The organism is Micromonospora sp. NPDC049049, assembly GCF_040649115.1.
Taxonomy (GTDB): domain Bacteria; phylum Actinomycetota; class Actinomycetes; order Mycobacteriales; family Micromonosporaceae; genus Micromonospora.
The window spans coordinates 113,817-171,487 of record NZ_JBEZEX010000014.1 but is presented as its reverse complement, the minus strand read 5'-3'; the positions used below and the strand labels follow the sequence as shown (position 1 = coordinate 171,487).

Sequence of the window (57,671 nt, the reverse complement as noted above, 5' to 3'; positions counted from 1 at the left end):
GCGCACCCCAATGCCATCGCCGTCACCGCCCGGGTCAAGGCCGCCTGCACCCTCGCCGGGTTGGACCGGGACCTGCCACAACGGCGGCTGATCCTGCTGCGCAACGGTCCGTGGCCGACCGGGAAGCGTACGACCGAGGTGTTGACCGGCTTCGACGCGGCCGGCGGCCTGCGGTGTGCCGTGTCGGAGGCGGACCTGCGGGTCTTCGCGGCCCTGCGGGTGATGGCGGCCGAACCGTCCACGGCCCTGCAGGAGTGGCTGGTGGCCCGCCGTCCGGCCAGCGGCACCGAACTGTTCCGCGCGGTCCTGCCCGGGCCCGACGGGACGCGCGGCGGCGCCCAGCCGCCGACGCCCGACGACGAGCCGCCGTCCGGTGGTCCTGAATCTGACCCGTCGCAGGTGTCGGAGGCCGACGCTCCCGCCGATGTGTCGACCGGTGCGGTGGCCGAGCCCATACCCGCTGACCAGGCCGACCTCGTGGTCGGCGAGGGCGGTCGGGCGGTCGGGCTGGGCCGGACCGTCGACGGCGCTCACCCCTTCACGGTTCCCCTGGAGTCGCTGCGTCGCCACGCCGTCGTGTTCGCCGGGTCCGGCTCGGGCAAGACGGTGCTGATCCGCCGGCTGGTCGAGGAGTGCGCCCGCGAGGGGGTCTCCGCGATCGTGCTCGATCCCAACAACGACCTGGCCCGGCTCGGCGACCCGTGGCCCGACCCGCCGGCCGGCTGGGGCCCCGGCGACGCCGAACGCGCCGCCGACTACCTCGCACACACCGAGGTGGTGGTGTGGACGCCCCGGGTCACCGCCGGTCGGCCGCTGAGCTTCCAGCCGCTGCCCGACTTCACCTCCCTGCGGGACTGGCCCGACGAGTTCGACCAGGCCGTCCGCTCCGCCGTGGAGGCGCTCGCGCCACGGGCGGGCGTGGACCGCTCCGGCCGGCTCGCCCAGCAGGGCAAGGCCGTGCTCACCGAGGCACTCCAGGCGTACGCGCGGAGCGGGATGGTCGGCCTGCCCGGCTTCACCGAGTTCCTCACCGATCTGCCCGAGGGGGTCAGTCGGCTGGCCCGTGCCGGGAAGCTCGCCGAGGAGTTGGCCGAGGCGCTCAAGGCGGCGATGGTCACCGATCCGCTCTTCGGCGGGGTCGGCGCGCCGGCCGACCCGGGGTTGCTGCTGACGCCGTCGGCGGGGAGGCGGGCCCGGGTTTCGGTGATCAGCTTCGTCGGCCTGACCTCCGACCAGGAGCGGCAGAGCTTCGTCAACCAGTTGCAGATGGCGCTCTTCGCGTGGATCAAGCGGCACCCCGCCGGTGACCGGCCGCTGGGTGGGCTGTTCGTGATGGACGAGGCGCAGACGCTCGCGCCCTCGACCGGCACCACCGCCTGCACCGCCAGCTCGATCGCGCTGGCCTCGCAGGCCCGCAAGTACGGGCTCGGGCTGGTCTTCGCCACCCAGGCGCCCAAGGGTCTGCACAACCAGATCTCCGGCAACGCGACGACGCAGTTCTTCGGGCTGCTCAACGCGCCGGCGCAGATCGACGCGGCCCGCCAGCTCGCCGAGGCCAAGGGCGGGCGGCTGCCGGACATCGGCCTGCTCAACAGCGGCGAGTTCTACGCCGCCGGGGAGGGGTTCTCGTTCGTGAAGGTCCGTACCCCGCTGTGCCTGACGCACCACCCGAAGGCGCCGTTGACACCCGAGGAGGTCGTCGCCCGTGCCCGCCCGGCTGGGTAGCCTGGGGCCATGATCTTCATTACCGCCAAGTTCCGGGTCCTTGCCGAGCACGCCGACCGGTGGCCGCAGATCGCCGCCGAGTTCACCGAGGCGACCCGGGCGGAGCCGGGCTGCCTGTGGTTCGACTGGTCCCGCAGCGTGGACGATCCCACCGAGTACGTGCTGGTCGAGGCGTTCCGCGACGACCAGGCCGGCGGGGCGCACGTACAGTCGGCGCATTTCCGCGCGGCCCAGGAGACTCTGCCGCCGTACCTGGCCGAGACCCCGCGGATCGTGAACGCCACGGTGCCGCAGGAGGACTGGTCGCTGCTCGGCGAGATGGCCGTTCCCGAGGGCCGCTGACCGCCACCGGTCCGCGACCGTCGGCGACGCAGCCGGTCCGGGACCCGCCGTCAGCGCAGACGGCGGGCGGTGAACCGGGCCGGCGGGTCGGCGATCACGTCCTGCGCCGCGATCAGCTGGATCTCCCGGGTGCCCGCCGCGAGAGTGGCCTCGAGCACCGCGTAGACGGAGGCGATGGTGCGTTCCAGCGCGGTCGCGGGTGAGCCGGTCGTCCACAGGTGGGCGAGGTACAGCGCCGCGGTGACGTCGCCCCCACCGTTCGGGTTGATCGGCAGCAGCGGCGTGGTCACCGCCCAGGCGCCCTCGTCGGAGACCGCCACCACCTCCAGCGAGTCCGGGGGCAGGTCGCCGTGGAGCACGCTGGTCACCAGGACGTGCCGTGGCCCGGTCGCCCGCACCACGTCGACCGCGTCCAGCACCTCGGCGAGCGAGTTCGTGGTGCGACCGGCGAGGAAGTCCAGCTCGAAGTGGTTCGGCGTGATGATGTCCGCACGGGGCACGACGGTGTCCCGTAGGTACTCCGGAATCCCCGGCCGGACGAACATGCCCCGGCCGGCGTCGCCCATCACGGGGTCGCAGCAGTACACGGCGGCCGGGTTGGTCGCCTTCACCGTCGCCACCGCGTCGAGGATCACCGCGCCCACGGCCGGGTCGCCCTGGTAGCCGGAGAGCACCGCGTCGGCGCTGCCGAGGACGCCCCGGTCCTCGATGCCCGCGATCACCTCGGCCACGTCCGACGCCGGGAGCATCGGGCCCCGCCACGCCCCGTAGCCGGTGTGGTTGGAGAAGTGCACGGTCAGGACCGGCCAGACCTCGTGCCCGAGGCGTTGCAGCGGAAAGGCCGCCGCCGAGTTGCCGACGTGACCGTAGGCGACAGACGACTGGATGGACAGGATCTTCACCGGCCCATCATCGCCGCTGCGGAGGACGGCGCACTGACGGCCCGCCGTTTCTGTCGGGTGGCCCACTCGCCGCCCGCGCGTCGGGACGGCACGGACGGGCGACCCGGACCGTGTCGTCCGGGCCGCCCGAGCGGTGGCGGGGCGACCAACGCGCTGGGTGGCCGTCCCGTCGTACGGTCAGCCGCCGAGGCTCGCCGCGGCCGAGGCGATGGACGAGGCGAAGTAGCTCACCTGGGTGTAGACACCCGGGTAGTTGGGCCGGGCGCAGCCGTTGCCCCAGCTGACGATGCCGACCTGGATCCAGGCGTTGGAGGCGTCGCGGCGGAACATCGGGCCACCCGAGTCGCCCTGGCAGGTGTCCGTGCCGCCGCTGGCATAGCCGGCGCAGATCTCCTGGGCGGGAATGAGATCCCCGCCGTAGTTGGCGTTGCAGGTGGAGTCGCTGACGAACGGCACTGTCGCCTTGAGCAGGTACCGCTGCTGGCTGCCGCCCTCGCGGGCGGCGCCCCAGCCGGCCACGGTGAAGGTGCCGCTGTCGTACGCGGTGGTGCTGGCGATCGGCAGCGTGCTCAGTCCGGTGACGGGGCTGGCCAGCCGGATCAGCGCCCAGTCGCGGCCGGCGCCGTTGTAGCCGGGGGCGCGGTAGACGTAGTTGGACCGGACGGTGATCCGGCTGGACGACTGGAGGTCGACCGTCCCGAGCGTCGCGGTGATGCTGGTGTTGGTGCCGGTCGCGCCCACGCAGTGCGCCGCGGTGAGCACCAGCCGGGGGCTGTACAGCGCCCCGCCGCAGCCCATCGAGAGACGGACCATGAACGGGAACTCGCCCTGCGCGGCGCGGGTGCCACCGACGACGTTCGGCGTGATGGGGCTGTCGGCCGCGGCGGCCGGCGCGGTGAGGGTGAGGCTGGCCGCGGTCACCGCGGCCAACGCGGTGGCCAGCAGGCCAGTGAGGGTACGCCAGCGAACCATGCATTCCTCCGCATCAGGATGGCACGCCTCGTGAGCGCACCGCAGTCGAGATAGCGGTCATCATATTGAGGTCTGTGGATCTAGCGGGTCATCCTCTCTGGGTCGTACCACCGGCGGTATGGATCTCGCACGGCGCGCGGGCGACCGGTGGTCAGGCGTCCGGCGTGCCGGTGCTCTCCCGGCGGAGAAGCCGGAACGGTGTCTGCACTGTCAGCGGCCCCGCGACCTCCGCGCCCTCGATGCGGGCGACGAGGCGGCGCACCGCGAGACGGCCGATCTCCCTCTTGTCCGGGGCGATCGTGGTGAGGGTCGGGGCAGTGAACCGTCCCTCCTCGATGTCGTCGATCCCGACCACCGCGACGTCCTCGGGCACCCGGTGACCGGCCTCGGCCAGCGCCCGCAGCGCGCCGATGGCGACCAGGTCGTTGTAACCGAACACCGCGTCCGGCGGATCACCGAGGGCGAGCAGGTCACGCATGGCGCGCATGCCGTCGAGCCGACCGAACGCGTCGGTGCGGGCCACCAGCCGTTGTCGGTACGGCAGGCCGGCGGCCGCCAGGGCCTCCCGGTAACCCCGGACCCGCAGGTGGGCCGACTGCCGGTCACCTCCCGGCGTGGCGCCGATGAACGCGATCCGGCGGCGGCCGATCGCCACGAGGTGCCGGATCGCCGCATGGCTGGCCGCGACGTTGTCGATGGCGATGTGGTCGTGTGGCACGTCGTAGACGCCCTCGCCGATCAGCACGAGTGGGCTGCCGGCCGACCGGGCCAGCACCTCCTCCCGGCCGATGCGCACCGGGCTGAGGATCAGGCCGTCGATGATGCGCTGTCGCGAGCCGTCGAGGAGCGCCATCTCCGCCTCCCGGTCCGCTGCGGTGTTCTCCATGACGAGCGTGTAGCCGAGCACGGCGGCCTCGGAGATGGCGATCTCGGCGAGCTCGGCGAAGTACGGGTTGGTCAGTTCCGGGACGGCCAGGGCGATCAGGCCGGTACGGCCCCGACGGAGGTGCCGGGCGCCGAGGTTGGGGCTGTAGCCGAGTTCGTCGATCGCCTGCTGCACCCGCTGTCGGGTCCGCTCCCCCACCGGCCGGTACCCGTTCACCACGTTGGAGACCGTGGCCAGCGAGACACCGGCGCGCTGGGCGATGTCCTTCAGGTTGACGCCCATCCCCAACCTTTCGCGAATTCGACAGGCGGGCCGACCGGACATTGATGAACAGGCATTGACGGGAGGGTCGGCGCGGCTCTATAACGTTATACAGGTGATGATGGATGTCAATATTCCGCCGCCGTTGGCGCGTGGAAATCCCACCGACATCCGTCGCTGACGCCCGTCCCCCGTCAATGACCACCCGATGCCCACCACCCACGCGCTTCGGGCCTGGCTGCACCGCCCGCGGCGACTCGCCCCCCGGAGACGGCATGACACGTCACGTCCCCATCCGCCCCGCCCTGCCACTGCTGCTCATCCTCACCCTGGTCGCCGGCGTCCTCACCGCGCCCGCCTCGCCGGCGTACGCCGCACCGGCCAAGACGCCACCACTGACCACCCCCTGGACCAGCCAGGCCCTGACCGGCACCCCACTGCCCGAGTACCCGCGACCCCAGATGACGCGGCCGGACTGGCTCAACCTCAACGGCGAGTGGCAGCTACGCCAGTCGACGACCGACGACGCGCCGCAGTTCGGCACCAACCTGCCCGAGCGGGTCAACGTGCCGTTCCCGGTGGAGAGCGCCCTGTCCGGCATCCAGCGGGCCGCCAACGACAACCGCAACTACCTGTTCTACCGACGCACCGTCACCATCCCGGCGAACTGGTCGGGTCGGCGCACCCTGCTGCACTTCGGCGCCGTCGACTGGCAGAGCACCGTCTGGGTCAACGGTGTCCGCGTCGGCGCGCACACCGGCGGCTACGACGCCTTCACCTTCGACGTGACGCCCCAGCTCACCGCCGGGACGAACGAGATCGTCGTCAAGGTCTGGGACCCCACCGACACCCGGCAGAACGGCAGCCTGCCCGCCATCGGCAAGCAGACCAAGACACCCAGCGGGATCTTCTACACCCCCAGCTCCGGCATCTGGCAGACGGTCTGGATGGAGCCGGTGCCCGCCGCCTCGATCAGCAGCGTGGACGTCTACCCGAACCTGAGCAACAACACAGTGCGGGTCCGGGTCTTCACCCGGGGCGACGTGAGCGGCCACAGCGTGCTCGCCGAGGCGCTGAACGGCACCACGGTGGTCGGCTCGGCCACCGGCGGCTTCACCGACTTCAGCGTGCCGGTGCCCAACGCCCGCCGCTGGTCACCCGACGACCCGTTCCTCTACAACCTCCGGGTGACAGTGCGCGGCACCACCGGCGCCACAGTGGACCGGACCACGCACTACTTCGGCATGCGGGAGATCACCACCGGCCTGGTCAACGGGGTGCTGCGTCCCAAGCTCAACGGCCAGTTCGTGTTCCAGGTCGGCACCCTCGACCAGGGCTTCTGGCCGGACGGGCTCTACACCGCGCCCACCGACGCCGCCCTCGCCTTCGACCTTCAGAAACACAAGGACCTGGGCTTCAACATGGTGCGCAAGCACATCAAGGTCGAGCCGCAGCGCTGGTTCTACCACGCGGACCGGCTCGGACTGCTGGTGTGGCAGGACATCCCGTCGCTGACGGCACAGGACGTCAACCCCACCGACGCCCAGCAGGCGCAGTTCGAGGCCGAGGCACGCGAGATCGTCGACGAGCACCGCAGCTCACCCGCCGTGATCGCGTACACGCCCTACAACGAGGGCTGGGGCGAGCGGTCCCTCGCCGACACCCGGCGGGTCGCGCAGAACATCAAGAACCAGGACCCGACACGTCTGGTCAACCCGCACAGCGGCCACAACTGCTGCCAGTCCCTCGGCAACCCCGGCAACGGCGACATCGACGACTGGCACGTCTACCTCGGCCCGGACTCGCCCGTACCGTCGAGCAGCCGGATCGCGGTGCTCGGCGAGTTCGGCGGCCTGGGCCTGCACACGCCGGGCCACGAGTACAGCCCGAGCGGCAGCTTCTTCGCCTACGAGTGGCAGTCCAGCTCGACCGCCCTCACCGACCGGTACGTGGGGCTGGTGCAGGGCACCCAGAACCTGATGCTCGGCAAGGGGCTCAGCGCCTCGATCTACACCGAGATCACCGACCTGGAGGGTGAGCTGAACGGGTTCCTCACCTACGACCGCCAGGTGATCAAAATGGACCAGGCGCGCGTACGCGCCGCCAACACCGCCCTGATCAACGCCTCGAAGACCATCGGCAGTTCGGCACCCGTCGCCCTGCCCGTCAACACCCGCCGGTCGTTGCAGGTGACCACGCCCGGTTTCACCAACCGCTACCTGCGTCACCAGGACAGCCTGGCCTACACGGAGGTGGTCGACGCCGCGAGTTCCAGCCTGCTCAAGGCCGACGCCACGTACACCATCAGGCCCGGCCTGGCCGGTTCCGGTTGCTTCTCGTTCGAGTCGGTCAACTTTCCCGGGCAGTACCTGCGCCACCAGAACTCCCGGGTCCGCAACTCGCCGGACGACGGCTCCGCGCTGCTGCGCGCCGACGCCACCTGGTGCGCCCGCACCGGGCTGACCGGCACCGGCATGTCGCTGGAGTCGTACAACTTCCGGGGCAGGTACCTGCGGCACTACAACGCGGAGGTCTGGCTGAGCAACGGCGCCGGCGGCGACGCGTACAACACGCCGACGTCGTGGACCGCCGACAGCACATGGAACATCGCCACCCCGTGGGCGCCCTGACCGCTGGGCACTGACCGGCCGTCACGACGAAAGAAGGGCGGGGGTTCCGGCGTGGACCGGAACCCCCGCGAGGCGTGGACGGTGTCGCGGGCCGACTCCGCCGAGGCGATTTCATCAGCGCCAGGGTCTTCGGCACGGTCGGTGACCGGGCCCCGGCGTCACTCCTCGTCTCGGGTGTCGTTTCCCCGATCATGAGCGAAAGCGGCGAGTTGATTGCACCGCCCGGCCGGGTCGGCTTCAGGGCAAGGACCGAGCCGCAACTTGCATCCGGCCAGATTCACTCGGCTGTTGCAACACGCAATTATGCCGACCAATAAATAGACGATAAGCAATCTTGACTTGTACGGCCGACCAGCGCACCGTAAAGAGCCAGAGGCAGATGCACGCCATTATCGGCCAGACTGAAGTGGATCGCCAATGGGGCGCTGCCGATTTCGCGCCGCGTGCACCAGGAGGCTTTCCATGCGGTTGAATCCGTTTACCGGGGTCTATCTCGCCGATCCGGCGAGCATGTGGCGGCGCATTCTCGACGATCCTGCCGGGGTGCACTACGCCGAGGATCTGGGCCTGTGGCTGATCAGCCGGCACGCGGACGTCCGACGGGCCCTCGCCGACGCCACGACATTCGCCAACGCCCTCACCCTCGCCCCGGTCTACGAGGTGTGTCCACCGGCGCTGAACGTCATCATGCAGATCGACGCGCCACCCACGACGGCCGCGGCGGACCCACCGACACACCCGCGTACCCGGCGGGCCCTACGGGCGACCTTCGCGAACACCGCCGAGCGGGTCGAGGCAGAGTACGGCGCGATCATCCGACGCCGGGTCGACCAGTTGGTGTCCCGTCTCGCCGCCCGCCAGGGCGACCAGGTCGACCTGATCCCGGAGTTCGCGACCGAGCTTCCCCTGCTGGTGGTCCTGGACATCCTCGGGGTGCCCGACGCCGACATCGGGCGGATCCGGAGTTGGGCGGACGGGCAGATCGCCCTCATCTGGGGGCAGCCGGACCCGGCCGAGCAGGTACGCCTGGCCCAGGACCTGCTGGAGTTCTGGCACTACTGCGAGGATCTGGTCCGCCAGCGGGTGGACAGTGGACACCGGGGCGAGGACTTCATCAGCCGCGCCCTGGACTACCGGGACGACGACGACAGCGTGCTGACGGTGCCCGAGGTGGCGAGCCTCGCCTTCAACCTCCTGGTCGCGGGCCACGAGACCACCGCCGGGTTGCTCGCCCACGCCCTCGACCAGGCCCTCTCCGCTCCCCAGCGCTGGTCGGCGATCACCGCGGACCCGGGGCTCGTCCCCGCCTTCGTGGGTGAGACGCTCCGGTTCGCGCCCGCCATCGACGGCTGGCTGCGGGTGACCACCCGCGATGTCACGGTGGGGACGGTGACGATCCCCGCCGGGGAGCGTTGCCTGCTGTTGATCGGCGCGGCGAACCGGGACCCGGCGGCGTTCCATGATCCGGACCGGTTCGACCCACACCGGGCCGATGTGGGTAATCACCTGTCGTTCGGCCACGGTCCACATTTCTGCATCGGCGCGGGACTGGCGCGACTTGAAGCCATAATCGCCCTCAGCCGACTCGCCGAAGCCATTCCCGAGCTGAGGTTGTCACCGGAGCAACATCGGTCGTACAAACACAATGTCGCGTTTCGTGCGCACCGCACGCTGCTCGCGATAATCGACGTCCCGGCGCCCACCGACGTGCCGGCGGCACGGAACGGCACGACGGCCGAAGTGCGCGCGGGCTGAGCGGGCACCGGCTCCAGCGGTGCTGACCTGCGGACGGGTCGAGGGTGGGGTGGGTCGGCGTCGGCCCGTTTCACCCGGCGCGCCTCAGCGCCAGCGCCGGGTCCGGCGAGAATCTTTCCGGCTTTTCCCGACGATCCATGCCGGTGAACGTCTTCACACCCATCGCTTCCTGGGTTAAGAATTGCCCTCTGTGAATGTTCGGCTCATCGGCCAATCTCGATCTGGCGTCCGCCGCTGAATGTCCGTTCCACGAAGGTGAGCGCATGGAGCACACGTCCCCGTCGAGCTCGGCCCACTCTGCGGCCAGTCAGCGGTTCCGACGGGAGTTGCGCGACTGCCGCGTCCAACGGGGTCTGACCCAACGAGCCCTGGCGGACCTGGTGCGGTTCAGCCGGGAGACGGTCGCGGCGGTCGAGTCAGGTCGCCGGTTCGGCAGTCACGAGTTCGCCCTGCGCTGCGACGACGTGCTCGGCACCGGCGGCCAGTTGGCCGCGCTGTGGCCGCAGGTCGCGGCCGAGCAGTTGGCGGCCGACGGTCGCCGAGGCCCCCGCGCCCCGGAACCGGCTCGACTGGATCAGCAGGTGCCGCGCCAGCACGGCCGGCGCGACGCGCGCGACCCGGGCGCCGTGGTGGACGCGATCGACGAGCTGCGTGAGCTGATCGGCCAGGTGCTCAACGGTCAACCCGAACCGGATGAACCGGAGCGGCGGCACCCGTCGGCCGAACCCCTCGACAACCAGCGCTGACCCGACGAGCCAACTCGACCTCGCGGCGTCACCGGCCGCTGACGTTGGGTACAGATGCTGGTACGGGCAGTTTGTACCACGGCCAGGTCTGGTCTATGAGCGCGGCTTCCGGCCGAATGGGACTTGCATTCGGCAACGTGCGGATAGACCGTCATCGAAGTCGTGGGAGTCAATCTTGGCGTCGAGCACCCGGTCCCACGCGGCCAGACCCTACCCGACCCGCCGACGCGGTTGGAAGATAGCCGGCCGGATGCGGCTCATCGTCGCGGCCCCGCTCGTCGCCGTGATCGGCTTCGCCGGTCTCGCACTGACCGAGAGCGCCCGCCAGACGGCCCGCGCCAGCGACCTGCAGGTCCTGGCCCAGGTCGGTGCCGAGGCCGGTGACCTGGCCTACCGCCTCCAACGCGAACGCATCGCCGCCGCCGACCTGCTCACCTACGCCCGGCCGGAGCAGCAGGACACCTTCGGCGTGGAGATGGCCGCCACCGATGACGCCGTCGCCCGCTACCGCGGGCAGCGTGACCGACTGGCCACCGACAACGGCACCAGCTCGGCTCTCCTGCGGCGCATCGACGCCGCCCTGGACGGCCTCGCCCCGCTGCGCACCCAGGTGCGCACCGCCACGCACGCGTCGGTGTCGGCGATGACCTTCAGCTACCGCATCGCGATCGCCGACCTCATCAACTTCCGGGAGAACGTCTCACACGGCGTGGTGGACGCCCCACTCGCCGACGGGATCCGGGCCTCGGCGGCGCTGTCGAAGACGGCCGAGGCCATCGGTCAGCAACAGGTGGCCGTGCTGCGCGCCGTCGCGGGCGGCGAACTGACCCCGGCCATGCAGCAGGACATCACCGCCGCCCGCACCAGCTACACCGAATCGAGCCTGTCGTTCCTGGCCCTGGCCCCACCCGACTGGAGCATCTGGTGGGAGCAGGCCGGCACCGGCAAGGAGGCGCTGGCCCTGCAACGGATGCAGGACGAGGTGGCCCGGGCCCAGCCGGGGTCGCAACTGAAACTGGAAACCGACGACTGGGTGTCCACCACCCAGACGCGCGCCGCCCGGCTGGCCGACCTGCGCGCCCGGGTCGACAACGCGGTCCGCGACGACGTTCGGGCGGCGCACGCCGACCAGCGCCGCCGCGCCGTCGCCGAGGCGGCCAGTGTCCTCCTGGCCCTGATCCTGACCGCGTTGGTGACCTGGGCCGTCGCACGGCAGATCACCCGACGGCTGCGCCGGCTGCGGGACGCGGCCAACGCCGTTGCCTTCGAACAGCTCCCCGCCGTGGTGGCCCAGCTCCAACAGCCCGGCAGCGCCGCCGTCGACCCACACAAGCTGGCCCATCAGCAGTCCAGTGCCGCCCTCGAACCGTCCAGCGACGACGAGATCGGCGAACTGGGGCAGGCGTTCAGCGCCGTGCACCAGGCCGCCGTGCGGACCGCCGCCGAACAGGCCGTCATGCGCGCCAACACCGCCGACATCTTCATCCACCTGAGCCGCCGCGAACAGCGACTGGTCGACGCCGTCCTGGCCCAGGTCGACCTGGTCGAGCGGGACGAAACCGACCCCGACCGGCTCGACCAGCTGTACACACTGGACAACCTGGCAACCCGGATGGGCCGGATCAACGCCAGCCTGCTGGTGCTCGGCGGTGTCGGCGTGGGGCGCGCACGCCAGCGCGACGTTCCGCTGCAGCAGGTGCTCCAGGCAGCGCTGTCCCAGATCGAGCACTACGCACGGGTCCGACTCGGCATGATCGACGGGGACGTCGCGGTGGCCGCCAAGACCGTCGACGAGGTCGTGCACCTGCTCGCCGAACTCATGGACAACGCCACGACGTACTCGCCGCCGGGCAGCGAGACCTGGGTGAGCGGCCGAAGTCTGGGAGACCGCGTCATCGTCCAGATCAGCGACGAGGGCGTGGGTCTGTCCACGCAGCGGATGCAGCAACTCAACGAGCTGCTGGCGCACCCGCCGGCCATCGACGTGGCCGCCGTACGGGCGATGGGGCTGGTCGTCGTGGGCCAGCTCGCGGCGCGGCTGGGCGTCACCGTCCAACTGCGACGCGGCCCCCGACGCGGCATCCTCGCCGAGGCGACACTGCCCGCGGCGATCATCCGGTCGCTGCCACCGGAGGAGTACCTGCTCGCACCCGGCCGGCTGTCGCGGCGGGCAGCTCGCACACCCAGCCCGCCTCCGCCGTACCAGCCGCGCCCCGAGCCCACCGCCGGCCGCCCACCGACCGAACGAACCCTGCCGGCCGCGCCGGTCTTCCGACCGGCTCCCCCACCGCCGGACCGGGGTGACGCGCCCACCGAGGAGCTGCTCATCTTCGAACAGGTCAACCACTGGTTCCAGAACGACGTCGTCGACGGCCAGAACGGCCAGAACGGTCAGCAGTGGTCCAGTCCCGCCGACGACGCCTGGCGTACCGCCGCCCAGGCCCACACCCCCGAGGTCGCCACGACCACCAACTCCGGCCTGCCCAAACGCCAGCCGCAACGGCACCTCGTGCCTGGCGGTGTGACAGTGCCCCAGCAGCAGCAACGGTCCGAGTACCGCGACCCGGCGCAGGTGGCCACGGCGATGGCCGCGTACGCGCGGGGCGTGGCCAACCGACGGCGCACCCCGATCAACCTCGGAAACAAATGACGCGACAGGAGAGCACGTGACCGACCAACAGGATCTCGGCTGGCTGCTGGACAATTTCGCGGCGCGCGCGACCGAGGTCAGCCACGCGATCGCCATTTCCAGCGACGGCCTGATGGTGGCCGCCACCCGCGACCTGCCACCGGACCGGGCCGACCAGTTGGCCGCCACGGGTAGCGGGCTGGTCAGCCTGCTGCGGGGGGCGGCGGCCTTCTTCGACGCCGGCGCGGTGATCTCGAACGTCACCCAGCTCGAGGGCGGGTTCATGTTCTCCATGGCCTTCAACGACGGCGCCTCGCTGCTGGTGCTCGCCGCGCCCGAGTGTGACGTGGGCAAGGTCTCCTACGAGATGACCGAGCTGGCCAACCGCATCGGGGACGCGCTGACCCCCGCTGCCCGGGCGGCGCTCGCCCGCAGCCGCTGACCACCCCGGCGCCCCCACGCCGGAGACCCCTTCCCCTTCCTCTGGAGTTAGACATGCCTCTCACCACGCCTTGGCGCAGCCGTGCCCTCACCGCCGCGCTGCTCGCCGCCGTGCTGACCACCAGCACCGCCTGCGGCGACGACGCTCCGGGCACGAGCGCCGGCGGCTCGATAAAGATCGGCCTGCTCGCGTCGCTGTCCGGGACGTACCAGGCTGTTGGCACGGAGATCCGCGACGGCTTCCAGCTCTACCTGGACACCCACGACGGCAAGTTGGGCGGCCGGCAGGTCGACCTCGTCGTCGCGGACGAGGGCAACGGCGCGCAGACCGCCGTCCCGGCCGCGACCAAGCTGCTCAAGCAGGACCGGGTGTCCGCGCTCACCGGCATCGTCGGTGGCGGCTCGGTCGCCGGCGTCACCCCTCTGCTCAACGAGACGAAGGTGCCACTGGTCGGCTCCAACGGCCGGCCGGAGCTCAAGGACGTCTCCCGGGTCTGGCACACCTCGTACCTCTCCGACGAGCCCGGGGCGGCGATCGCCCAGCACGTCCGCGACAACGTCAAGGGCTCCGTGTACGCGATCGGCCCGGACTACCAGGGCGGTTGGGACGAGCTGCGCGGCTTCACCGACGCCTTCGGCAAGATCGGTGGGAAGCTCGCGAATGCCGACGGCAAGACGACCTTCACTCCATTCCCGGCCACCACCAACTTCCTGCCGTACTTCGCCCGCATCAAGGCCTCCGGCGCGGCGGCCGTCTACACGTTCTACGCCGGCAGCGCCGCCGTCGACTTCGTGAAGCAGTACGCCCAGTCCGAGATCAAGGACATCCCGTTGTACGCGGCCGGGTTCCTCACCGAGGGCGGTGTGCTCAACGCGCAGGGCGAGGCCGCCCGGGACATCTACTCGGTGCTCAACTACTCGCCCGACCTCGACAACGCGGAGAACCGCGCCTTCGTGGCCGCGTGGAAGGCGAAGCACGACGGTTCGCCGACGACCTATGCGCTGGCCTCGTACGACGCGGCGGCGGTGCTCGACCGGGCGATCGGCGCGGCCGGAAACGACCCGACCCCCGAGGCCATCAATACGGCCATCGGCCAACTCGGCCAGATCGCCAGCCCGCGTGGCACCTGGCAGTTCTCCACCACCACGCACTCTCCCGTGCAGAAGTGGTACCTGCGGCAGGTCCGCCAGGACGGCCGAGCGCTGTCCAACACCGTCGTGGGCGACCTCGCGACCGTCGGCCGGTGATAGTGGTGGCGGCCGGCACGAACCGGATCGACCCGTACCTGATCCCGGCGTTGGACGGAGTCGCCTACGGGCTGCTCGTGTTCGTCGCCGCCTCGGGCCTGGTCTTCTGTTTCGGCGTCGCCAACATCCTCAACCTGGCGCACGGCCTGCTCTACGCGATCGGCGGGTACACCGCGGCGGCGATGCTCGACGGCGGCTGGGCGAGCCTGGCGTTGGCGCTGACTGTCGGTGTGCTGGCCGCCGCCGCGACGGGGGTGCTCCTGGCCGGCCTGCTCACACCGGTCGCCACCGGCAATCACCTGAGTCAGGCGCTGCTGACGTTCGGGGTGGCGCTGGCCGGCGGCAGCCTGCTCGTCGCCGGCTTCGGGCCGGACAACCCGCAGGTTCAGGTGCCCGCAGCCCTGGAGGGGTCGGTGATGGTCGCCGGTCACCGCTACGCCGCGTACCGGTTGGTCTTCATCGTCGTCGCGGCGGTGCTCGCCGCCGCCCTCTACCTGGTGGTGCGACGCACCAGGGCCGGGATGCTGGTCCGGGCGGCGGTCGACGACCCGGAGATGGTCGCCTGTCTGGGCGTGAGTCCGGCACGGATCCGGGCCGGTGTGCTCGCCGCCGCCGGCGCGCTGGCCGGCGCGGCCGGGGTCCTGGGCGCGCCCATCATCGGCCCCGGCACCGGCACCGCCGACACGGTGCTGCTGCTCTCCCTGGTGGTGGTCGTCCTCGGCGGTCTCGGGTCGATGGCGGGCACCCTGCTGGCCGCGCTCGCGATCGGCGAGATCCAGACGTTGGGCGTGGCGCTGCTGCCGTCCGCCGCGCCGTTTCTGCTGTTCGCGGCCATGGCGGCCGTGCTGGCCGTGCGGGCGCGTGGCCTGGCCGGCAGGTGGAGAGCGGCATGAGGGGCGAGGTGATTCGGCGAGTTCGAGGCGGCGTCGCGGCGCTCGTCCTGGTCGGCCTGGTCGTGGCGCCCTGGGTGGTCGACGACTACACCACGGCGATCCTCGCCCGGACGCTGGCGCTGGCAGTGGTCGGGGTGAGCGTGGCCCTGCTCACCGGCGTCGCCGGCATGCCCACCCTCGGCCAGACCGCGCCGTACGCGGCCGGCGCCTACGCCTGCGCCGTGGTCGGCAGCCGGGTCTCCGATGTCGGCGTCGTGCAGCTCGTCGTCGCGGCGGCCGCCGGGGCGCTGCTGGCCGCGCTCACCGTGCCGCTCGTCGTGCACGCCCGCGGGGTGATCGTCCTGATGATCACTCTGGCCATCGGTGAACTCGTCGTCATCGTCCTGGGGCGGTGGCGGTCGGTGACCGGTGGCACGGACGGGCTGGCCGGCATCCCCGCGGTCCGCCCGTTCTGGGGGCTCCCGGCCCTGGCCAACGACCAGGCCCGTTACCTGTACGCCCTGGTCGTCGTGGCCACGCTGGTCGGCGCGGTGCTGGTGCTGCTGCGTACCCGGGCAGGGTTGGTGCTGCGTGCCGGCCGCGACGACGAGACGCGGTTGCGGGCCAGCGGTCACCGGGTGGCGTTGCACCTGTCCGGCGCGCACATCGCCGCCGGAGCCATCGCCGGCGCCGCCGGCTCGCTCCTGGTCGTCGCCCAGCAGTACATCTCCCCCGCCGACTTCGGCTTCGACACCTCAGCGCTGCTGCTGCTCGGTGTCGTCATCGGTGGCACCGCCTCGGTGGGTGGCGCCCTGGTGGGTGCGGCGTTGGTCATCGCCGTCCGGGACTGGCTGTTCGGGGTGCTGCCCGGCCATGCGCCACTCGTGCTGGGCGTGCTGTTCGTGGCGACTGTCTACCTGCTGCCCACCGGTGTCAACCGGGCCCGGGGTCGGCTGCGCCCACCGGGCGCCGCGACGCCACAGCCGGACCAGCCAGCCGCCCATGACCAGGCCGAGGTTGCGGAGCTGCACCGATGACCGGCCTGTTGGAAGCCCAGAAAATCAGCGTGCGGTACGGCTCGCTCGCCGCACTCGACGGCGTGGACCTGTGCATCCACGACGGCCAGCGGCACGCGTTGATCGGCCCGAACGGGGCCGGCAAGACGACCCTGCTCAACGTCCTCGGCGGGTCCACCCGGCCGCAACGCGGCAGCGTGCGGTTCGACGGACGGGACGTCGGTCGACTCGGCCCGGCGGCCCGGGCCCGGCGGGGCATCAACCGTATCCACCAACGACCGGCGGTCTTCCCGACGCTCACCGCGACGGAGAACGTCGTGGTGGCCGCGCTGCCACGGATCATTCCGGGCGGCCGGTGGTGGCCGGGCGGCCGCCGACGCGCGGCACAGCGCCTGGCCGGTCCGCTGCTGGAGCAGATGGGGCTCAGTGCCGTCGCGGCGGTGCCCGCCGGGCACCTCGCGCACGGGCAACGACGCCAGTTGGAGATCGCGATGGCGATGGCCGGTCGCCCTCGCCTGCTGCTCCTCGACGAACCGGCGGCCGGGCTGTCCGCCGTCGAGGTCGGCCGGCTGGTCGAGGTGCTCCAGGCGCTGCCCAGGGCGGTCGCCGTGTTGCTGGTCGAACACCGACTGGACCTGGTGTACGCCCTCTCCGACACGGTCACGGTGCTGCGCGACGGTCAGACGTTGGCCGCCGGCACACCGGACGAGATCCGTACCTCGCCGCTGGTGCGGCAGGCCTACGCCGACGGGGTGGCCTGATGCTCACTGTGGATCGTCTCTGCGCCGGCTACGGCGGGGGAATCGTCCTGCACGAGGTCAGCCTGCGGGTACGCCCGGGCAGCATCCAGGCCGTGGTGGGCCGCAACGGGGCGGGCAAGAGCACGCTCGTGCACACCATCGCCGGGCTGGTGCGAGCGTCCAGCGGTCGCATCGAGATCGGCGGCGTGCACGTCGCCGGCCGACAACCGCATCGCATCGCCCAGTCCGGCGTCGGTCTCGTCCCGCAGGGCCGACGGGTCTTCTCCCGGCTGACAGTGGCCGAGCACCTGCACCTGGCAGCCGCGCCGTGGCGGGCCCCCACCTCCGGCGGCGAAGGCTGGACGGTCGCCCGCACCCTGGAGTTACTGCCGAGGCTGGCGGTGCGGCTGCGGCACCGCGGCTGCGAACTCTCCGGTGGCGAGCAGCAGATGCTGGCGATAGCCCGTGCGCTGCTCGGCCAACCCCGGGTGCTGCTGCTCGACGAACCGTGTGAGGGGCTCTCGCCCGATCTGGCGGCGCGGGTCCGCGAACTCGTCAACGGTCTCGCCGCCGACGGCCTGACAGTGCTGCTCGTGGAGCAGCAACTCCAGTACGCCATCGAGCTCGCGGACCGGGTGGCGGTGCTGGAGTACGGCCGGGTGGTCTACGACCGGCCGACCGCGGAGGCCCGCCGCGATCCGGCCCCACTGGCGGCGATGTTGAGCGTCGCCGCCGTTGCGCCGCCCCCGGCCAACCGGGCGACCCCTCGGCTCTGGGCCGACACCCCGTAGTCACCCGACCATTCTCGAGTCACCCGACCCTCCACGGAGAGGTAGACACCGATGACAACCGCTACGAGCGACGACACCTATACCTTCGACAACGGCGCACCGGACGCCGTTCCCCAGATGCACGCGCTGGAGTCCTTCCTGGATCCGATCACGACGCGTCGGCTGGCCCGCCCGGTGCTGGAGCCCGGCGCGACCTGCTGGGAGGTCGGGGCCGGTGGCGGCTCGATGGCCCGGCGGATGGCCCGCGCGGTCGGCGACGACGGGCACGTGCTGGCCACCGACATCGACCCCACACACCTGGTGGCCGAGGGCAACCTGCACGTACGCCAGCACGACGTGCGCACCGAACCGCCACCCGGGGACGCGTTCGACCTGATCCACGCCCGGCTGGTGCTGCTGCACCTTCCCGATCGACGACGGGTCCTGCGTACCCTCACCGGCGCGCTGGCGCCCGGCGGGTGGCTGGTGGTCGAGGAGTTCGACTGCACCGCGCCGCAGCGGGTGTTGACCGCGCCCAGCGACGACGCAGCGAAGCTCTTCGCGCAGGTCATGGACGCCATGATGGGTGTCCTGGAGGACCACGGCGCCGACCTGGGATGGGCGCAGGACGTCCACACCGAGATGGCCCTCGCCGGTCTGACCGACCTGGACACCATCACCCACTCGCAGAGCTGGGCCGGCGGGTCGACCGGAACATCGCTCTACGAGACCAACTCCCGCCAGTTGGAACCGGACCTGCTGGCTGCCGGGCTGTCGCCCCAGCAACTCAACGCCTTCCGACGGCTGCTCCGTGACCCCGGGTTCGCCGTCATGTCGTACCACTTCGTCTCCACGCGGGGCCGCCTGCCGAGCTGAGCACGCGGACCACCGCGCGGAGCGCGGTCACGCCGTCCGTACCTCTCCCGTGCGCAGCACCTCCCCCCGCTTCGCCCCGGACAGCTCTACGACGACGCCGACCGCACCGGCCGGGCTCCCCCAAAGGGGAGCCCGGCCGCCCCACGCCCTCACGCCCGGCGCCCCGCGCCCTCACGCCCCACGCCCGTGCCCCGCCGATCTTGCAGTTTCGGTTGCCGATACGCGTGGAACGATCCCTATGTCAGGACAGAAAGTGCAAGATCGCGGCATGGGGGCGGGCCCGGCCCGTGGATCATGGAGTTGTGGTGCCTGAATTGTTGCCATTCACGGCTTTTGTTGACCACCACAAGTCCATGATCGACGACGGTGGGGCGGGTTACTGGACCGTGACGCGACGCGACGGTGGTCCGGACCGCCCCGGCTCAGCGCGGAGCGGTCTCCTGGTCGGCCAGCACAATCAGGTCGTCGGGGCGGGCCGACAGCGGCGCCGTCGCTCCGTCGAGCCACACCAGATAGCCCACCGGCGGACCGGACGAACCCCAGCGGGCACCGATGATCGTGGCTGACCGCCCGTCGTGCGGCGGCGTGAGCAGGCGTACGCGGGTGCCCGGCGCGTGTCCGTCGTCGGCGACTATCAGCAGCGCGTCGAGGATCTGCCGGACCCCGGCGACGGGCAACCCCGGAACGTACGGCTCGCCCGCGTGTCCCAGACGCGGGGTCATCATCGTGCCCAACAGCGCGCTCTGCCGGATAGCCTCCTGCCGGACCTGCCCGTCCACGCTGCGTCCGGCCACGATCAGCGCCTTCTGGATGCGCGACCAGAGGGCCAGTGGCTCCTGGTCGAGCAGGCGGCGGGCCTCCCTGTCGACTTCGGCGCACGCCGTGTCGAGTGCGGTGTCCTCGCCGAGTTCGGCGATCCAGGCGAGGTCGCCCACCTCCGGCAGCAACCCCGGCGACTCGGCCACGATCACGATGTACAGCATCGCGAGCAGTTCCTCGCGGCCCTCGCCGTGATAGAGCGAGCCGACCCCGCTGCCGGTACGCCCGCGGCTGGGCGGGAACCGCTCGACGAGGTGCCGCGCACGCCCATGAGGCAGGGCCGCGGCCCGCCTGGTGTCCGACACCCGCTCCTCGAACGACCGCCGCTCACGGCGTTCGACGAGGAACTGGCGATGCGGGTCGAACCCGATCGGATAGATCGTCCGCCCGTACCTGGAAAGGGTTTCGCCGGGCCGAAGGCCGACCGACTCAAGCTGCCGGGCCGCCTCCGAGTAGGCAACGCCAGCCCGCGCTGCGTGCTCCCGGATGGCGCGTTTGCGGGCGCGTCCCGGGGCCGGGGTCCGTCGGGGGGTGGGATCAGACATGACGCCTCCGGTGCAGCCCCACGCACTCCACCGAACGGACGGCGTGACCGGCACGCCGAGAGTCGACACATCGGCGCGGAGTCGGAGACTCTTGGCCCCAAGCATGTGGTCGGGCGTGGGCCACCACATCGGGCGCTGGCAGGCGCTCTGCCGTGGCCAGCATATCGTGACGCCGACCGTCGGTGTGGACGCGCACACCCTGGCCGCCCTCACCCTCGACGACTGCGGTGTCAGCCCGTGTCAGCCGATGTCGGTGGCGTGTCGGGGCGGTGTCAGCGGGCGGGCGCAGGCTGTACGCATGACAGCTGACCTGGTGATCGAGGCCGAGGGCCTCGTGAAGACGTTCGGGAAGACGAGGGCGCTGCAGGGCGTGGACCTCGCCGTGCCCCGGGGGACGGTGCTCGGGGTGCTCGGCCCCAACGGCGCCGGTAAGACGACCGCCGTTCGCATCCTCTCCACCCTGCTGACCCCGGACGGCGGAACCGCCCGGATCGGTGGTTTCGACGTGGTACGGGACGCCGAACGCGTTCGGCAGAGCATCGGACTGACCGGCCAGTACGCCTCGGTCGACGAGGACCTGACCGGTCGGCAGAACCTGGAGCTGTTCGGCACCCTGCTGGAGCTGGGGCGCAGCGGCGCCCGGCGGCGGGCCGCCGAGCTGCTCGACTGGTTCGACCTGACCGATGCCGCGAACCGGCAGGCCAAGACCTACTCCGGTGGCATGCGGCGACGGCTGGACCTGGCCGCCAGCCTCGTCGGCTCGCCCGACGTGATCTTCCTGGACGAGCCGACGACCGGGCTCGACCCGGCCAAACGCGAGGACATGTGGGGCGTGGTCCGAACGCTTGTCAGCAACGGCTCGACAGTGCTGCTCACCACGCAGTACCTGGAGGAGGCCGACGCGCTCGCCGACGCGATCACGGTGATCGACCACGGCCGGGTGATCGCACACGACACACCTGACGGGCTCAAGCGGGTGGTTGGCGGGCAGACCCTGGAGGTCCGGCCGTCCGACCCGGCGCACCTGCCGCGTACCGCGGAGATCCTGACCCGGGTCGGCTCCGGCGCGCAGGCCGACGAGACCCGCAAGGGCGTGCTCGCGGTGCCGGTCACCGACGACGCGGCTCTGACCGAGAGTGTCGCGCGCTTCGCCGCCGCCGGCATCGCGGTCACCGAACTCTCCCTGCACCTGCCGAGCCTCGACGAGGTGTTCTTCACCCTCACCGGGCGTACGGCATCGGAAGACGACACCACCCGCCCCACGGAGGTCGCGGCATGAGCACTCTGACCGACGCACCACCCACCCGGAACCGGGCGCTGTCGACGATCACGGCGCACCCGCGACCGTTTCGACTGGTCCGGCACTCGTTGGCACTCGCCAAACGCAGCCTCATCAAGACCTGGCGTACGCCCGAGGCGCTCATCGACGTCACCCTGCAACCGGTGCTGTTCCTCATCATCTTCGTGTACGTCTTCGGCGGCGCGGTCGCCGGCTCGACCCACGACTACCTGCAGTTCCTGCTGCCCGGCATCCTGGCGCAGACGATCGCGACAGGCGCCATCGCGATCGGCGTCAACCTCAACACCGACATCGCCAAGGGCATCTTCGACCGGTTCCGGTCGTTGCCGATCCCCCGCTCCGCCCCACTGGTCGGCGCGGTCCTCGGCGACGTCGTCCGGTACGTGATCGTCACCGTGTCGACCCTCGCGATCGGCTACGTAATGGGTTTCCGGATCGAGACCGACCTGTTCCGGGCCATCGCCGGGTGTCTGCTCGCGGTGCTGTTCGCGCTCTGCCTGAGCTGGCTGCCGGTGCTGGTGTCGATGAAGGTGCGGACCGCGGGTGCCGTGCAGGGTGTGATGTTCGCGTTGATCATGCCGCTGAGCTTCGCGTCCAATGTGTTCGTCGGCGCCGACACGCTGCCGGGCTGGATGCAGGCGTTCGTGGACGTCAACCCGATGACCCACCTGGTGGCGTCGGTGCGCGGGCTGTTCCTCGGCACCCCGCTGGACAACCACGTGTGGTGGACGCTCGCCTGGTGCGCCGGCTTCGTCGCGGTGTTCATGCCGCTGGCGCTGCGGGCGTACCGGAAGAAGATCTGACCTGGTCACGGCGTCGGCACCTCGACCTGCCGGCGCCGTGGCCGAATGCTGGCCCGGCGGGATGCACCGCCGACGGCAGCAACACCCGGACGGCGTCAGTCGTCGCGCCCGACACCACGATCGGGCGCGGACATGTCGCCCGTCCGGGGCGTGCCGTCGGCCCGCGAACCATTGACCGGGGTCGGGGCGTCCGCCATGATTCCCCTCAACTCAATACTGACAACCGTCGCTGCGCATTCACTGGTGATGCGAGGCGGCGGTCGCGCGTCGGCGTCTCACGGGGGAGATCGTTGCCGGATGACCATGTCCAGAGTCAGGGCTGCCACCACATCGGAATCTCGGGCGCAGGCGGCCGAGGGCGACAAACCGGATGATCGGCGACTGACCGTCGGTCGTCGCCGCCTGCTCACCGGTGGGTCCATCGTCGCCGCGTCGCTGGTTGGCCAGAGCCTCCTCGGCAGCCCCGCACTGGGGGCGGCGGGCACCGAGCTGTCCGTCGGAAAGGTGGAGATCACTCCGTCGGCGGACGCGTACCTGGCCGGTTACGGCGTCGATACGCCCCGCCAGGCGACCGGGACCGCTGCCCCGCTGTTCGCGCGGTGCACAATCCTGTGGCACGAGGGCGTGCCCCACGTCATCGTCACCGCCGATGTTCTCGGCTTCGCACGTGGCCTGCACCGGTCGATCCGCAGCCAGGTGGTCGCTCTCGGGCTGGCGTCGGAGAACTTCGCCCTGACGGCCACGCACACACACAACGGTCCAGTGCTCCCCGACAAACTGGACCCGTTCATCTCGTACGGGATGAATTCCACTCTGCAGGCACAGGTGCGTGCCTACGGCGACCAGTTGGCCACGAAGATCGTGCAGCTGGTCCGGGACACACTTGAGGGCCCACGAACGGCGTGCACCCTCGACTACCAGGTCGTCGACCAGCACTTCTCGAAAAACCGGGAAAGTCTGCCGTACGTCGAGTCGGACGTACCTGTCCTGACGGCCCGTACGCCGGGTGGTGAGCCGCTGGCGGTGCTGTTCAGCTACGGGTGCCATCCGGTAGTGGCGGGGCGGCAGACCATGTTCGACCCGGACTACCCGGGGGACGCGGTCACCCGGATCGAGCAGGCGACCGGCGCCTTCGCCCAGTTCCTTCTCGGGCCGGCCGGCGACCAGAACCCTGACGGCGCGCGGGGTTGGGCCCAGCGGAGCCTGCGGGGCGCCGAGCTCGCCCAGGCCGTCACGACGGCGCTGCTGCGGCCGGGACGCCCGGTCGCCGGCCCGACGACAACCCACTACCGGGAGGTGAGCCTGCCGCTGGATGTGACGCTGACCGCGGGCAATCTTCGGGACGTGTCCGCGGCCTACGCCGTGCGGTCGAACAACCTTTCCCTGCCGGGTTACTACCGGCGGCACGCGCAGCAGATGATCGCGCAGATCGACGCCGGGACGTTCGCGACGTCGATTCCGGTGCCCCTGCAGTCCTGGAGGTTCGCCGGCAGCCCGGACCTTCGGCTGCTGCTGGCCGGTGGCGAGATCGTGTCCGGATACGCCGTCTACTTCCGGGCGCGATACGGCACGTCGAGCCAGCTGCTGTTCGCCGGCTACGCGAACGAGGTACCCGCGTACCTGCCCAGCGACGAACTGCTGCGGAGACCCGAGACGTACGCCGGCGGGATCGACACCGACTTCCCGGGCATCGCCGGCGGCTCGATGACGGTCTACGGCTGGTTGGGGCACCTCAAGGGAAAACCGACCGCCACCTCTCCCGACGGGGCGGAACAGATCCTCATCAGAGCGATCACCGCGGCACTGGCGGCCTAGCAGACTCCACCAGGCGCTAGGCGAGCAGGTCGTCCATCAGCTCGCGGAGCCGGGCGAGGGTCGCGGAGACCGACCGCCCGCGCCACACGGCCACCAATGGCTCACGTTGCTCCTCGTCCCCGAGGGCGGCGTTGAGTCGTTCGGCGTCGCCGGGCGGGAAGAACGTCCCGGCGTGGGTGCCGATGCGCGTCGCGAGCGCGAACAGCTCGCGAGCCGCCGCAACGTCGCCCCGGTGCGCGGCGAGTTCGGCGCCGCCCTGCGCCCATGCCCCGATGACCGGCAGGTCCCGTGAGGAGAGCGCCTCGTCGCTGGCGAGGATCAGTGCGGCGGCCGCGCGCGCGTCGGCGTTCTCTCCCGGCACCGGTCGCACCTGCGCCACCCGCAGGTGCAGGACCGCCACCGCGACCCGGAGCATGGCGCGTGGCTGTGGCGGCGGGCCGGTCCAGCCGGCCAGGATGCGGATCACCCCGTCGCCGTACGCCCGGGCTTCGTCGTACCGCTCGCGCTGCCACGCCACGTGGGCCAGCCCGAGGCACGCCACCGCGGCGTCCACGGCCTCGGCTTCGCCCGGCGCCGCCGTCTCGACCAGCCGCCGCTCGGCGTCCGGGTCGCCGGCGAGGGCGAGCTGCACGTCCAGCCGCACCCGGATGGACCGGGCATCCTGCGTGGCACCGATCAGCTCCATGTGGCGGACGCTGCGCGCGAGCCACTCGGCGGACCGGGCACCCTCGCCCGGCACCAGGAACTGCCCGACGGCACCCGCCGCCATCGCCATGCCCCACTGGTCGCCGGCCATCTCGAAACGACGGTAGGCCTGCTCGGCGTCGACGATCGACGCCTCGTGCATGCCACCGTTCTCCCGGACCGCGGCGCGGGCGAACAGGCCGAGCCCCTGCACGTACGGGTCGGGGTGCCCGACCATCTCGACGGTGCCCTTCATGCTCTCCTCCGGGTCGACGGCGTCGAACAGGGGTAGCGCAGTCGCGATAACGGTCAACCGGGACGACACCTCGTCCGGCCGGTCGGCGAGAACTGTCCGAAGTGCCCGACGGGCGAGCACTGCGAGCCGGAGGTCGCCGCTGATGCCGGCGTTGACCCCGGTCAACAGGCACATCCAGGCCAGCCGGTCGGCGTTGGGCAGCGGTCTGCCGCTGCGGCGGCCGTACGTGATCGCGGAGTGGAGCCGTCGCTTCGGGTCCTCGACGTGCAGGAGACCCGCCGCCCACCCGGACACTTCCAGGTGCAGTCCCCGAACCGCCCAGAGGTGGAACAGCGCGGTGGCGACCTCGACGGCGGCCGGCTCGTCGTCCTGCCCGAGTGCCCAGCGCAGACCCGCGACCAGGTTGTCCTGCTCGTCGGCGCAGCGGGTGAGCGCGTCGATCTGACCGGGGCCGACGAACTGGTCGGCGAGCGCGACCGCCTGCTCCCGCGCCCACTCGACCAGGCCGCCCATGGCCGGACCCCGTGCACCCACCGCGTCGAGGCGGGCTTCGCCGTACTCGCGGACCGTTTCGAGCATGCGGTAGCGCGGTGGACCGTCCCCCTCGACGAGGGTCAGCAGGGACTGTTCCACGAGTGTCGCCAGTCCACGACGGACATCCGAAGTCTGGGCGACCGCCGCGGCGAGGCCCGCGGTGAACGGCGCGGGGATGACCGCGACCCGCTGGAGCAGGTCACGGTCGTCCTCGGCGAGTAACTCCCTGCTCCAGTCGACCATCGCCCACAGGCTCGCGTGGCGCTCCGGCAGGCCGCGCAGGGCGTCGTCGAGCAGCGCGAAGCGGTCGCTCAGACCGGCGAGGACGTCGTCGATCGGCATGCTGCGCAGTCGCGCGGCGGCGAGTTCGAGTGCCAGCGGCAGGTTGTCGAGCCGGTGGCACAGAGCGAGTGCCCGCGTCGTGTCCCAGGTGGGCACCGCGCCACCGGCCCTCGCCCGGGTCTCGATCAGGGCGAGCGCGTCGCTGTCCGGCAGGGCGGTCAGCCGGTGGACCAGTTCGCCGGCCAGGCCCAGCGGTGCCCGGCTCGTCGCGAGCACGGTGACCTCGGGCGAGGTCACCGCGACCAGGTCCGCGACGACGGTGGCCACCGCGTCGAGGACGTGTTCGCAGTTGTCCAGCACGACCAACCCGTCGAGGTCGGGTGCCACGGCGCGAAGCCGTTCTGCGGGGTTGAGCACCCGCCGCTCCAGGCCGAGGTTGCCGCCGGTCGCCGAGGTGTCCGCACCCCCGAGGGCCGCGAGCACCGTGGGCAGCACCTCGTCGGACGAGCGCAGGCCGGCCAGTTCGATCACGCGTACCGACTGCCCGGCCGCCGCCGCGCGACGCGTCACCTCGGCGGCAAGACGGGTCTTGCCCGCGCCGCCGGCTGCCACGATCGTCACCAGAGGCGCGTCGGCGAGTCCCTCCACCACTGTCGCGACGTCGCGTTCCCTGCCGACGAGGGCGGTCATCGGCCGACGCCACGCGGCGGGCAGGGCGATCCGCATCGGCTGCCGGGGCGAGGGCTCGACGGCCGGGGTGGTCAGCTCGCCGCGCAGCAGCGCCAGGTGGACCTGTGTGATCACGGGTGATGGGTCGGTGCCGTAGCGGTCGGCCAGGTCGGCGCGCAGCCGCTCGACCACCTCCAGCGCCTCCGCCTCCCGCCCCTGGGCGGCGAGCACCCGGACGAGCAGGGCGGCGGAGGGCTCGTCCGGCGGTGTCCGCGCGGCGAGTCGGCCCAGGTCGACCTCGTCGTACGGGCCCGCGCCGGCGAGTGCCGCCTGCGCGCGCAGCGCGGCGACCTCCGCGAACAGGCGGGTGTCCTCGGCGCTGACCAACTCGGGCACCTCGGGGAACAGGGCCCGCGCCTGATCGGCCAGGCCGCGGGCGGCACGGACGTCACCGCACCGGAACACGGTGCCTGCCTGTTCGACGAGCGCGCGCGCCTCGACCGCGTCGACGGTGATCTCGTCGGCGGGCAGCCGATAGCCGCCCGGCACCGCGACCACGGGCAGCCCGAGGCGACGTACCCGGGACACGAGCGCCTGGACGGCGCCGGTCGCGTCGTCGGGCGGCACGCCGTCCCAGACGGCGTCGACGAGCAGGCTCACGGAGACCGCTCGCCCCCGCGCGTCGACGAGCGCGCGAAGCACCGCCGCGAGCCGTTCACCTCGAACGGGCTTGCCGTCGACGGCGAGTGGGCCGAGGGTCGCGATGTGCACGGACCCAGCATCCCCCACGCGCGCACGGGCCCGACGAGCACCGGTCCGTCCGGCCGGTCACGGCTGCGCGACCGGCTTGACAGGCCGTCATTTGGTTAGGTTAGCCTAACCTCATGCAGAGCGAGTTGGCGTCGGCCAACGGGGAGCGCAGCCTGTCCGGCGTCGACCTCCGTCTGGGCTACCACGGTGTGCCGGTGGTGCACGGTGCCATGATCAGCCTTCGTGCGGGTGCCGTCACCGCGCTGGTGGGGCCCAACGGCAGCGGCAAGTCCACCCTGCTGCGGGCTCTGGCCCGGCTGCACCCGATCGAGGCCGGAATCGTGCACCTCGCCGACGGCGTCACGGCCGCCAGCCTCGCGGCCCGGGAGTTCGCCCGTCGGGTCACGCTGCTCGCCCAGAGCCGGCCGGTGCCCAGCGGGGTCACCGTCCGCGACGTCGTCGGATATGGCCGCCACCCCTACCGGGGGCGCTGGCGCACCGAGGACCCGGACGGCCCCGCCGCCATCACACGCGCCATGGACGTCACCGGCGTGGCCGCGATGGCCGACCGTCCCGTCGACGAACTCTCCGGAGGCGAGTTGCAGCGGGTCTGGTTGGCCACCTGCCTCGCCCAGAACACCCCGGTCCTGCTCCTCGACGAACCCACCACGTTCCTCGACCTGCGCTACCAGGTGGAGATCCTCGACCTGGTCCGTGACCTCGCGGACGATCACGGCGTCGCCGTCGGCGTCGTACTGCACGACCTCAACCAGGCAGCCGCAGTGGCGGACGAGGTGGTCCTGTTGCAGCAGGGCCGGGTCCGCGCCACCGGCACCCCGGCGACGGTGTTCACCGAGAACGCCCTCACCGAGACCTACGGGATCCGCATCGAGGTGACCACCGATCCGGTCAGCGGACTGGTCACCACCCGCCCAGTGGGGCGGCACCAGATCCGCGCCCTGGTCTGAACACCCCCATCCACAGCAGAGAAAGACCGTCATGACCCGTACCCGTTTCACCGCCCTCATCGCCGTCGTGGCCGCGCTGACGCTCAGCGCCTGCGGCACGACCGAGAAGACCGCCACTCCCGAGACCTCCGCCTCGGCCGCCGGCGGGCCGGTCACCCTCACCGACAGCCGGGGCAAGGAAATCACCCTCAAGGCCCCGGCGACCAAGGTCGTCGGTCTCGAGTGGGGTGAGGTCGAGATGCTGGTCAGCCTGGGCGTCATGCCGGTCGGCGTGGCCGACCCGAAGGGCTACGGCACCTGGGTCACCTCGGCGAAGCTCGACCCCGGCGTCAAGGACGTCGGCACCCGTGGCGAGCCCAGCGTCGACTCGATCGTCGCCCTCCAGCCCGACCTCATCGTGATGGAGGACGACCGGGGCGCCAACATGATCAGTCAGCTGGAGAAGTACGCCCCCGTCGTGGTCGCCAAGGGCAGTGACGCCACCGACAACCTGGGCCGGATGCGCACCGACCTCACCATGATCGCGAAGGCGGTCGGCAAGACCGCGCAGGCGGAGAAGCTGCTCGCCGACTTCGACGCGGCCATCGCCGACGGCAAGAAGAAGATCGCCGACGCGGGTGCCGCCGGCCAGCCGTTCGCCATCGCCGACGGCTGGAAGGAGGGCAGCACCGTCAGCATCCGGATGTTCGGCAAGGGCTCTCTCGTCTCCGAGATCGGCACCCAGCTCGGCCTCACCAACGCCTGGACCGGCAAGGTCGACGAGGCGTGGGGCCTCGGCCAGACCGACGTCGAAGGCATGACGGTCCTCAAGGACCCGGACATGCACCTCTTCTACAACGCCTCCGACGGCGACGACGTGTTCGCCGACGGCCTCGCCGGCAACGCCATCTGGAAGTCGCTGCCCTTCGTGCAGAAGGGCAACCTGCACAAGATGCCCAACGGCATCTGGACCTTCGGCGGTCCGCTCTCCGGCAAGCAGTACATCGACGAACTCGTCAAGACGTACGCGGTGTGAGCGTGCTGAACGCGCCCCCACGCCCGGAGCCGGCCACCCGGCCGGCTCCGGGCGGCCGCCTGGCCGTGCCCCGCATCGCCGTCGTCTTCGCCGCCGCGATCCTGCTGCTGCTCGTGGTCGGCGCGGTGCACCTCACCCAGGGCACCTCGAACGTCGGCGCCCTCGACCTGCTGCGGCTCGCGACCGGCGCCGACGATGAGGCGGCCCGCGTCCTGATCGCGTCCCGCCTGCCCCGGCTGCTCGCCGGGCTCGCCATCGGCGTGGCGCTCGGGTTCGCCGGGGCGGCGTTGCAGTCGATCGCCCGCAACCCGCTCGCGTCCCCCGACACCCTCGCGGTCAACGCGGGCGCCCACCTGGCGATCGTCGCCGTCGCCGCGTTCGGCGTCTCACTGCCCGCGCTGCCCGCCGGCGGCCTCGCCTTCGGCGGCGGGCTGGCCGCCGCCGGCCTGGTGATGGCGATGTCCTCCGGAGGGCAGGCCGGCACCACCCGGCTGATCCTCGCCGGCTCGGCGACCGCGCTGGCGCTCGGGTCGGTGACGACCCTGCTGCTGCTCCTGTTCGAGCAGGCCACCATCGGGCTGTTCGCCTGGGGGAACGGCTCGCTGGTGCAGAGCGACCTGACCGCGCTGACCCAACTCGCCCCGGTGATCGTCGGCGCCGCCATCGTGCTCGTGCTGCTCGGGCACCGCCTCGACATCCTCGCCCTCGGCGACGACACCGCCACAGTGCTCGGCCTCGACGTGCGGCGCACCCGGCTCACCGTCATGGTGCTGGCCGTGCTGCTCTCCGCCGCGGCCGTCACCCTCACCGGCCCGGTCGGCTTCGTCGGCCTGTGCGCACCCGTGATCGTCAGGCTGCTCGCCCCCGTGGTGCCGGGCGTGCACCGCCACCGCGTCCTGCTGCCGTTGTCCGGCATCGTCGGGGTCATCATCGTGCTCGGCTCCGACGTGCTGCTGCGGGCCGTGATGGGCGGGCAGGCCGGGGTCGACATCCCCACCGGCGTGGTCACCACACTGTTCGGCGCGGTGATCCTCATCTGGCTGGCCCGCCGGCACCGCGACGCCGGCCCCACCCGTCGTCCGCCCGGCGGGCACGCGGCCGTCCGCTCCGCAGCCTTCCACCGCGGCGTCGTCGCCGTCACCGCCGTCCTGACCGTCGGCGCAGTGGCGGTCGGCATGCTCGCCGGTGACACCTGGGTGCTGCTCGGTGACGTCGTGAACTGGGTCAACGGCAGCACCGGGCCCGCGTACACCTTCGTGCTGGACCAGCGGTGGCCGCGCGTCGCCGCGGCGGTCCTGGCCGGCGCGGCGCTCGCGGTAGCCGGCACCACAGTGCAGGCGGTCTGCCGCAATCCGCTGGCCGAACCCGGCATTCTCGGCATCACCGCTGGTGCCGGGCTCGGCGCGGTCTCCCTGCTCACCTTCGTGCCGCTGGCCGGGGTGTGGGCGGTCTCCGGCGTCGCCGGGCTCGGCGCGATGCTGGCGTTCGCCCTGGTCTACGGCCTGGCCTGGCGCGGCGGGCTGAGCTCCGACCGACTCGTGCTGATCGGTTTCGGCGCCTGGCAGGGCGGCATGGCGGTCATCACCTACCTGGTCGTGGCCTTCGACCCGTGGAACACCGGGAAGGCGTTGACCTGGCTGTCCGGCTCCACCTACGGCCGGATGCCCACCCAGGTGCTGCCGGTGGCGATCGCCCTGCTGGTGCTCACCCCGGCCGTTGTCGCCGCCCGCCGGGAGCTCGACCTGATGGCGCTGGACGACGACACCCCCCGCGTGCTGGGCGTTCGGCTGGAACGCACCCGGTTGATCGCGCTCGGCGCGGCGGCGCTGCTCACCTCCACAGCCGTCTCGGCCGTCGGGGTCATCGGCTTCGTCGGTCTGGTCGCCCCGCACGCCGCGCGGGCGCTCGTCGGCGGCCGGCACTCCCGGGTGCTCCCGGTGGCCGCCCTGCTCGGCGCGGCGTTGGTCAGCATCGCCGACACCTTCGGTCGGACGGTCATCGCGCCGGCCCAGATCCCCGCCGGCCTGGTCACCGCCATGATCGGCACCCCGTACTTCGTCTGGCTGCTGTGGCGCTCCCGCGCCGTGGCGAGCACCACCCGGTAGAGCCGCCCGCGTCGAGAGAGGCACCATGACCGAGACCCTGCCCATCGCCCCGTGGCGCGTGTTCGCCGTCGCCGTCCGCGCGGTACGCCGCCTGAGCCCGTCCTTCACCCGGGTGACCTTCACCGGGGCGAACCTGGACCGCTTCGCCGACAACGGTTACGACCAGCGGATCAAGCTGGCGCTGCCGCTGCCCGGTCAGGACCGGGCGACCCTGCCGGAGGGCGCGGACTGGTACGCGACGTGGCGGGCCCTGCCCGAGCATCTGCGCAACCCGATCCGCACCTACACCGTCCGGGCGGTCCGCCCGCACCTGGCCGAGGTCGACGTCGACCTGGTGCTGCACGGCGACAGTGGCCCGGCGACGCGCTGGGCGCGGCGGGCCAGCGTCGGCGACGAGATCGCCCTGGTCGGGCCGGATGCCGGCTACGACGGCAACCACGGCGGGGTCGAATTTCGACAGTCCGCCGGCGGCACCGTGCTGCTGGCCGGGGACGAGACCGCCGTGCCGGCGATCAGCAGCATCTGCGAGCGGCTTCCCCTCGACGCCCGGGGCACCGTCGTGCTGGAGGTGCCCGACGCCGCCGACGTGTTGCCGCTGCTCGCACCGCCCGGCGTCGAGGTCCGCTGGCTGGCCCGGGGCGCCGACGGGTACGGCAGCCGACTGGTGCCCGCCGTCGTCGCCGCGGCCGGGGAGCTGCTGGCCCCCGGCGCGTCGACAGCCGCCCAGCCCGTGCCGGACGTCGACGTGGACACCGAGATCCTGTGGGAGGTGCCCGAGCAGGTGGCCCCGGCGCCGCTCTACGCGTGGCTGGCCGGGGAGGCCGGCGTCATCCGCAACCTGCGCCGGCACCTGGTCGCCGAACGGGGTCTGGACCGGCGGGCGGTCGCCTTCATGGGCTACTGGCGTCTCGGACACTCCGACGCCGCCTAGCGCCGCGAGGCGCACCACGCCGGGCGGCCGCGAGGTGCGTCGGAGGCCGTGAGGCGCGTACCGTTTCGGGTCGGACTTGGGGCGGGCCGGCTGGAGCCGGTCCGGGATACGGGACGAGACAACGACGCATGACGGTGGACAACATTACCGAAAACGGTCAAGAGGGTATTGACCGAAGCCGGCTGGAGGCCTGCCTCAGCGTCTTCGAGGAATTGGAGGCGCTGCCCTCCGACCACCCCGACGTGGTGCAGGTGCAGCGGGCCACCGCCCGGCTCTACAAGGTGATCAAGCAGCGGCGGCGGGAGGAGCGGCGGGACGCCATCCTCGCCGCCGACCGCGCGGTGACGGAGGCCACCGCCACCGGCGCTCCGGGCCGGATCGACGACGAGACACAGGGCATTCCGCTCGCGTCCTCCGTCGCGGGCGAGACGGCCGGCTTCCTGCACAACGCCCGCGGCTGCTACGTCTGCAAGCAGCGCTACCGCGAGGTGGATGCCTTCTACCACCAGCTCTGCCCGTCCTGCGCCGCGCTGAACCGTGAGCGCCGCGACGCCCGCACCGACCTGACCGGCCGGCGTGCGCTGCTCACCGGCGGCCGGGCCAAGATCGGCATGTACATCGCGCTGCGGCTGCTGCGCGACGGCGCGCACACGACGGTGACGACCCGGTTCCCGCACGACGCGGTCCGCCGCTTCGCCGCGATGCCCGACAGCGCCGACTGGCTGCACCGGCTGCGGATCGTCGGGATCGACCTGCGCGACCCCGCCCAGGTGATCGCCCTCGCTGACGACGTCAGCAGCCAGGGCCCCCTCGACATCCTGATCAACAACGCGGCGCAGACCGTCCGCCGGTCCCCCGGGGCGTACGCGCAGCTCATCGCCGCCGAGGCCGCGGCCCTGCCGGACGGCCCGCTGCCGGAGCTGATCACGTTCGCCAAGCCGGACGCGCAGGGCGGCCCGGTGGGCACCCTGACCGCCGGCCCACAGTCGACGGCGCTCACTCCGCACGCGCTCACCGCGCTGGCACTGACCAGCGGTTCGGCCTCGCCGGAACGGATCGCGGCGTCCACCGCCATCGACGCCGGCGGGCTCGTGCCCGACCTCGACTCGGTCAACAGCTGGGTCCAGCGGGTCCAGGAGGTGGACCCGGTCGAGCTGCTCGAAGTGCAGCTGTGCAACGTCACCGCGCCGTTCGTGCTGGTCAGCCGGTTGCGCCCGGCGATGGCCGCCGCGTCGGCCCGCCGCAAGTACGTGGTGAACGTGTCGGCCATGGAGGGTCAGTTCGGCCGCGGTTACAAGGGGCCGGGGCACCCGCACACCAACATGGCCAAGGCGGCGCTGAACATGCTGACCCGCACCAGCGCCGAGGAGATGTTGACCGACGGCATCCTGATGACCAGCGTCGACACCGGCTGGATCACCGACGAACGCCCTCACCCGACGAAGATGCGGCTGGCCGACGAGGGCTTCCACGCCCCACTGGATCTGGTCGACGGCGCGGCCCGGGTGTACGACCCGATCGTCCGCGGCGAGCAGGGCGAGGACCTGTACGGCTGTTTCCTGAAGGACTACGCGCCCTGCGCCTGGTGATCGCCCCCAGCGACGAGGATGATCGCCCGCACCAACAAGGAGAAGAACATGTCAGCTGACCGTGAATCGTGGCCGACGCTCGACGAGCTGCTGCGCGAGGAGAACGAGCTGGAGCTCGCGGGCCTGTCCGAGACCGACGCGTACGAGCTGGGGATGCTCGCCGTCGCCGCCGCGACCGAGCAGCGGCTGCCGGTCTCGGTGGGCGTGTGGCGGGCCGGGCGGCAGCTGTTCCACTGTGGCCTGCCGGGGTCGACGGCGGACAACGACGCGTGGCTGCGCCGCAAGGGGCGGGTGGTGATGCGCTTCGAGCACTCCTCGCTCTACATGGCCCGGCTGTGCCAGGACAAGCAGGTGACGCTGGCCGAGCGGTTCGGTCTGCCGGCCTCGCGGTACGCGGCGGCCGGGGGCGCGGTACCCCTGCGCGTGCGCGGCACCGGTGTGGTGGGCTGGGTCGGTGTCTCCGGGCTGCCGCAGTTGGACGACCACCGTTTCGTGGTCGACATCCTCCGCAAGCTCCCCCGATAGGGCGTTGCCGGCGGCCTCGCAGGCGAGGCCGCCGGGTCACTCGCTCCAGGGCCTGTTTCATAAGAACTGGCCGGCCTGCGGCAGGCCCGGACGGACTCCGCCTCGGCTCGACCGCCCTTATGGAACAGGCCCTAGCGTGCGCGCCGGTTGGCGCGTAGGGCGCCCAGAAGCACGCCGGGGCGGGCCAGGGAGTGCGGGTGTTCGCGCATGGAGACGACGTCGTTGAACCGCCGCGCGGTCGCCACGTCCGTGACGGTCGCGGCGATGACCTGGCTGCTGGCCCAGCGGGAGAACCGGTAGCCGCGCGGGTAGGGCCCGTCGACGTGGGGCAACGCCAGGTCCGCCGAGGTGGAGAGCGACCAGGCGGCGTCCACCACGACCTTCTGGAGCGCGAGGTAGTGGCGCGCGGGCGCCCGCAGATCCGGGCCGGACCGAAGGTACATCGAGAGGCAGGCCGCGTGCAGGGCCGCCGCCGTCATGCCCTGCCCGTACACCGGGTTGAACGACGCGACGGCGTCGCCGACGCTGATCAGGCCGGCCGGGAACCGCTTTAGCGCGTGGAAGTCCCGTCGTCGACTGTCGGCATGGTGGTAGGTCTGGACGTCGCCGATCATCTCCTGGTCGGCGACGTCGCCGAACTCCGGTGGGAACTGCTCGCGCAGGCGGCGGACGAAGTCATCCGCGGTACGCCCCGGGCGGTCGTTGCCGTAACCGGCCATCATGGCCATCCACCGGCCGTCCTCGATGGCGAAGAACGCGGCTCCGGCCACGTCCATCCCCGATTTCGGCGTGTTCAAAGCCAGGACGACAGTCGAGGCCGGGGTCACCTCCGGGCGGCGGAACAGGGCGGTCGCGTAGTTGAGGTGCACCGTCATCCGCCGGGTGACCGGCCGGTCCCAGTCGGCCTGCTCCAGCCAGTCCGAGAGTCGGCTGGACCGCCCCATGGCGTCCACCACGAGGTCGGCGCGTTCGACACCGGGCACCCCATCGACCTCGGAGCGGACCCCGGTGACCGCGGTGCCGTCGAACACGAGGCCGGTGGCGCGGGCGGTGATCGTCTTGACGTTGGGCAACCGAAGCACCTGCTGGCGGATCAGGCCCTCCAGCAGCGGTCGACTGCCCGCCAGACTGTCGGCGTCGTCGGGGACGACGACCTTCAGACGCCCGTCGAGGTAGTTGCGCCGGGCCTCGGGCGGCGCCTCGACCGCTCCGCGCGCCAGTGCGTCGTCGCGGAATCCGGGGAACAGGCGCTCCAGTTGGAGGAGGCCGCCGGGCAGCAGCGCGTGCAGCTGTGTTCCCTGGGGTACGCCGGGCCGCGCGCCGGTCACCTGCGGGTCGTCCCGGTCGATGATGACGACGGTGTCGGCGTGGTCGGACAGCACCCGGGCGGCCAGTAGACCGGCGACACTGCCGCCGACCACAACGGCCGTGCCCATCGTCGGGGTCAACTGGTCAGGGGGTCGCGGCGCGTTCAGTTCCGCGAAGACCCGGGACGGGGAGAGGGACATGGTGCTCTCCAAGGGGGTAACGGGGGGCGTGCCCTCCCCGGTTGCTGTCAGCGACCGTGCGCGGACAGACCGGTGGACGGTCGTTCGACGTATTGCCCGCCGATCGTCGCACAACCACCTGAACGGCAACCGGCTGTGTCTGCCAGATGACCGCCTGTTGGCCGATGGGCCGGACGGGTCCGTCGTTCGGACGGGTCCGGTGGCGCGTCCTCCGGCCGGCTGTCACCATCTCCGGCATGTCCGTCGCACGTCGAACTCTGCTCGGGGCCGGCCTTGCCGCCGCGACCTCCGCCCTCACCGGTTGCGGTGCCACCGGCGCGCCGGACACCGGCTCGGCCGGCCCTGGCGACGCGGCGACCGCGAAGGGCGCCACCGGCAGCCGGGTCGGATTCGGAGCGGCGGGTGACGCCGGGCCGCCGCTCAGAGCACCGGACGCACCGGTCGGCGGCAACCCGCCGGTGCGTCAGGCCCCCTACGCCCAGGACGTGACCGCCCTGCTCCGGCGACACCTGCCCGCGACCTCACAGACCGTGCAACACAAGGGTTTTCCCGGTGCTGTCGCTCTCGTCGTGGTGGGCGGGAAGGTGACTGTGCACACCGCGGTCGGTGAGGCGCTGCGGTATACGGCGGGTCCGAAGCTGCTCGCGGCGAACCAGCGCGTCGCGATGCGCCGGGACTCCATCTTCGACCTCGCCTCGGTCACCAAGGTGTATACGGCCATCCTGCTGTTGCAGCAGGTCGACAAGGGCCGCGTCGACCTCGGCGCTCCGGTGCGTGACTACCTGCCCGCCTTCACCGGCACGGGCAAGGAGCAGATCACCGTCGAGATGCTGCTCACCCACACCAGCGGTCTTCCCGTCGGCGCCACGGTCACCGGCCTGCCCGACAACGCGGCCCGCTGGAACGCCGTGCTCGGCACGCCGCTGGTCTCCGGCGCGGTGCCGGGCAAGACGTTCCGCTATTCCAGCGTCGGGCTCATGGTCGCCGGCAAGATCGTCGAGAAGGTCACCGGCCAGCGGCTCGACCAGGCGCTCAAGACCAACCTGACCGGCCCGCTCGGTCTGCGCGACACCGGCTTCAACCCGAACAGCTGGCTGTCGGCCGCCGCGAAGGCCAGCCGACTGGTCGCGACCGACGCCCGCTCGTCCCGAGGGCTGCTCCGTGGCGTCGTCCACGACGACGTCGCCAACCACCTGGGTGGCATTGCCGGTCACGCCGGCATCTTCGCCTCCGCGACCGATCTCGCGGCCATCGGTCAGTTGCTCCTGAACGAGGGCGCCCACCAGGGCAAACGGATCCTCTCCGCGGCGACGGTGCGCCGGATGCTCACCAACCACAACGCCGGCAAACCGGCCATCGATCCCGAGCGCCCCAATCGGACCTCGGCGCACGGCCTCGGCGTCGTGCTCAACCAGAGCTGGTTCATGGGCAGGCTCGCCTCGGCCCGGACCTTCGGCCACACCGGATTCGCCGGCCCCTCGCTCCTGGTCGCGCCCGACCGCAAACTCGTCCTGGCGCTGCTCACCAACCGCGCGCACCCCAACTGGAGCTGGTCGAACCCCGACCCGGTCCGCGCCGCTGTCGGCGACCTGCTCGCCACGAAGGTCAACTGACCGGAAGGTGTGGACCATCGCGCCCCACCCTGACACGATACTTGCGCTAGTAGTGCAAATACTTCGTCCGTCCTGGTGGAGGATCGATGCACACATCTCGCCGGAGCCTGCTCTCCGTGGTGGCCGGGGTCGCCCTCGCGGCCAGCCTGTCCGTCGTCGCCGTGCCACGCGCCGCCGAAGCCGCCGCCACACCGACACACCGTCCAGTGATCTTCGTGCACGGCAGCGCGGGATCAGCGGCGCAGTTCGAGACCCAGGCCAAACGGCTGGCCAGCAACGGGTACCCGATCGACATCATCGAAGCCCACGAGTACGACTCCCCGAACATCGCGACGATCCTGCCCCAGGTGTACGCGGGACTCGACGCACGGATCTCCCGCCTGCTCGCGGCCACCGGCGCGGACCGGGTCGACCTCGTCGCGCACTCACTGGGCACCTTCGTCTCGCAGGGCTACCTCAACAGCTCGCCGGAGCGCGCCGTCCGGGTCGCGCACTACGTCAACCTGGACGGGCGCACCGCGACCTCCCCGCCGGGTGGTGTGCCCACGCTCGCCATCTGGGGCGAGGGTGACCCGGCCCGCGCCGTCGCCGGCGCGACGAACGTGCACCTGCCGGACCAGTCGCACACCCAGACCGTGTCCTCGGCGGAGTCGTTCACCGAGATCTTCGGCTTCCTCCGGGGCCACGCGCCTCACACGACGCGGATCGTGCCGCAACTCTTCGGCGCCGCCCGGGTCTCCGGCCGCGCCGTGCTCTTCCCGAGCAACGTCGGTGTCACCGGTGCGATCCTCGAGGTCTACCCGGTCAGCCCACTGACCGGCGGCCGACTGTCACACCGGCCCGCGCATCGGCTGTCGCTCGGCGTCGACGGCTCATTCGGCCCCCTCCCGGTGCTCGCCACGGCACGCTACGAGTTCGCCATCGTGCGCCCGGGCGCCGCGACGCACCACTTCTACTTCCAGCCGTTCCTCCGCTCGGACTCGTTCCTGCGCCTGGCGACCAGCGAGCCGGGCGAGGGCCTCAGCGGTCTGGTCGAGACCAGCGACCGGCACACGGCGCTCACGATCCAACGGCAGAAGGAGTGGTGGGGCGACCAGGGCGACGCCGGCGACCACCTCTGGATCAACGGCAGGGACGTCCTGAACGCGGCGAACACGCCACGCGCCAAGCGGACGATCGGCATCTTCGCCTTCGACGACGGCAGCGACGGCGTCACCGACCTGTCGGCCCCGCTGCCGGAGTTCTTCAGCCAGACCTTCATCACCGGCATGGACGTCTTCATCCCGGCGACGCCGGCACACCTCGGCCTGGTACGCATCACCGTGGGCCAGCGCGGCGGCGGCCACGAGGTGATCAACGTGCCCAACTGGAGATCGAGCACCGACCGGGTGACGGTCAGCGTGGACGACTTCTGAGCGCACCTCGCGGACGGCCCGGCCACCTCAGGTCGAGACGGTGGCCGGGACCCGCACTCGTCAGACGGTCGCCGGGACCCGCTCGCGCACTCGTCGCCCGACGGCGAAGCCGATCAGCCCCAGGATCAACCCGACGACCGCCAGAGCGACACCCACCCGGGCCGGCGCGAGGTAGCCGAATCCGGCGGCGATGGCGACGCTGCCCAGTGCGGCGCCCAGGCTGTTCGCGATGTTCATGGCCGACTGGTTGACCGCCGCGCCCATCAGTTGCGCTCCCGGGGCGACGGTGATCAGAAGTGCCTGCAGGACCGGACCGAGATACAGGCTGGTCGCCCCGACCAGGAACGCGCCCACGAACAGGCCCACGCTCGTCGACGCCACGAGGCTGAACACGGCGATGCTCACGATCATCGCCACGAAGCCGATGACCATGCTCCGCTGGAGGTCGCGGTCCGCCAGCCAGCCGCCCAGGGCGTTGCCGACGGTCATCCCCAGACCGACCGCGACCAACGTCCACGGCACCGTCGCGGCGGAGAGACCGGCGACGTCGGTGGTGACCGGTGCGATGTAGGTGTTCACCGCGAAGAAGCCGGCGAAGCCGACAGCGCCGGTCGCGGCGACCAGCCAGACCTGCGAGGTCCGCAGCGCCCGCAACTCGGCGGCCGGCGAGCCGTCGACCGCCGCGGCGACCTCCGGAACGACCGCCAGCACCGCCAGCAGGGTGAGCAGAAAGAAACCGGCGATGACCAGGTACGCCACCCGCCAGTCGACCGTCTGCCCGAGCCGCGTGATGAGCGGTACGCCGACCAGGTTGCTCACGGTCAGACCGCCGAGCACTGTGGCGAAACCACGGGCCTCGTTACCGGGGCCCATCAGGGTCGCCGCGAGCAGACCGGCCGCACCGAAGTACGCGCCGTGCGGCAGCGCCGCCACGAACCGGGCCACCAGCACCAGATCGAAGGTGGGGGCGAGCGCGGACGCGACAGTGCCGACGGCGAACATCACGAGCAGCCCGAGGACGAGCTTCTTGCGGGGCAGGCGCGCGCTCAACGCGGCGATCAGCGGCGCGCCGACGACCACACCGAGCGCGTACGCGGTGATCATCCAGCCCGCCTGGGCGACGGCGTCCGACGACGACCGCGCGTACTCGTGCGGGAGCAGACCGCGGGCGATGTCGGGCAGCAGCCCCATCGCCACGAACTCGGTCAGGCCGACCGCGACGCCGCCCAGTGCCAGAGCGGCAAGCGCCGCCAGCCGTCGACCTCTACTCAACTCGATCACCGAAAAAATTTAGCAACAGCGTTGCGTAATAGGGTGGTGAGATGACTCGCGTCACTGCCGACGTCACGTTCCTCCGCGGCTACAACCAGGCTCTCGTGATGGCGGTGGGGCGCACGGCTCGCACGTTCGAGCGCGCGACAGTGGTCGAGGCGACCGGCCTGACACCACAGGCGGTCTCCAAGGTCATCGCCCGGCTGACCGCCGACGGCCTGATCCGCCCCGCCGGCGTCCGGCGTCCGGGCATCGGCAAGCCCGCTGTCGTCTACGAACTCGTCCCGGACAGCCGGTACGCGATCGGCGCCCACGTGGCCCGACGCACGCTGCGGCTCGTCCTGGTCGACCTGGCCGGCACCGTGCACCACTCGGCGGTCAGCCCGCTGCCCCGCGACTTCACCCCGGGGCAACTCCTCGACGCCCTGAGCACCGGCATCGACACGATGGCCGGCATCGGCGACCTGCGGGGCCGACTCACCGGGCTGGGCATCGGCATGATCGGCCCACTCGACCACGCCAACGGCCTGGTCCGGGACGCCCACGGCCTGCGGCACTGGCACGACGTACCGCTGCGCGAGATCGCCGAGAAACACCTCGGTCTCCCCGTCCACCTGGACAAGGACGTCACCGCGGGGATCACGGCGGAGGCCTGGCGGCACGGCGCGGCGTTCGGCGACGCGGCCCTCATCATGGTCGAGTCGGGCATCGGCGGAGGCTTCTGGCTGGGCGGAGCGGCCCATCGGGGGGCACACACCAACGCGGGCGAGTTCGGCCACACTGTCGTCGACCTGACCGGGCCCCTCTGCGTCTGTGGCCGGCACGGGTGCCTGGAGATCGTGCACCACCGCGCCGTCGAGGCCGGCGACATCGCACACGCCGCCCGCGTGCTGGCCGTCGGCGTCGTCAACCTGCTCCAGACCCTCGACCTCGCTCACGTGGTGCTGACCGGCGCGGACCTCCTGCGGCATCCGCAGACCTATCTCGCGGCGGTCACCGAGGCAGTCGGGGCAGACACCCTGCGCGCGGACTGGCTCAGCACCAGGGTGGCCCTGTCCAGCCTCGGCGCGGACGTGATCGCCGCGGGCGCCGCCATGCAGGTCCTCGACCAGCACTACGGCATCCCGGAGCTGGCCCAATCTGTGATCGTTGGCAGCTGAGCAACTCGACACGCCAAGCGACGCCCTGCTGAGCTGCCACCGATCGCCCTGAGGTCAGATCGCGGCGGGTGGTGACGACCGGGACTCGCCGCGTCGCTACGCCACCACGGCGTCGGTGCCCGTATGAGTGCATCCGCTGGCTGGGCTCTCGCTGTCCGCGATGACCTCGTCGAGCCGCTTGCGCGCCTGCTGGAGTTGGGTGATCTGCCGATCGATGCGGTCGCGTTCGGCGCGGAGCAGTGCCCGCGACTGCGGTGTGTTGACCTTCGCGTCGACGCAGGGCAACAGGTCCAGGATGGTTCGGCTGGACAGGCCGGCCGCGTACAGCATCTGGATCAGATAGACCCGGTCCATCGCGTCGTCGAGGTAGTGGCGCTGACCGCCACTGCTGCGTGCGGCAGTCAGGAGGCCCTGCTCCTCGTAGTAGCGCAGGGCTCGTACCGACACCCCGGTCTTCGTGGCGAGTTCCCCGATCCGCATCGACCCCTCCCCCAGGCCGGTGACGTCAGCCACACAGCCTTCTTCCTCACGCGAGCGTCAGGTTCACCGTAGCTCGCACGCCGATTTCTGCACGGCGGCGGTGCGGTCTCTCACTGGCAGACGCGCCACTCGCCGTCCTCCTTGACCAGCGCCACCCCCTGCCGTCATGGCCCGGAGGGTAGGGCTGCCGCGCCAGCGGCGAGAGCCCGCCGGGCGCCCGGGGGTTCAGCCTCCGGAGGCGGACGGCCCCGGCGTCGGCACGCCACCGGCGACCGCACGGGCGGGCGGCGCCGACGCCGGGGCCGGTCGCAGATCCGCGGGTACGGGCAGCGCGCTGCCCTTGATGAACTGGCCCCAACTGGTGTTCCAGGCCGTCCAGCCGTTGCCCGACTGGAGCCGGACCTCGGTGCCGGTGAAGGTGACCAGGTCACCGACCCGGGTGACGCCCATCAACCAGTCGGCGTTGGCCGCCGAGATGTTCGTGCAGCCGTGCGAGACGTTGCGGTGTCCCTGATCCGACACCGACCAGGGTGCCCCGTGGATGAACTCGCCGCCCCAGGTGAGCCGTTGCGCGTCCTCGACGTTCACCACGTAGCCGCCGTTCGGCTCGCCGCGCGTGTCGAACGTGGTGTACTGGTGCTTCTCCATGATCACCATCTTGCCGCTGGACGTGGGGGTGCTGCGCTTGCCCAGGCTGACCGGGATCCTGCGGATCAGCTTGCCGTCCCGTAGCACGCGCATCTGCTTGGTGGCGTTGTCGACTTCGAGCGACACCTGCCGTCCGATCCGGGACGTCGCGGTGCGGTCGGCGTCACCGACGTGGCTCTTCCCGATCGGCAGACCCGTCAGGCCCGCCCGGACACTGATCGTCGTGCCGGGTCGCCAGAAGTCGGGAGCGCGGTAGTAGACCTGACTGCCGTCGTCCACCCAGGACCAGGCACCCGGCTGCGGCGGGCTCGTGGTGACGAACAACCGACGTTGCACGTCGGCGCGGGCGGACCTGGCGATGGGCGGATCGAAACCGATGGTCACCGGCATCGCGGTGCCGTACGTCTGCTTGTCGGCGAAGTACAGCGTGCTGCTCACCTGCGGCTTCGTCGACGCCGCCGCGGTGGTGAAGCTGCTGGTGCGGGTGGTGGTCCGCCCGGAGTCGCCGGTGGCGGTCACCGACGCGGTGTACGTGTGCTGCGGGCGCAACGGGGCGCTCGGTACCCAGGCCGAGCCGTCCTCGCGTGGCTCCGCCCCGACCGTCGTGCCCGCCTCGTCGACGATGCGCACGGCGGTGATCTTTCCACCCGTGACGAGCGGAACCACCTCGGCGCTGAGCGGCACGTTCCGGGAGAGATCGGCCGGCGTGACGGTCAGTTCGGGCGAGGGCACCACCTGCTCGGCGGGACGTACGGCGGCCTTTCGCTCGGTGGTGCACCCACCGAGGACCAGCGGTGCCGCCGCGACGGCCACCGCGACGAGCGCCATACGCCTCCGTAAAACCATCGAACGTCCCCCGGCTTCCGTGTGCTCCGTGGCGGCAATTCTCTCCGCGTCGACGGCACCCCGCGCTGTTTCCGGAAACCACGCAACGAAGGTGGGAACGTTCGGCACGGCACGCGGTCCAGGTCCGACCGTTGCGCTTTCCTTTCGTGATCCGCGGGGCATCGAAGTGTGATGCTGCCATGGAATGCTGGCCGACATGCGCAGAAGACGACGTTCATGGATTCTGCTACCGCTGCCCCTCCTCCTCCTGACCGCCTGCTCGCCAGCGGAGCAGCCGATTGTCGCTCTCGCCGTGCAGGACGGCCGGCCGGTCGGCGTGCTGGTCACCTGTTACGACCGTGACGCCAATATCCGCGTGTTCGAGAACGGCCATGAGGGTGAACCGGGCAAACGGTCACTGATCCGATGGAGCATCGGCGGCCCGCCCGCGAGCGAGGTCGTCGAGGTCACCCTGCTGGGTCAGCCACCGGAGGGCTGGGAGGTCGACGAGCCGGTCGACGTCCCCGGGTCCGAGCCCGGCGCCGAGGTGGACGTCGAGTTGCTCACCGAACTTCGCCCCGGAGTCACCTACACCCTCGACGGGGCAAGCCGCCCTGAGGCCCTCTCGGTGGACTTCACCCTCGCGGACCTGCCACGGATCGGCCCGGACCAGGTGTTGGCACCGGACGGACACAACTCGACGAAGGTCATCCCACGGGAGACCTTCCTGCGCAAGGCACGCGAGCGCTGCTGACCCGACACGGCCAACCATTCAAGAAGTGGAGTGGCGCCACAGTCGCCGATTACGGTTTTTGGAGAGAAATCAGAGAATTGAGATCGAGCCGATATCACGGCGACTCCACAAAGCTGACCAGGCAATCGCTGAGCGCTATTTAAGGGAGAATTAATCGTTCCAACTGGAAGCGGGTAGGGGGTCCACTCGTATTCTTCCCTCTCGGAAGAAAGGTGCGCCCCCGTTGATAAATCTCCGTTCCACCCCTCGACACCGTCGTTCCGTCACCGCCCTGCTGCTGGTGAGCCTGGCGCTGGCCGGCGGATGCAAGGAGGCGCCGGCAAGCCCCGGCGCGTCCGGACCGTCCAGCGACACCGGCATCGGCTCGTCCGGCCCGGACGCGCCGACGGCCACCGCCCCTGGCGACCCGTCGGCCACGCCGAGCGCCCCGGGCACCTCGGCCACCCCGTCCGCGCCGGGCAAGCCCGGAACGCCGGCGACCAGCGCCGCCCCGCCCACCGCATCCGGCGGCTGGATCACCATCGACGCTGGCGCGCAGGCCGCCGCGACGAAGGCGTTCTTCGCGCGCAAGCCCAAGCCGGTGACCGGCAACCCGGTCAAGGTGCCCGAATTCAACGTCGGCTGTACGACCAGCCACCACAACAGCGACGACCCGATCGTGCTGCCGAAGCTGGTGGGTGGCTCGCACAACCACACCTTCTGGGGCAACAAGTCGACCGACGCCAACTCGACAGCCGAATCGCTGCGGGCGTCCAAGGCGACCACCTGCAACTCGCCGGACGACCAGTCCGCCTACTGGGTGCCGACGATGTACCAGAACGGCAAGGTCGTGGACCCGAAGGAGGTGACCGTCTACTACGGTTCCCGCCTGAAGGACCCGAGCAAGACCCAGCCCTTCCCGTTCGGCCTGCGAATGATCACCGGTAACGCCAAGACCCAGGTCGACACCCCGGACAAGCAGGGCAACCACTTCTGGTGCGCCGGCATCGGCGGCGAGATCGGCCGCAGCGCCGACAAGACGTTCCCGGTCTGCGCCAAGACCGCGAACATCGTCCGGCAGATCACCTTCCCGGACTGCTGGGACGGCAAGCACCTGGACAGCCCCGACCACAAGGCGCACATGGCCAACGGGGACCACACCGGGGCGTGCCCGAAGAGCCACCCGGTGCCCGTCCCGTCGGTGTCCTTCGTGATCTCGTACCCGTTGAGCGCGAACACGGACGGCATCACCCTCGCGTCCGGCACGTCGTTCTCCATGCACGCGGACTTCTTCAACGCGTGGAAGGACGAGGCGCTCGCCGCACGGGTGCGCAACTGCCTCGACCAGGGCGTCAAGTGCAACTCGGCGGGCAACTTCTAGAGCGGACGGTCGATCTGAGCTGGCCCACGGATCGTTCGCGGGCCAGCTCAGATCGAGACGTAGTGAGGTCTCCGGTGGACGGCTCAGCCACCGGGCGGAATCGAAGACCGGAGACCTCGTCTAGTCGGCGACCTGGCATCAGACGAGGCGCAGCATCCGCACCTTCTCGTCGCCGCGCCGCAGGATGCTCACCGAAGCCAGCCGAGGAAGCGTCTGTGCAGCGCCCCCGCCGGCACCCAGGTCAGGTCCTCGGAGGCCCGCACCAGCTGGGCGCCCAGGTAGAGGGCCAGGGAGATCGGGGCGTCGTCGAACTCGGCGCGTAGCTCGCGCTGCCGGGTGCGGCAGGGCCAGGGCGCATCGCAGCCGGCGCAGCTCCAGATCGGTAGCACCGGGCCGTGCGTGGTCATACGCGGCCTCCGAGCAGCGCCGCCGTCAGCGACCGCGTCTGCTGGCTCGCCGCCCAGTCCACCTGCCAGCACGGGTACGGCGTGAGCAGCGACCACCACGCCCGGCAGCCGGCGCACATCACCTTCAGCCCTCGGACGTGCACCGCGATGATCGCCTTCCGCTGCCCGCTCCTCACTGCTCACCTTCCGGTGGCCAGTGGCCACGACTGATCGGAATCCGGTGCCGGGAACGGCACGGCAGGTCGGCTCCGCAGCGGCAGATATGCCGCCAGAGCCGCCACGACCACACCGGCCGATGCCTGCGGGCGAGAGTCAGCGCGGTGGCCGAGAGGTATTCGTCATACGAGACGCGCCGCACGGACCCTCCCTCGTTCGAGCACGAGGACAGCTTCCCGCCCTCACAGCTGAGAGGGACGCGGCGACCAGGCGATACCCGCACCACCCACCGCATCCCGTGAGCACGAAGCTACGGTGGGTCGCAGAGCGGAATGGGTAAGGTTCCTACCCCTGGTTACGAGAGCAGCCCGACCTTGATCGCAAGGTCACGGGCGTCGTCACGAGTGGAACGCGGACCGTCGAGCAGGTCCAAGGTGATCTGCCGGGCGTACCCGTTGAAGCGGATCGTCTCCGGGGCCGACTCGTACGCCTGCCGGAGAGTCAGCACAGCCGTTTCCTTGTCGTCCTTGCCGTAGTGCGCCCGCGCGACCTCGATGAGATGGCGTGCCCGGCGCGGCCTTGACGGGATCGCTGCGGAATCATGACGGCGCGCCTGGCGCACCGCCTCACCGGACTTCTGCAACTCCACCGCCACGGTCACCGCATGAGCGCCCATGATGACCTGTGAGAACGACGTCTGCGGCTGATAGAAGCCCTGCGGCAGGCGCTGCGCCACCCGGTCCGCGCGATCCCAGTACCGCCAGGCCCGACCTTCCTCACCAGCACGGGCAGCGGTGTAGGCAGCCTCGAAGTTCAGTGCACCCCGGAGCGCCAACAGGTTCGTGGTCCCGTCGGCCGCGCGCGGCTCCAGCGTTGCCAGGAGGTCCAGGGTCACCGCCATCGCGGTGTCCCAATCACCGGCATCCCGGTGCACCTGGCACAGGAACCATCCCGCGCACGCCACCGCCTCCGGGTCGCCGGACTCCTGCGCCGCCACCATCGCGCGGTCCGCAACCCGCCACAACAACTCGGCAGCGGGCTGATAAGCAAGGAACATCTGCGTCAGCCCGAACGTCTCCGCCAACAGGGCCTGAGCCTGCCGACGCTCAGCACCCTCGTACGCCAACGCGGCACGCTGAACATCGCGCAGCAGCCCCGGCAACAACCCACCCAGCACAGTGCGGTGATCCGACGCCTGATGGCGTGCTCGCCACGCCATCGCGAGCCGCTCTCGCAGGCTCATCAACGACTCCGGGGATGCCTCGTCGGACATTGCGAAGCGGTTCACCGCGTCCCGGACTGACGCCAGCGCCGGATGCTCCGGTCCGTTGACCACAGCAGACCGCGTGCTCAACTCCCCGGCCAAGGCAGACACCTCGACCTTGAGAGCACGCGCGATGCGATCCAACATGTGAATGCGCGGCGGCAGGATGCGATCGGTCTCCACCGCCTTGACCCACTCGGCGCTGCGCCCGACCAATCCCCCGAGCACCGCACGGGTCTTCCCGGACCGCTCCCGATAGACCTTCAACCGCTGCCCGAAAGTCAACTCCGGCAAGGAATCCATCCCGGACCTCCTCATAGCGCGGACGTACCGTCGACGCCCAGGCCGCCGTGCCACCCAACGCTACCGGCTTGCCCACCGCCTCATAACCCCTCACACGCTGCGCACCGCCTCCCACGCCGACATCAAGACCCTGGCCCCTCGCGTGTAGCCCCTCGGGGCATGCGCTGCGGCGTCCATGTATGAATTGCCACCCTGTTACTCCGGCAGCTGGCAATTCGTGACTCCTTGACGCTCCATCGTCTGAACTCTGTTGGCCGCACGACGCGGTCTCGCTCTCGACACCCCGCCGTGACTCGGGCGCTCCTCGACCGCAGCGGCCCGCTCCTGGACAGCGACCGGATCTCCGCGCAGTCGCGGCAGGAACTAACCTCTATCGTCTACGGCCTGCGGGCGGACGGACTCACCGGCACAGGGACGGGCAGATGACCGACGACCACGACGCCGCCGGAGCGATGAACTTCATCTTCGAAGCCGGCGTCCTCAAACGCGCCGCCCGGACCGGCTGGTGGTTCGCCGGCGTCAAGCAACCCGAGTCCATCGCCGAGCACTCGTTCCGAACGGCGCTCATCGGAATGATGCTCGCTGCCATGGAGGGCGCCGACCCAGCCCGAGTGTCGATGCTCTGCACCCTGCACGACACCCAGGAAACCCGGATCACCGACATCCCACACATCGCCAAGCGCTACCTCACCGCCGTACCCAACACCGCCGTCACCGCCGACCAGGTCGCCGCCTGCCCCCCAGCCGTCGCCGACGTCATCACCGCCGCCGTCGCCGAATACGAAGCCGGCGAGACACTGGAAGCCGTCGTCGCCCGCGACGCTGACAAGCTGGAATGCCTTATCCAAGCCGTCGAGTACCGCCACCAGGGCATCGACAACGTGCAGCGCTGGATCGACAGCTCACGAGCCGCCCTGAAGACCGCCAGCGCCCACCGCCTCGCCGACGCCGCCCTCACCGGCCAACCCCTCGCCTGGCTCACTCCCCCGCCGCAGCAGTAAGCGGTCACTTGGCTCGTATTGACCGACGGCAAAAGGCATTTACTCGTCCGCAAGATACGACATGTCCCTGAGCTGTGGTGACGCCTGGCGTTGATGGTCAGTAGTAGGCAATACGGGCTCCCGCGACGGGTCGGACCCGGTACGACGGCGGTGGCCGGTCGCCCCGAGGGGTGACCGGCCGCCGTCGCGTCGATCAGCTAAAGCCGGGCGGCGCCCGCCTCGGTGGCCTCCTGCACCGCCGAGGTACGGCGGACCTCGGCTCGCTGGTCGCCGGCGTCCTCTCGGTCCGGGCCGGCCACCCGGGCCGACCGGTTGGTGGTCGCGGCCGCCTGGTCGCCGGTCACCCCGCCACGGATGCGGTTGTTGGCGGCGACCTGGGCGGCCGGGTCGTTGGACGTCACCGCCAACTGACCGTTGATGATGTTGTCGTCCACGGTGACACCGCCGGTGGTGCTGGTGATGCTCACGTCCCCGCCCCAGTAACCGCCGGAGGCGCAGCTGTCGAGGGCGCCGTTCGGGCCGAGCTGCACACCGCCCAGGTTGCCGGCGAAGGTGGCCCGGCCCTGGACGGCGCTGCCACAGACCACGCTGCCGGTGGCACTGTTGAGCACCGACAGCGTGCCGTCGACGAACGAGTCGTGCAGGTCGGTGTAGTAGGTGCCGGTGCTGCTGAGGTTGCGCTGCACCTGGGTGCCCTGGTCGAGCCGGACCTCGCCGGCGCCGACGTTGACGTGCCCGGCGACCGTCGACGCCTCGGCGAACAGGAAGCTGTCGATGGTCGTGGAGCCCTTCGGCCGTACGGTGACGGTGCCGGTGCGGGCGTCCTTCAGGAAGATGCCGTACCCCCCGGCGGCGAGCACCACCTGGCCGTCGACTGTCGTCTCGGTCGCGTCGAGGTACCCGTCGGCGGCGACGCGTACCTCACCGCTGACCCGGCCACCGGTCACCACCAGGTTGCCGCCGGCCGCGACGGTGACGTTGCCGGTGATCGTGGTGCCGGTGAGCGCGCAGGACTCGCCGGCGGGCACGAGCAGGTCGTTGGGCACTGTCACCGCGCCGCCGGTGCCGATGCAGTGGGTGACCAGGTCGGCGTGTGCGGTGGGCGCCACGGCCAGCACCGAGGCCGCGATGACGGCGCTCACGGTGGCGAGCTTGACGACGGTACGTCCGGGCATCGTGGTACTCCCTGTCGGTGAGGTTCGAGGACTCATGCGCCGATGTCCGATCGGGCCGCGGCCCGGACGATGGCGCCCTGCTGCCGCCGGTCGAGCGTGCCGCCGGTCACGAGTGCGGCGGTGACCGCTTCGACGTGTCGGACGAATTCGGCGTGGCCGGGGTAGTCGGCGTGTTCGTCGATCAGATCGTTGATGGTGCAGCCGTCGCCGGTGTCCACGTTGGGCACGCCGGTGTCGCCACTGTCGATGACCACAGTGGCCCGGGTGTCGGAGTCGGGGCAGCGGTCGGTGCTGTCGGCCACCACCGTGAACGACGTCGACTGCTCGGTGGAGGAGTTCCCCGCCGTGTCGGTCGCCCGGTAGCGCACTGTGTGCGCGCCGGGTGCGCGGACGGCGACCGGAGCGGCGTACGCCGTCCAGCCCCCGGTGTCGAGCGCGTACTCGATCTTCGCCACGCCCGACTCGGTGTCGGTGGCCGTGACGGTGACGGTCGCGCCGCCCACGTACCCGCCGTCGTCGTTCCGGTCACCGGTCACCGTGGCGGCGACGGTGGGTGGAGTCGTGTCCTCGGCCGGCGGCTCGACGACGGTGAAGTGGGACATCTGCTCCGCCGAGGTGTTCCCGGCGACGTCGGTGGCCCGGTAGTGCAACATGTGCATCCCGGCCGTGTTCACCACGATCGGGTTCGTGTACGCGGTGAAGGCCGCCCCGTCCAGGGCGTACTCGATGGTGGCGACACCGGATCCGCTGTCCGTGGCGGTCAGCGTGGCGGTGGCCGTACCGATGTAGTTGCCGTCGCCGTCGCGGTCGCCGGCCAGCGCGGCCGTGACCACCGGTGCTGTGGTGTCCTCCTCCCCCGGCTCGACGATCCGGAACGCCACCGAGCCGACGGCGCTGGTGTTGCCGGCCTGGTCGGTGGCGCGGAACTGCACCGCGTGGTCGCCGATCGCGGTCACCCGCACCGGCTCGGTGTACGGCAGGAAGCTGGTGTCGTCGACCTGGTACTCGACGGTCTGGACCCCCGAGTCGGCGTCGGTGGCGGTCACTGTCACAGTGGCCGCGCCGAGGTAGTTGCCGTCCTGGTCCTGGTCGCCGGAGACCGCGGCGGTCACTGTCGGCGCGGTGGTGTCGCCACCGCCACCGCCGTCGGTGACCACCAGTTCACCGACCATCGAGCTGTGGCCGGGGATCGAGCAGAAGTACCGGTACCGGCCCGGGGTCAGCGTCACTGTCGCCTGGTGGCGGCCGTCGTTGGCGTCGAACGGGCTGGCCAGGATGTTGACTGTGACGTCGTGGTTGTAGCCCTCGGTGCTGGTGTCGAAGGTCAGGGTGTGTGGCATCCCGGTGGTGTTGCCGGTGGCCGCGCTGTTCTCCCAGATGATCGTGGTCGCTCCGGCCACCGCCGTGGTGGGCGCGGACTTGTATCGGGTGATGCTGTCGTCGGCGGTCCAGGTCAACACCTGGTCGGCGGCGACGCGCGGGGCGGCGGAGGCGGGCGTCACTGCCAACGGGATCACCGTGAGCAGGAACGCCGCCAGCGCGGCCGTCAGTCGTCGGGTCATCGTCACTCCTAGAGTTCTCGCGCACGGATGTTGCGGAACTCGGTCAGGTCGTTGTCACCGTGGTTCTGAAGGCCGATGAAGCCGCGCAGGAACTGCCGCAGGTCGGTGGGCGGGTCGCCGGCTCGCGACGACTGCTTGCCCGGCGTGTTGTCGAATTCGTTGATCACCACGCCGTTGCGGATCATCGTGTAGTGCTGCCCGACGGCGCGGATCTCGTAGTCGTTCCACTCGTTCTTCGGCGTGACGCCGGCCTGGGCCAGCGGCACCGGGTCGAAGTTGTAGACCGAGCCGGTCTTCTGCGGCTCACCGGTGTCACCGTCGTAGATCTGGATCTCGTGTCCGCAGTAGATCGCCATCCAGGCCGGCGAGGTCCGCGCCGATCCGACAGTGCCGCAGCTGTCCGGTGGCCGCTGGTCCAGGGGCGTTCGCAGGTCCGGGAACCGGATGAAGACTCCGGTGTTGGCCCGGCCGGTGCCTGGGGCGATGTCCCGGAACTGCAATTTCAGCGAGAAGTCGCCCAGCTCCTTGGTGTGCCAGAGCATGCCCAGGCCACCGCTGGAGCGCAGCGACCCGTCCGGCTGGATGTCGAACTGGCCCGACGGCGCCTGCTGCCAACCGCGCAGCGACTCGGTGGTGCCGTCGAAGAGCGGCTCGTACCCGGTGTGCCCCTCCCGGCCGATCTCCGACGCGGCGGCCAGGCGGGTGAGGGTGCCCGCTTCACGGGTGCTGAGCAGGTCGTCGTCCTGCAACGCGCGGGCGACGGCTGTGACGTGCCGGACGAAACCGTTGTGGTCGGTCCAGGTGCTCTCGTCGTCGATCAGGTCGTTGGCCGTGCAGCCCTGCCCGACCGTGCGACTGGGCACCCCGGTGTCGGTGTCGCCGAGCCATACCGTCGACCGGTCGTCGGGCACCGCGCAGCCCACCGTCACAGTGGTCTGCACCGTCGCCGTCTGACCGTCGGCGTACGTGACGGTCAGCTTCGCGGTGTAGGTGCCGACAGTGGCGTACGTGTGCCGAGGATCCGCCTCGGTCGACGTGGTGCCGTCGCCGAACTCCCAGCGGTGGCTCACGCCGCCGGAGCGGGAACCGGTGAAGGCGATGGTCAGCGGCTTGTTCTGCACGGCGACCGAGGTCGCCGCCGGTGCCGGGGTGGGCGCCCCGCCGGTGTAGGTGACCCGGATCAGCTTCTGGTTCGCGTGCAGGCTGAAGAAGCCGCCGCCGTAGTCGAGGAGGTAGAGCGCGCCGTCCGGGCCGAACTTCGCGTCCATCCAGCTCTGCAACCGGGTGTCGCCGTTGCCACCGGGGATGATGGCCCGCAGCGACTCGGCGTACACCGGTGGGGCGGCCTGCGGCACGCCGGCCGGGTCGACGGTGACCGCGACCCGGTTGGCGGCGTTCGACTGGTCGCCGATGAACCACTTGCCGTCCCAGTGCTCCGGCCACGCCACGCCGCTGGCGGTGTCGACGAGGCTGCGGTGGTACGTCGGGCCGGACATGATGGCCTGCCCGCCGCCGCGCAGGTACGGCTGTGTGTAGGTGGCGTCAGCGGCCACGTAGGTCGGCAGGTTGCTGCCGTCGGTCCGCTTCGGGAACACCGGGCCGCCACCGTCGGGCGAATACCAGATCATGTTGTCCCGGGCCGCCGGGATGTCCTCCAGTCCGGTGTTGCGCGGCGAGGTGTTCTTCAGGTTGTCGCAGTCGTACCAGCCGGTCAGCACTGTCGCGTCGGTGTTGCTGCGGTCGCGGTACGGCTGCCGGTTGCCCATGCAGTAGGGCCAGCCCTGGTTACCGGCGGAGGTGATGATGGTGGCCGTCTCGTACTTCGCCGGGCCCAGGGTCGGGCTGGGCGACGAGGCGTCCGGGCCGACCCAGCCGGCGGTCAGCCACTGGTGCACCGGGTCGATCTGGAGGCGGGCGATGTTGCGTACGCCCATCACGTAGATCTCCGGCCGGGTCTTCTCGGTGCCCGGTGGGAACAGGTTGCCCTCCGGGATGGTGTACGTGCCGTCCGGCTCCGGGTGAATCCGGATGATCTTGCCGGCGAGGTCGTTGGTGTTACCCGAGGTGCGACGGGCGTCCTGGAACGAGATGCCCTGGTACTCCTCGGTCCAGTTGTTGCCGGCGTAACCCTGCGACCCCTCCGAGGAGTTGTTGTCGCCGGAGCCGACGTAGAGGTTGCCCTTGGCGTCGAACGCCATGCCGCCGCCGGCGTGGCAGCAGCTGTGGATCTGCACCGGGAACTGCAACAGGTCCTTGCGGGTGGCCTGGTCGACGGTCTGCGCCTGCCGGTCGTAGGTGAACCGCGAGACGGTCCGCTGACCGACCCGCTTCACCCGGTCGACCGAGTCGTGCGGCATCCAGTAGACGTAGAGCCAGCCGTTCTCGGCGAACGCGGGGTCGGGCACGATGCCGAGCAGACCCTCCTCGTTCTTGACCAACTCCGAGCCGCTGCCCCGGTTGCCCATCACCTCCAGGGTGGTGAGCAGCTTGACCTGCTTGGTTCGCGGGTCCCAGGAGTGGATGGTGCCGCAGCCCAGGCCGACCTTCGGGTTGTTCCAGTCCGCGATGGGGCCGCTCGGGCAGGCCGCCTTGCCGACGTAGAAGACGGTGCCGTCCGGCGCGATGGTGAGCCCGTGCGGCTCGCCGATCTGGTCCAGCTGCCCGGTCTGGTTGGCGGCGGTGAGTCGCTCCACCTTGTAGTTCGCGGCGATGGTGGCCTGGCAGTCGCCGCGTACCCGACCGGTGGTCCAGTTGAGAGCGCCGGTGAGGTGCGTGCGGAACGCCTCCTCGCCGTAGCTGCCCTCGGTGTGGCCCATCCCGGTGTAGAACGACCGGCCGCCGTCGTAGTCCCGGCACCAGGACACCGGGTGGAAGGCGCCGTTGGCGGCCGCCCCCGGGTTGTAGTGCCGCTCCTCGACCTGGGCGAGGGTGTGCACCGTGCCGATCGGGTTCGGGTCCCAGTTCTCCCAGCGGTCCGACCGGGTGATGGTGAGCGGCAGCGACGCGGTGGCCGGGTGCTTGCGGTCCAGGATGTTCACCACCGCGCGGTTCACCGCGGGTGGCTCCGGAGCGGTGGTGCTGCCGGTGAACAGGCGCAGGTCGGCGAGCTGGACCAGCGGTTCACCGCTGTTCGCGGTGACGTTGAGCCGGTAGCGCGTGAACTCCTGCGGCGTGGCGATGTCGAACCGGCGGGTCTGGAAGCGGTCCGGGAAGGTCTGCCCGGTGCGGCGGTCCAGGTCGGTCCAGCTCTGACCGTCGGTGGAGCCCTGAAGGGTCCAGTCCTTCGGGTCCCGGCCGGCGGAGTCGTTCGCCGACGTGAGCGCGTACCCGGTGATCTTCTTCGGTGCGCTCAACTCGTACGCCACCCAGGCGGTCGGGGTGCGGACCAGCCACTTCGTGTTGGCGTCGCCGTCGGTCAGCTTCTCCTTGGTCTCGTTGGGCGGGTTCTCGCCGCTGGCGGTCACCCGGGTCACCGGCTCGGCGACCGGGATGGCGCCGGCCGGGCGGGTACCGATCAGCCCGGTGAACCAGGTGGAGTCGACCTGGGCGCGGGCGGCGTCGGCGATGCCGACGAAACCGCCGCCGGCCTTGACGTAGCTCTGGAGCGCCGACTCCTGGTCGCGGTTCAGCGCGGCGCCCGTCGCGGAGAGGAAGACCACGCTGCGGTACGCGGACAGCCCGGCCGCGGTGAAGGCGCCCGGATCCGTGGTGGCCGTGACATCGATGTCATGACCGGCACCAAGCTGTTTGATGGTGTCCACAGCGCGCGACACCGGGTCCTGTTGCTCGGCCACCGGGCCGTGGAACACCAGGACGGCGGTCCTCTGCGGCGTGGCCGCCTGCGGGGCGGCCGCCGTTCGTGGTGCGGCAGCGGCCGCCGTCGTCGTCGCCGGGAGCAGTGTCGCCAAGGCCGCTACCGCGGCAAGGGTTCGTCGTAGTTTTCTCGTCATGCCCGTCCCCACTTTCGGTTCGGTCAGCTTCCGTGCGTGTGGGTGTGGCCCTGGAACCGGTGGATCGCCTCCTCGGCGCCCGGCGGCATGCTGCCGTCGGCGTTGCGCACCAGGAAGATCCCGGCCATGCCGCCGTCGGAGTGCGTCTGCACGTGGCAGTGGTACATCCACGCGCCGGGTCCGACGCCCTCCCCGGCCAGCACCTGGAAACCGAACGAGCTGCCGGGGTTGAGGTCCTTGTTGTCGACCACCAGGCTCGGGTCGCTCGGCCCCTCCAACATGCCGGTGCGGTTGTCCGCCCAGCGGTGCGCGTGCAGGTGGAAGGTGTGGAACAGGTTGCCGTGGCCGATGGCGATCCACTCGACGCGCTCGCCCAGGTTCGCCTCGAACATCGGCGTCGCCGGAGCCATCTTGTTGTTGATCATCATGTCGTGGAACACCGCAGTGAACTGCTTCGACGGCAGGATGTCGCCACGCCGCCGGACGATCAGCGCGCCGTACAGTCCCTTCGCGACACCGCCGGTGCCGTGGTCGGTGCCCATCGCGTGATCGTGGTAGTGCCAGTAGCCGGCGCTGCCCGGCATGTACCGCCGACCCGCCGCGGCCACCATCTCGTGCGAGCGCCAGACGTACGTCCGCGTCTCGCCGGGGTTGTTGAACGAGGCGTTGAACGGGCTGCCGTCGGACTCGGTGCTGTAGTCCACCCCGTGCGGATGGATGGACAGCCGCTGGTTGGTGGTGTTGACCAGGGTGATCTCCAGCGTGTCACCCTCGTACATCTCCAGGATCGGCCCCGGAACGGTGGCCTGACCAGGCGCCAGGCCGTACCCGAACAGGTTGCCGGGCAACTGCTCGGCGTAGATGGTGATCTTCTTGGTGACACCGGCGGCGGCCCGGGCGGGGCTGCCGCCGAACACGGTGCCGATCGTTGGGGCGGACGCGCCCAACGCCCCGGCGGCGAGCGCGCCGGTGGCGATCAGCGATCTGCGGGACAGGTGGCGGTGAGGGCCACCAACGTGATCGTCCATGGGTCTCCGTTCCCAACCGGGCGAAGACGCGACGAGGGCACTGTGCATCGACCGCCGAGCACGGGGGCGGTGGCACGACTGAGGTGAGGCTCGTCGCGGACTTTGCTCGGAAGACTCAGAACTTTCGATGGATGACAGCAACTTATGTAATCCATCGACGAAAGTACAGGTCTGATTGCAAAAAGATTACCTTGACATCACGACGTCCGTCGATTGACATGAAGCTGACACGCAGGGCGCACAGAACGGCGCCGGGCTGCCCTCGAAAGAGGCAACCCGGCGCGGAGGACGTACGGCAGCTGTGGTCAGAGGTGGTGGCGGTCGTCCGCCGGCAGGCTGGGGATCTGCGGCGACGCGGGCGACTGGTCCGGCTGGCCGAGCTGCGCCACGTGGGTCGGGTCGAGCACCCGGGAGAGGAACGCGCGGGTCCGTTCGTGCTTCGGCGCGCCCAGCACCTCCTGCGGCGGCCCCTGCTCGACCACCACGCCACCGTCCATGAAAACGACCCGGTCGGCGACGTCGCGGGCGAACGCCATCTCGTGGGTGACCACCATCATCGTCATACCGTCCTCGGCCAACTTGCGCATGACGGTGAGCACGTCGCCGACGAGTTCCGGGTCGAGCGCGGAGGTCGGCTCGTCGAAGAGCATCAGTTTCGGCTCCATCGACAGCGACCGGGCGATCGCCGCCCGCTGCTGCTGCCCACCGGAGAGCTGCGCCGGGAAGGCGTCGGCCTTGTCGGTCAGCCCGACGCGCTCCAGGTTGGCCCGTGCGATCCGCTCGGCCTCGGCCCGACCTCGCCGGAGCACCCGGCGCTGGGCGATGGTGAGGTTGTTCAGGACCGTCAGGTGCGGAAACAGGTTGAACGACTGGAACACCATGCCGATGCCGCGGCGGACCGCGTCGATCTCGACGTCCGGGTCGGTCATCTCGACCCCGTTCACCCAGATCTTGCCGGCGGTCGGCTCCTCCAGCAGATCGACGCAGCGCAGCAGGGTCGACTTGCCGGAACCGGACGGACCGATGACGCAGACCACCTCGCCCTGGCCGACCTCGAAGTCGATGCCCTTGAGCACCTTGAGCGGCCCGAAGGACTTGTGCAGGTCGCGGATCTCCACGGCGGGGCGGGATGGGGTGGTCGTCATCGGGGTCACCGAGCCTTGGCGTAGCGGAGTTCGAGGCGTCGTACCACCTGCGACAGCGGCAGGGTGATCACCAGGTAGGCGAGGCCTGCCACCAGCAGCGGCGTCGCGTTCACCCGGTCGTTGAGCATGTCCCGACCGAACTTGGTGATCTCGATCGTCTGCGCCGTCACCCCGAGCACGTACGCCAGCGACGAGTCCTTGGTGAGCAGGATGAGCTCGTTCGTCAGCGGCGGGATCACGATCC

Annotated in this window: 46 protein-coding genes and 1 pseudogene (2 of these 47 cut by a window edge); 29 read left to right on the top strand and 18 right to left on the bottom strand. The window is 71.0% G+C overall.

The window, feature by feature from the left end:
• Both AB0B68_RS16925 and AB0B68_RS16920 read left to right on the top strand, forming a co-directional pair.
• Window positions 1-1,725, top strand: the 3' portion of a protein-coding gene (locus AB0B68_RS16925) for a DUF87 domain-containing protein (RefSeq protein ID WP_357198705.1). 1,521 nt of this gene lie to the left of the window's left edge; only the last 1,725 of its 3,246 coding nucleotides appear in the window; its start codon lies off the left edge, out of view; it ends in the stop codon at window positions 1,723-1,725.
• A gap of 9 nt (window positions 1,726-1,734) precedes the next feature.
• On the top strand, window positions 1,735-2,067 hold the full coding sequence (locus tag AB0B68_RS16920) for a putative quinol monooxygenase (RefSeq protein WP_357198703.1): 333 nt from the start codon (window positions 1,735-1,737) through the stop codon (window positions 2,065-2,067).
• A gap of 50 nt (window positions 2,068-2,117) precedes the next feature.
• Here AB0B68_RS16920 and pdxY read toward each other — a convergent pair whose 3' ends face one another.
• The 3 genes from pdxY to AB0B68_RS16905 form a co-directional block, all read right to left on the bottom strand.
• Window positions 2,118-2,969, bottom strand: coding sequence for a pyridoxal kinase PdxY (gene pdxY / locus AB0B68_RS16915; protein ID WP_357198700.1), 852 nt, complete (start codon window positions 2,967-2,969; stop codon window positions 2,118-2,120).
• Between the two features lie 177 nt (window positions 2,970-3,146).
• A complete protein-coding gene (locus tag AB0B68_RS16910; protein WP_357198698.1) occupies window positions 3,147-3,941 on the bottom strand; it encodes a serine protease in 795 nt (264 codons plus the stop codon).
• Window positions 3,942-4,092: 151 nt separating this feature from the next.
• Window positions 4,093-5,109, bottom strand: coding sequence for a LacI family DNA-binding transcriptional regulator (locus AB0B68_RS16905; RefSeq protein WP_357198696.1), 1,017 nt, complete (start codon window positions 5,107-5,109; stop codon window positions 4,093-4,095).
• Between the two features lie 254 nt (window positions 5,110-5,363).
• Between AB0B68_RS16905 and AB0B68_RS16900 the strand changes: the two genes are divergently transcribed.
• From AB0B68_RS16900 to AB0B68_RS16850, 11 genes are all read left to right on the top strand, one after another.
• Entirely contained in the window at window positions 5,364-7,718 is a 2,355-nt protein-coding gene (locus AB0B68_RS16900; RefSeq protein WP_357198693.1) for an AbfB domain-containing protein, read from the top strand.
• Between the two features lie 462 nt (window positions 7,719-8,180).
• Entirely contained in the window at window positions 8,181-9,473 is a 1,293-nt protein-coding gene (locus AB0B68_RS16895; protein ID WP_357198689.1) for a cytochrome P450, read from the top strand.
• A gap of 263 nt (window positions 9,474-9,736) precedes the next feature.
• On the top strand, window positions 9,737-10,219 hold the full coding sequence (locus AB0B68_RS16890) for a helix-turn-helix transcriptional regulator (RefSeq protein WP_357198687.1): 483 nt from the start codon (window positions 9,737-9,739) through the stop codon (window positions 10,217-10,219).
• Between the two features lie 250 nt (window positions 10,220-10,469).
• On the top strand, window positions 10,470-12,869 hold the full coding sequence (locus AB0B68_RS16885) for a nitrate- and nitrite sensing domain-containing protein (protein WP_357198685.1): 2,400 nt from the start codon (window positions 10,470-10,472) through the stop codon (window positions 12,867-12,869).
• A 16-nt stretch (window positions 12,870-12,885) separates the two neighbouring features.
• A complete protein-coding gene (locus AB0B68_RS16880) occupies window positions 12,886-13,290 on the top strand; it encodes a roadblock/LC7 domain-containing protein (RefSeq protein ID WP_030490280.1) in 405 nt (134 codons plus the stop codon).
• A 53-nt stretch (window positions 13,291-13,343) separates the two neighbouring features.
• Window positions 13,344-14,537, top strand: a complete 1,194-nt coding sequence (locus AB0B68_RS16875) for an ABC transporter substrate-binding protein (RefSeq protein ID WP_357198683.1) — start codon at window positions 13,344-13,346, stop codon at window positions 14,535-14,537.
• Window positions 14,534-15,430 (top strand): branched-chain amino acid ABC transporter permease, encoded by an 897-nt coding sequence (locus AB0B68_RS16870; RefSeq protein WP_357198680.1) that lies wholly within the window; start codon window positions 14,534-14,536, stop codon window positions 15,428-15,430. Before AB0B68_RS16875 ends, AB0B68_RS16870 begins: the two co-directional genes overlap by 4 nt.
• Window positions 15,427-16,446, top strand: a complete 1,020-nt coding sequence (locus tag AB0B68_RS16865) for a branched-chain amino acid ABC transporter permease (protein WP_357198677.1) — start codon at window positions 15,427-15,429, stop codon at window positions 16,444-16,446. Before AB0B68_RS16870 ends, AB0B68_RS16865 begins: the two co-directional genes overlap by 4 nt.
• Window positions 16,443-17,186: an ABC transporter ATP-binding protein gene (locus tag AB0B68_RS16860; RefSeq protein WP_357198674.1), complete on the top strand. Its 744-nt coding sequence runs from the start codon at window positions 16,443-16,445 to the stop codon at window positions 17,184-17,186. Before AB0B68_RS16865 ends, AB0B68_RS16860 begins: the two co-directional genes overlap by 4 nt.
• A complete protein-coding gene (locus tag AB0B68_RS16855; protein ID WP_355010079.1) occupies window positions 17,186-17,956 on the top strand; it encodes an ABC transporter ATP-binding protein in 771 nt (256 codons plus the stop codon). The genes AB0B68_RS16860 and AB0B68_RS16855 overlap by 1 nt, the downstream gene beginning before the upstream one ends.
• A gap of 51 nt (window positions 17,957-18,007) precedes the next feature.
• Window positions 18,008-18,811, top strand: a complete 804-nt coding sequence (locus tag AB0B68_RS16850) for a methyltransferase domain-containing protein (protein ID WP_357260852.1) — start codon at window positions 18,008-18,010, stop codon at window positions 18,809-18,811.
• A 422-nt stretch (window positions 18,812-19,233) separates the two neighbouring features.
• On the opposite strand, the gene AB0B68_RS16845 is transcribed toward AB0B68_RS16850, so the two are convergent.
• Window positions 19,234-20,175: a hypothetical protein gene (locus AB0B68_RS16845; RefSeq protein ID WP_357260849.1), complete on the bottom strand. Its 942-nt coding sequence runs from the start codon at window positions 20,173-20,175 to the stop codon at window positions 19,234-19,236.
• A 298-nt stretch (window positions 20,176-20,473) separates the two neighbouring features.
• Here AB0B68_RS16845 and AB0B68_RS16840 point away from each other — a divergent pair, with 298 nt between their 5' ends.
• The 3 genes from AB0B68_RS16840 (at window position 20,474) to AB0B68_RS16830 (ending at window position 24,093) form a co-directional block, all read left to right on the top strand.
• The gene (locus AB0B68_RS16840) at window positions 20,474-21,454 is read left to right on the top strand and encodes an ATP-binding cassette domain-containing protein (protein WP_357198665.1); all 981 of its coding nucleotides are present in this window, start codon (window positions 20,474-20,476) and stop codon (window positions 21,452-21,454) included.
• Complete coding sequence (locus AB0B68_RS16835) at window positions 21,451-22,278, top strand: ABC transporter permease (protein WP_357260846.1); 828 nt, start codon at window positions 21,451-21,453, stop codon at window positions 22,276-22,278. Before AB0B68_RS16840 ends, AB0B68_RS16835 begins: the two co-directional genes overlap by 4 nt.
• A gap of 297 nt (window positions 22,279-22,575) precedes the next feature.
• The gene (locus tag AB0B68_RS16830; protein WP_357260843.1) at window positions 22,576-24,093 is read left to right on the top strand and encodes a hypothetical protein; all 1,518 of its coding nucleotides are present in this window, start codon (window positions 22,576-22,578) and stop codon (window positions 24,091-24,093) included.
• Window positions 24,094-24,109: 16 nt separating this feature from the next.
• Here AB0B68_RS16830 and AB0B68_RS16825 read toward each other — a convergent pair whose 3' ends face one another.
• Window positions 24,110-27,289 (bottom strand): BTAD domain-containing putative transcriptional regulator, encoded by a 3,180-nt coding sequence (locus tag AB0B68_RS16825; RefSeq protein WP_357260840.1) that lies wholly within the window; start codon window positions 27,287-27,289, stop codon window positions 24,110-24,112.
• A 113-nt stretch (window positions 27,290-27,402) separates the two neighbouring features.
• Between AB0B68_RS16825 and AB0B68_RS16820 the strand changes: the two genes are divergently transcribed.
• The 6 genes from AB0B68_RS16820 to AB0B68_RS16795 all read left to right on the top strand — a co-directional run bounded on the left by AB0B68_RS16820 (window position 27,403) and on the right by AB0B68_RS16795 (window position 34,401).
• Window positions 27,403-28,236: an ABC transporter ATP-binding protein gene (locus AB0B68_RS16820; protein ID WP_357260837.1), complete on the top strand. Its 834-nt coding sequence runs from the start codon at window positions 27,403-27,405 to the stop codon at window positions 28,234-28,236.
• Window positions 28,237-28,267: 31 nt separating this feature from the next.
• Window positions 28,268-29,251, top strand: coding sequence for an iron-siderophore ABC transporter substrate-binding protein (locus AB0B68_RS16815; RefSeq protein WP_357260834.1), 984 nt, complete (start codon window positions 28,268-28,270; stop codon window positions 29,249-29,251).
• Window positions 29,252-29,256: 5 nt separating this feature from the next.
• Window positions 29,257-31,356, top strand: coding sequence for an iron ABC transporter permease (locus AB0B68_RS16810; RefSeq protein WP_357260873.1), 2,100 nt, complete (start codon window positions 29,257-29,259; stop codon window positions 31,354-31,356).
• A 25-nt stretch (window positions 31,357-31,381) separates the two neighbouring features.
• Window positions 31,382-32,287: a siderophore-interacting protein gene (locus AB0B68_RS16805; RefSeq protein ID WP_357198649.1), complete on the top strand. Its 906-nt coding sequence runs from the start codon at window positions 31,382-31,384 to the stop codon at window positions 32,285-32,287.
• Window positions 32,288-32,415: 128 nt separating this feature from the next.
• Window positions 32,416-33,876 (top strand): SDR family NAD(P)-dependent oxidoreductase, encoded by a 1,461-nt coding sequence (locus AB0B68_RS16800; RefSeq protein ID WP_357198646.1) that lies wholly within the window; start codon window positions 32,416-32,418, stop codon window positions 33,874-33,876.
• A 48-nt stretch (window positions 33,877-33,924) separates the two neighbouring features.
• Window positions 33,925-34,401 carry a heme-degrading domain-containing protein gene (locus tag AB0B68_RS16795; protein ID WP_355010264.1) on the top strand — a complete coding sequence of 159 codons (477 nt, stop codon included), beginning with the start codon at window positions 33,925-33,927 and terminating at the stop codon, window positions 34,399-34,401.
• A 131-nt stretch (window positions 34,402-34,532) separates the two neighbouring features.
• Here the strand turns inward: AB0B68_RS16795 and AB0B68_RS16790 are convergent, their stop codons facing one another.
• Window positions 34,533-35,909 carry an FAD-dependent monooxygenase gene (locus AB0B68_RS16790; protein ID WP_357260831.1) on the bottom strand — a complete coding sequence of 459 codons (1,377 nt, stop codon included), beginning with the start codon at window positions 35,907-35,909 and terminating at the stop codon, window positions 34,533-34,535.
• A 236-nt stretch (window positions 35,910-36,145) separates the two neighbouring features.
• Between AB0B68_RS16790 and AB0B68_RS16785 the strand changes: the two genes are divergently transcribed.
• Window positions 36,146-37,522 carry a serine hydrolase domain-containing protein gene (locus tag AB0B68_RS16785; RefSeq protein ID WP_357206912.1) on the top strand — a complete coding sequence of 459 codons (1,377 nt, stop codon included), beginning with the start codon at window positions 36,146-36,148 and terminating at the stop codon, window positions 37,520-37,522.
• Window positions 37,523-37,608: 86 nt separating this feature from the next.
• Window positions 37,609-38,937 carry an alpha/beta hydrolase gene (locus tag AB0B68_RS16780; RefSeq protein ID WP_357260828.1) on the top strand — a complete coding sequence of 443 codons (1,329 nt, stop codon included), beginning with the start codon at window positions 37,609-37,611 and terminating at the stop codon, window positions 38,935-38,937.
• A gap of 60 nt (window positions 38,938-38,997) precedes the next feature.
• On the opposite strand, the gene AB0B68_RS16775 is transcribed toward AB0B68_RS16780, so the two are convergent.
• Window positions 38,998-40,218: an MFS transporter gene (locus AB0B68_RS16775; RefSeq protein WP_357206908.1), complete on the bottom strand. Its 1,221-nt coding sequence runs from the start codon at window positions 40,216-40,218 to the stop codon at window positions 38,998-39,000.
• A gap of 41 nt (window positions 40,219-40,259) precedes the next feature.
• Here AB0B68_RS16775 and AB0B68_RS16770 point away from each other — a divergent pair, with 41 nt between their 5' ends.
• The gene (locus AB0B68_RS16770; RefSeq protein ID WP_357206906.1) at window positions 40,260-41,369 is read left to right on the top strand and encodes an ROK family protein; all 1,110 of its coding nucleotides are present in this window, start codon (window positions 40,260-40,262) and stop codon (window positions 41,367-41,369) included.
• 96 nt (window positions 41,370-41,465) lie between these two features.
• On the opposite strand, the gene AB0B68_RS16765 is transcribed toward AB0B68_RS16770, so the two are convergent.
• Both AB0B68_RS16765 and AB0B68_RS16760 read right to left on the bottom strand, forming a co-directional pair.
• Window positions 41,466-41,849, bottom strand: a complete 384-nt coding sequence (locus AB0B68_RS16765) for a MerR family transcriptional regulator (RefSeq protein WP_357206916.1) — start codon at window positions 41,847-41,849, stop codon at window positions 41,466-41,468.
• A gap of 225 nt (window positions 41,850-42,074) precedes the next feature.
• The gene (locus tag AB0B68_RS16760) at window positions 42,075-43,325 is read right to left on the bottom strand and encodes an Ig-like domain-containing protein (RefSeq protein ID WP_357206904.1); all 1,251 of its coding nucleotides are present in this window, start codon (window positions 43,323-43,325) and stop codon (window positions 42,075-42,077) included.
• A gap of 214 nt (window positions 43,326-43,539) precedes the next feature.
• Here AB0B68_RS16760 and AB0B68_RS16755 point away from each other — a divergent pair, with 214 nt between their 5' ends.
• On the top strand, window positions 43,540-44,076 hold the full coding sequence (locus AB0B68_RS16755) for a hypothetical protein (protein WP_357206902.1): 537 nt from the start codon (window positions 43,540-43,542) through the stop codon (window positions 44,074-44,076).
• Between the two features lie 223 nt (window positions 44,077-44,299).
• Window positions 44,300-45,436 carry a DUF1996 domain-containing protein gene (locus AB0B68_RS16750; RefSeq protein WP_357206900.1) on the top strand — a complete coding sequence of 379 codons (1,137 nt, stop codon included), beginning with the start codon at window positions 44,300-44,302 and terminating at the stop codon, window positions 45,434-45,436.
• A 188-nt stretch (window positions 45,437-45,624) separates the two neighbouring features.
• Here AB0B68_RS16750 and AB0B68_RS16745 read toward each other — a convergent pair whose 3' ends face one another.
• From AB0B68_RS16745 to AB0B68_RS16735, 3 genes are all read right to left on the bottom strand, one after another.
• Window positions 45,625-45,843: a hypothetical protein gene (locus tag AB0B68_RS16745; RefSeq protein WP_357260825.1), complete on the bottom strand. Its 219-nt coding sequence runs from the start codon at window positions 45,841-45,843 to the stop codon at window positions 45,625-45,627.
• Window positions 45,840-46,019 (bottom strand): hypothetical protein, encoded by a 180-nt coding sequence (locus tag AB0B68_RS16740; RefSeq protein WP_357208110.1) that lies wholly within the window; start codon window positions 46,017-46,019, stop codon window positions 45,840-45,842. The genes AB0B68_RS16745 and AB0B68_RS16740 overlap by 4 nt, the downstream gene beginning before the upstream one ends.
• A 335-nt stretch (window positions 46,020-46,354) precedes the next feature.
• The gene (locus AB0B68_RS16735; RefSeq protein WP_357260822.1) at window positions 46,355-47,566 is read right to left on the bottom strand and encodes a helix-turn-helix transcriptional regulator; all 1,212 of its coding nucleotides are present in this window, start codon (window positions 47,564-47,566) and stop codon (window positions 46,355-46,357) included.
• 247 nt (window positions 47,567-47,813) lie between these two features.
• On the opposite strand from AB0B68_RS16735, the pseudogene AB0B68_RS16730 reads away from it, so the two are divergent.
• Window positions 47,814-47,992 (top strand): annotated as a pseudogene (locus AB0B68_RS16730) (transcriptional regulator); the annotation flags it as partial.
• Window positions 47,989-48,567 (top strand): HD domain-containing protein, encoded by a 579-nt coding sequence (locus tag AB0B68_RS16725; RefSeq protein ID WP_357260818.1) that lies wholly within the window; start codon window positions 47,989-47,991, stop codon window positions 48,565-48,567. The pseudogene AB0B68_RS16730 and the gene AB0B68_RS16725, both read left to right, overlap by 4 nt.
• A gap of 197 nt (window positions 48,568-48,764) precedes the next feature.
• Here the strand turns inward: AB0B68_RS16725 and AB0B68_RS16720 are convergent, their stop codons facing one another.
• From AB0B68_RS16720 to AB0B68_RS16695, 6 genes are all read right to left on the bottom strand, one after another.
• On the bottom strand, window positions 48,765-49,742 hold the full coding sequence (locus AB0B68_RS16720) for a hypothetical protein (protein WP_357260815.1): 978 nt from the start codon (window positions 49,740-49,742) through the stop codon (window positions 48,765-48,767).
• Between the two features lie 32 nt (window positions 49,743-49,774).
• Window positions 49,775-51,304, bottom strand: a complete 1,530-nt coding sequence (locus AB0B68_RS16715; protein ID WP_357260812.1) for a plastocyanin/azurin family copper-binding protein — start codon at window positions 51,302-51,304, stop codon at window positions 49,775-49,777.
• An 8-nt stretch (window positions 51,305-51,312) separates the two neighbouring features.
• A complete protein-coding gene (locus AB0B68_RS16710; RefSeq protein WP_357260809.1) occupies window positions 51,313-55,254 on the bottom strand; it encodes a ThuA domain-containing protein in 3,942 nt (1,313 codons plus the stop codon).
• Window positions 55,255-55,277: 23 nt separating this feature from the next.
• Complete coding sequence (locus AB0B68_RS16705) at window positions 55,278-56,282, bottom strand: multicopper oxidase domain-containing protein (RefSeq protein WP_357260806.1); 1,005 nt, start codon at window positions 56,280-56,282, stop codon at window positions 55,278-55,280.
• Between the two features lie 305 nt (window positions 56,283-56,587).
• The gene (locus tag AB0B68_RS16700; RefSeq protein WP_357207143.1) at window positions 56,588-57,427 is read right to left on the bottom strand and encodes an amino acid ABC transporter ATP-binding protein; all 840 of its coding nucleotides are present in this window, start codon (window positions 57,425-57,427) and stop codon (window positions 56,588-56,590) included.
• Between the two features lie 5 nt (window positions 57,428-57,432).
• Window positions 57,433-57,671: the 3' portion of an amino acid ABC transporter permease gene (locus tag AB0B68_RS16695; protein WP_357260803.1), read on the bottom strand. 556 nt of this gene lie beyond the right edge of the window; 239 of the gene's 795 nt are visible here — the last part of the coding sequence; its start codon lies beyond the right edge, outside the window — the gene reads right to left on this strand; it ends in the stop codon at window positions 57,433-57,435.

Coding starts and splice junctions, on each gene's coding strand:
- AB0B68_RS16745 (WP_357260825.1), bottom strand. CDS start 45,843: ATGACCACGCACGGCCCGGTGCTACCGATCTGGAGCTGCGCCGGCTGC.
- AB0B68_RS16815 (WP_357260834.1), top strand. CDS start 28,268: ATGACCCGTACCCGTTTCACCGCCCTCATCGCCGTCGTGGCCGCGCTG.
- AB0B68_RS16920 (WP_357198703.1), top strand. CDS start 1,735: ATGATCTTCATTACCGCCAAGTTCCGGGTCCTTGCCGAGCACGCCGAC.
- AB0B68_RS16855 (WP_355010079.1), top strand. CDS start 17,186: ATGCTCACTGTGGATCGTCTCTGCGCCGGCTACGGCGGGGGAATCGTC.
- AB0B68_RS16725 (WP_357260818.1), top strand. CDS start 47,989: ATGACCGACGACCACGACGCCGCCGGAGCGATGAACTTCATCTTCGAA.
- AB0B68_RS16720 (WP_357260815.1), bottom strand. CDS start 49,742: ATGCCCGGACGTACCGTCGTCAAGCTCGCCACCGTGAGCGCCGTCATC.
- AB0B68_RS16885 (WP_357198685.1), top strand. CDS start 10,470: ATGCGGCTCATCGTCGCGGCCCCGCTCGTCGCCGTGATCGGCTTCGCC.
- AB0B68_RS16735 (WP_357260822.1), bottom strand. CDS start 47,566: ATGGATTCCTTGCCGGAGTTGACTTTCGGGCAGCGGTTGAAGGTCTAT.
- AB0B68_RS16760 (WP_357206904.1), bottom strand. CDS start 43,325: ATGGCGCTCGTCGCGGTGGCCGTCGCGGCGGCACCGCTGGTCCTCGGT.
- AB0B68_RS16805 (WP_357198649.1), top strand. CDS start 31,382: ATGACCGAGACCCTGCCCATCGCCCCGTGGCGCGTGTTCGCCGTCGCC.
- AB0B68_RS16765 (WP_357206916.1), bottom strand. CDS start 41,849: ATGCGGATCGGGGAACTCGCCACGAAGACCGGGGTGTCGGTACGAGCC.
- AB0B68_RS16785 (WP_357206912.1), top strand. CDS start 36,146: ATGTCCGTCGCACGTCGAACTCTGCTCGGGGCCGGCCTTGCCGCCGCG.
- AB0B68_RS16710 (WP_357260809.1), bottom strand. CDS start 55,254: ATGACGAGAAAACTACGACGAACCCTTGCCGCGGTAGCGGCCTTGGCG.
- AB0B68_RS16850 (WP_357260852.1), top strand. CDS start 18,008: ATGACAACCGCTACGAGCGACGACACCTATACCTTCGACAACGGCGCA.
- AB0B68_RS16755 (WP_357206902.1), top strand. CDS start 43,540: ATGCGCAGAAGACGACGTTCATGGATTCTGCTACCGCTGCCCCTCCTC.
- AB0B68_RS16790 (WP_357260831.1), bottom strand. CDS start 35,909: ATGTCCCTCTCCCCGTCCCGGGTCTTCGCGGAACTGAACGCGCCGCGA.
- AB0B68_RS16700 (WP_357207143.1), bottom strand. CDS start 57,427: ATGACGACCACCCCATCCCGCCCCGCCGTGGAGATCCGCGACCTGCAC.
- AB0B68_RS16820 (WP_357260837.1), top strand. CDS start 27,403: ATGCAGAGCGAGTTGGCGTCGGCCAACGGGGAGCGCAGCCTGTCCGGC.
- AB0B68_RS16835 (WP_357260846.1), top strand. CDS start 21,451: ATGAGCACTCTGACCGACGCACCACCCACCCGGAACCGGGCGCTGTCG.
- AB0B68_RS16875 (WP_357198683.1), top strand. CDS start 13,344: ATGCCTCTCACCACGCCTTGGCGCAGCCGTGCCCTCACCGCCGCGCTG.
- AB0B68_RS16900 (WP_357198693.1), top strand. CDS start 5,364: ATGACACGTCACGTCCCCATCCGCCCCGCCCTGCCACTGCTGCTCATC.
- AB0B68_RS16780 (WP_357260828.1), top strand. CDS start 37,609: ATGCACACATCTCGCCGGAGCCTGCTCTCCGTGGTGGCCGGGGTCGCC.
- AB0B68_RS16715 (WP_357260812.1), bottom strand. CDS start 51,304: ATGACCCGACGACTGACGGCCGCGCTGGCGGCGTTCCTGCTCACGGTG.
- AB0B68_RS16800 (WP_357198646.1), top strand. CDS start 32,416: ATGACGGTGGACAACATTACCGAAAACGGTCAAGAGGGTATTGACCGA.
- AB0B68_RS16705 (WP_357260806.1), bottom strand. CDS start 56,282: ATGGACGATCACGTTGGTGGCCCTCACCGCCACCTGTCCCGCAGATCG.
- AB0B68_RS16895 (WP_357198689.1), top strand. CDS start 8,181: ATGCGGTTGAATCCGTTTACCGGGGTCTATCTCGCCGATCCGGCGAGC.
- AB0B68_RS16905 (WP_357198696.1), bottom strand. CDS start 5,109: ATGGGCGTCAACCTGAAGGACATCGCCCAGCGCGCCGGTGTCTCGCTG.
- AB0B68_RS16845 (WP_357260849.1), bottom strand. CDS start 20,175: ATGTCTGATCCCACCCCCCGACGGACCCCGGCCCCGGGACGCGCCCGC.
- AB0B68_RS16860 (WP_357198674.1), top strand. CDS start 16,443: ATGACCGGCCTGTTGGAAGCCCAGAAAATCAGCGTGCGGTACGGCTCG.
- AB0B68_RS16910 (WP_357198698.1), bottom strand. CDS start 3,941: ATGGTTCGCTGGCGTACCCTCACTGGCCTGCTGGCCACCGCGTTGGCC.
- AB0B68_RS16795 (WP_355010264.1), top strand. CDS start 33,925: ATGTCAGCTGACCGTGAATCGTGGCCGACGCTCGACGAGCTGCTGCGC.
- AB0B68_RS16830 (WP_357260843.1), top strand. CDS start 22,576: ATGACCATGTCCAGAGTCAGGGCTGCCACCACATCGGAATCTCGGGCG.
- AB0B68_RS16840 (WP_357198665.1), top strand. CDS start 20,474: ATGACAGCTGACCTGGTGATCGAGGCCGAGGGCCTCGTGAAGACGTTC.
- AB0B68_RS16770 (WP_357206906.1), top strand. CDS start 40,260: ATGACTCGCGTCACTGCCGACGTCACGTTCCTCCGCGGCTACAACCAG.
- AB0B68_RS16890 (WP_357198687.1), top strand. CDS start 9,737: ATGGAGCACACGTCCCCGTCGAGCTCGGCCCACTCTGCGGCCAGTCAG.
- AB0B68_RS16865 (WP_357198677.1), top strand. CDS start 15,427: ATGAGGGGCGAGGTGATTCGGCGAGTTCGAGGCGGCGTCGCGGCGCTC.